The organism is Kitasatospora sp. NPDC048662 (assembly GCF_055587065.1).
The window spans coordinates 262,616-313,015 of sequence record NZ_JBVJHA010000008.1 but is presented as its reverse complement, the minus strand read 5'-3'; the positions used below and the strand labels follow the sequence as shown (position 1 = coordinate 313,015).

Annotated in this window: 47 protein-coding genes; 16 read left to right on the top strand and 31 right to left on the bottom strand. The window is 72.5% G+C overall.

The window, feature by feature from the left end:
* Positions 1-495 precede the first annotated feature (495 nt).
* Positions 496-1,761, bottom strand: coding sequence for a tyrosine--tRNA ligase (gene tyrS, locus ACZ6R9_RS23335; protein ID WP_465540063.1), 1,266 nt, complete (start codon positions 1,759-1,761; stop codon positions 496-498).
* A 220-nt stretch (positions 1,762-1,981) separates the two neighbouring features.
* Here tyrS and ACZ6R9_RS23330 point away from each other — a divergent pair, with 220 nt between their 5' ends.
* On the top strand, positions 1,982-2,491 hold the full coding sequence (locus ACZ6R9_RS23330) for an HNH endonuclease (RefSeq protein ID WP_465540062.1): 510 nt from the start codon (positions 1,982-1,984) through the stop codon (positions 2,489-2,491).
* A gap of 72 nt (positions 2,492-2,563) precedes the next feature.
* On the opposite strand, the gene ACZ6R9_RS23325 is transcribed toward ACZ6R9_RS23330, so the two are convergent.
* The 6 genes from ACZ6R9_RS23325 to ACZ6R9_RS23300 all read right to left on the bottom strand — a co-directional run bounded on the left by ACZ6R9_RS23325 (position 2,564) and on the right by ACZ6R9_RS23300 (position 8,284).
* Positions 2,564-4,528, bottom strand: coding sequence for an outer membrane protein assembly factor BamB family protein (locus ACZ6R9_RS23325; RefSeq protein WP_465540060.1), 1,965 nt, complete (start codon positions 4,526-4,528; stop codon positions 2,564-2,566).
* A gap of 123 nt (positions 4,529-4,651) precedes the next feature.
* Positions 4,652-4,948: a 4a-hydroxytetrahydrobiopterin dehydratase gene (locus ACZ6R9_RS23320; protein WP_380486166.1), complete on the bottom strand. Its 297-nt coding sequence runs from the start codon at positions 4,946-4,948 to the stop codon at positions 4,652-4,654.
* A gap of 55 nt (positions 4,949-5,003) precedes the next feature.
* Complete coding sequence (locus tag ACZ6R9_RS23315; RefSeq protein ID WP_380486164.1) at positions 5,004-5,771, bottom strand: sulfite exporter TauE/SafE family protein; 768 nt, start codon at positions 5,769-5,771, stop codon at positions 5,004-5,006.
* Between the two features lie 150 nt (positions 5,772-5,921).
* Positions 5,922-6,947 (bottom strand): SPFH domain-containing protein, encoded by a 1,026-nt coding sequence (locus ACZ6R9_RS23310; protein WP_380486162.1) that lies wholly within the window; start codon positions 6,945-6,947, stop codon positions 5,922-5,924.
* Between the two features lie 10 nt (positions 6,948-6,957).
* Positions 6,958-7,371: an NfeD family protein gene (locus ACZ6R9_RS23305; RefSeq protein WP_380486176.1), complete on the bottom strand. Its 414-nt coding sequence runs from the start codon at positions 7,369-7,371 to the stop codon at positions 6,958-6,960.
* A 121-nt stretch (positions 7,372-7,492) separates the two neighbouring features.
* Positions 7,493-8,284 carry an ABC transporter ATP-binding protein gene (locus ACZ6R9_RS23300; protein ID WP_380486160.1) on the bottom strand — a complete coding sequence of 264 codons (792 nt, stop codon included), beginning with the start codon at positions 8,282-8,284 and terminating at the stop codon, positions 7,493-7,495.
* A gap of 132 nt (positions 8,285-8,416) precedes the next feature.
* Here ACZ6R9_RS23300 and ACZ6R9_RS23295 point away from each other — a divergent pair, with 132 nt between their 5' ends.
* Positions 8,417-9,220 (top strand): hypothetical protein, encoded by an 804-nt coding sequence (locus ACZ6R9_RS23295; protein WP_380486158.1) that lies wholly within the window; start codon positions 8,417-8,419, stop codon positions 9,218-9,220.
* A gap of 51 nt (positions 9,221-9,271) precedes the next feature.
* Here ACZ6R9_RS23295 and ACZ6R9_RS23290 read toward each other — a convergent pair whose 3' ends face one another.
* From ACZ6R9_RS23290 to ACZ6R9_RS23280, 3 genes are all read right to left on the bottom strand, one after another.
* Positions 9,272-9,916, bottom strand: coding sequence for a response regulator (locus tag ACZ6R9_RS23290; RefSeq protein ID WP_465540057.1), 645 nt, complete (start codon positions 9,914-9,916; stop codon positions 9,272-9,274).
* Positions 9,909-11,048 (bottom strand): GAF domain-containing sensor histidine kinase, encoded by a 1,140-nt coding sequence (locus tag ACZ6R9_RS23285; RefSeq protein WP_380486155.1) that lies wholly within the window; start codon positions 11,046-11,048, stop codon positions 9,909-9,911. Before ACZ6R9_RS23285 ends, ACZ6R9_RS23290 begins: the two co-directional genes overlap by 8 nt.
* 106 nt (positions 11,049-11,154) lie before the next feature.
* Entirely contained in the window at positions 11,155-14,016 is a 2,862-nt protein-coding gene (locus ACZ6R9_RS23280) for an FHA domain-containing protein (protein WP_465540054.1), read from the bottom strand.
* 167 nt (positions 14,017-14,183) lie between these two features.
* Here ACZ6R9_RS23280 and serB point away from each other — a divergent pair, with 167 nt between their 5' ends.
* Positions 14,184-15,446: a phosphoserine phosphatase SerB gene (gene serB / locus ACZ6R9_RS23275; RefSeq protein ID WP_380486151.1), complete on the top strand. Its 1,263-nt coding sequence runs from the start codon at positions 14,184-14,186 to the stop codon at positions 15,444-15,446.
* 59 nt (positions 15,447-15,505) lie between these two features.
* Here serB and ACZ6R9_RS23270 read toward each other — a convergent pair whose 3' ends face one another.
* From ACZ6R9_RS23270 to ACZ6R9_RS23260, 3 genes are all read right to left on the bottom strand, one after another.
* Positions 15,506-16,033 carry a SixA phosphatase family protein gene (locus ACZ6R9_RS23270; RefSeq protein ID WP_380486149.1) on the bottom strand — a complete coding sequence of 176 codons (528 nt, stop codon included), beginning with the start codon at positions 16,031-16,033 and terminating at the stop codon, positions 15,506-15,508.
* 111 nt (positions 16,034-16,144) lie between these two features.
* Entirely contained in the window at positions 16,145-16,267 is a 123-nt protein-coding gene (locus ACZ6R9_RS23265; protein WP_380486147.1) for an SGM_5486 family transporter-associated protein, read from the bottom strand.
* A 10-nt stretch (positions 16,268-16,277) separates the two neighbouring features.
* Positions 16,278-17,564: a CynX/NimT family MFS transporter gene (locus tag ACZ6R9_RS23260; protein ID WP_380486145.1), complete on the bottom strand. Its 1,287-nt coding sequence runs from the start codon at positions 17,562-17,564 to the stop codon at positions 16,278-16,280.
* Between the two features lie 77 nt (positions 17,565-17,641).
* Between ACZ6R9_RS23260 and ACZ6R9_RS23255 the strand changes: the two genes are divergently transcribed.
* Positions 17,642-18,307 carry a FadR/GntR family transcriptional regulator gene (locus ACZ6R9_RS23255; protein ID WP_380486143.1) on the top strand — a complete coding sequence of 222 codons (666 nt, stop codon included), beginning with the start codon at positions 17,642-17,644 and terminating at the stop codon, positions 18,305-18,307.
* A 244-nt stretch (positions 18,308-18,551) separates the two neighbouring features.
* On the opposite strand, the gene fabI is transcribed toward ACZ6R9_RS23255, so the two are convergent.
* Both fabI and fabG read right to left on the bottom strand, forming a co-directional pair.
* Positions 18,552-19,319: an enoyl-ACP reductase FabI gene (fabI, locus tag ACZ6R9_RS23250; RefSeq protein ID WP_465540051.1), complete on the bottom strand. Its 768-nt coding sequence runs from the start codon at positions 19,317-19,319 to the stop codon at positions 18,552-18,554.
* A 2-nt stretch (positions 19,320-19,321) separates the two neighbouring features.
* Positions 19,322-20,041, bottom strand: coding sequence for a 3-oxoacyl-[acyl-carrier-protein] reductase (gene fabG / locus ACZ6R9_RS23245; protein WP_380486138.1), 720 nt, complete (start codon positions 20,039-20,041; stop codon positions 19,322-19,324).
* Between the two features lie 248 nt (positions 20,042-20,289).
* Between fabG and ACZ6R9_RS23240 the strand changes: the two genes are divergently transcribed.
* The 7 genes from ACZ6R9_RS23240 to ACZ6R9_RS23210 all read left to right on the top strand — a co-directional run bounded on the left by ACZ6R9_RS23240 (position 20,290) and on the right by ACZ6R9_RS23210 (position 29,468).
* Positions 20,290-21,420: an MBL fold metallo-hydrolase gene (locus ACZ6R9_RS23240; protein ID WP_465540049.1), complete on the top strand. Its 1,131-nt coding sequence runs from the start codon at positions 20,290-20,292 to the stop codon at positions 21,418-21,420.
* Positions 21,421-21,557: 137 nt separating this feature from the next.
* Positions 21,558-23,084: a TldD/PmbA family protein gene (locus tag ACZ6R9_RS23235; RefSeq protein ID WP_465540048.1), complete on the top strand. Its 1,527-nt coding sequence runs from the start codon at positions 21,558-21,560 to the stop codon at positions 23,082-23,084.
* Positions 23,084-24,478, top strand: coding sequence for a metallopeptidase TldD-related protein (locus tag ACZ6R9_RS23230; protein WP_465540046.1), 1,395 nt, complete (start codon positions 23,084-23,086; stop codon positions 24,476-24,478). Before ACZ6R9_RS23235 ends, ACZ6R9_RS23230 begins: the two co-directional genes overlap by 1 nt.
* 29 nt (positions 24,479-24,507) lie before the next feature.
* Positions 24,508-25,056, top strand: coding sequence for an RNA 2'-phosphotransferase (locus tag ACZ6R9_RS23225; RefSeq protein ID WP_465540044.1), 549 nt, complete (start codon positions 24,508-24,510; stop codon positions 25,054-25,056).
* 90 nt (positions 25,057-25,146) lie between these two features.
* A complete protein-coding gene (locus ACZ6R9_RS23220; RefSeq protein ID WP_465540042.1) occupies positions 25,147-25,518 on the top strand; it encodes a DUF3099 domain-containing protein in 372 nt (123 codons plus the stop codon).
* Between the two features lie 225 nt (positions 25,519-25,743).
* Complete coding sequence (locus ACZ6R9_RS23215; protein WP_380486126.1) at positions 25,744-25,986, top strand: hypothetical protein; 243 nt, start codon at positions 25,744-25,746, stop codon at positions 25,984-25,986.
* Between the two features lie 83 nt (positions 25,987-26,069).
* Positions 26,070-29,468, top strand: a complete 3,399-nt coding sequence (locus ACZ6R9_RS23210) for a tetratricopeptide repeat protein (RefSeq protein ID WP_465540040.1) — start codon at positions 26,070-26,072, stop codon at positions 29,466-29,468.
* Between the two features lie 146 nt (positions 29,469-29,614).
* On the opposite strand, the gene moaA is transcribed toward ACZ6R9_RS23210, so the two are convergent.
* The 4 genes from moaA to ACZ6R9_RS23190 form a co-directional block, all read right to left on the bottom strand.
* Positions 29,615-30,604: a GTP 3',8-cyclase MoaA gene (gene moaA, locus ACZ6R9_RS23205; protein ID WP_380486121.1), complete on the bottom strand. Its 990-nt coding sequence runs from the start codon at positions 30,602-30,604 to the stop codon at positions 29,615-29,617.
* Positions 30,605-30,687: 83 nt separating this feature from the next.
* Entirely contained in the window at positions 30,688-32,301 is a 1,614-nt protein-coding gene (locus tag ACZ6R9_RS23200) for a solute symporter family protein (RefSeq protein ID WP_465540038.1), read from the bottom strand.
* Positions 32,298-32,657, bottom strand: coding sequence for a DUF485 domain-containing protein (locus ACZ6R9_RS23195; RefSeq protein WP_465540036.1), 360 nt, complete (start codon positions 32,655-32,657; stop codon positions 32,298-32,300). The genes ACZ6R9_RS23200 and ACZ6R9_RS23195 overlap by 4 nt, the downstream gene beginning before the upstream one ends.
* Before the next feature lie 200 nt (positions 32,658-32,857).
* Positions 32,858-33,901: a zinc-dependent alcohol dehydrogenase family protein gene (locus ACZ6R9_RS23190; protein ID WP_380486115.1), complete on the bottom strand. Its 1,044-nt coding sequence runs from the start codon at positions 33,899-33,901 to the stop codon at positions 32,858-32,860.
* A 122-nt stretch (positions 33,902-34,023) separates the two neighbouring features.
* Between ACZ6R9_RS23190 and ACZ6R9_RS23185 the strand changes: the two genes are divergently transcribed.
* Positions 34,024-35,004, top strand: a complete 981-nt coding sequence (locus ACZ6R9_RS23185) for a DEDDh family exonuclease (protein WP_380486112.1) — start codon at positions 34,024-34,026, stop codon at positions 35,002-35,004.
* A 22-nt stretch (positions 35,005-35,026) separates the two neighbouring features.
* Positions 35,027-35,833, top strand: coding sequence for an SURF1 family cytochrome oxidase biogenesis protein (locus ACZ6R9_RS23180; RefSeq protein WP_465540034.1), 807 nt, complete (start codon positions 35,027-35,029; stop codon positions 35,831-35,833).
* 69 nt (positions 35,834-35,902) lie between these two features.
* Here the strand turns inward: ACZ6R9_RS23180 and ACZ6R9_RS23175 are convergent, their stop codons facing one another.
* Entirely contained in the window at positions 35,903-38,179 is a 2,277-nt protein-coding gene (locus ACZ6R9_RS23175; protein ID WP_380486108.1) for a SpoIIE family protein phosphatase, read from the bottom strand.
* Positions 38,180-38,361: 182 nt separating this feature from the next.
* On the opposite strand from ACZ6R9_RS23175, the gene ACZ6R9_RS23170 reads away from it, so the two are divergent.
* The gene (locus ACZ6R9_RS23170) at positions 38,362-39,117 is read left to right on the top strand and encodes an SDR family oxidoreductase (protein WP_465540032.1); all 756 of its coding nucleotides are present in this window, start codon (positions 38,362-38,364) and stop codon (positions 39,115-39,117) included.
* A gap of 182 nt (positions 39,118-39,299) precedes the next feature.
* Here the strand turns inward: ACZ6R9_RS23170 and ACZ6R9_RS23165 are convergent, their stop codons facing one another.
* From ACZ6R9_RS23165 to ACZ6R9_RS23125, 9 genes are all read right to left on the bottom strand, one after another.
* Positions 39,300-39,932: an Asp23/Gls24 family envelope stress response protein gene (locus tag ACZ6R9_RS23165; protein WP_465540030.1), complete on the bottom strand. Its 633-nt coding sequence runs from the start codon at positions 39,930-39,932 to the stop codon at positions 39,300-39,302.
* Positions 39,929-40,516, bottom strand: coding sequence for a DUF6286 domain-containing protein (locus tag ACZ6R9_RS23160; RefSeq protein ID WP_465540029.1), 588 nt, complete (start codon positions 40,514-40,516; stop codon positions 39,929-39,931). Before ACZ6R9_RS23160 ends, ACZ6R9_RS23165 begins: the two co-directional genes overlap by 4 nt.
* Positions 40,513-40,857, bottom strand: coding sequence for a hypothetical protein (locus ACZ6R9_RS23155; RefSeq protein ID WP_380486100.1), 345 nt, complete (start codon positions 40,855-40,857; stop codon positions 40,513-40,515). The genes ACZ6R9_RS23160 and ACZ6R9_RS23155 overlap by 4 nt, the downstream gene beginning before the upstream one ends.
* Positions 40,857-41,048 carry a hypothetical protein gene (locus ACZ6R9_RS23150; protein WP_380486098.1) on the bottom strand — a complete coding sequence of 64 codons (192 nt, stop codon included), beginning with the start codon at positions 41,046-41,048 and terminating at the stop codon, positions 40,857-40,859. Before ACZ6R9_RS23150 ends, ACZ6R9_RS23155 begins: the two co-directional genes overlap by 1 nt.
* A gap of 46 nt (positions 41,049-41,094) precedes the next feature.
* Positions 41,095-41,577, bottom strand: coding sequence for an Asp23/Gls24 family envelope stress response protein (locus tag ACZ6R9_RS23145; protein WP_380486096.1), 483 nt, complete (start codon positions 41,575-41,577; stop codon positions 41,095-41,097).
* Between the two features lie 261 nt (positions 41,578-41,838).
* Positions 41,839-42,639, bottom strand: a complete 801-nt coding sequence (locus ACZ6R9_RS23140; RefSeq protein WP_465540026.1) for an enoyl-CoA hydratase/isomerase family protein — start codon at positions 42,637-42,639, stop codon at positions 41,839-41,841.
* Between the two features lie 300 nt (positions 42,640-42,939).
* Entirely contained in the window at positions 42,940-43,173 is a 234-nt protein-coding gene (locus ACZ6R9_RS23135; protein ID WP_014138756.1) for a helix-turn-helix domain-containing protein, read from the bottom strand.
* A 340-nt stretch (positions 43,174-43,513) separates the two neighbouring features.
* Positions 43,514-45,112 carry a ribosomal protection-like ABC-F family protein gene (gene abc-f, locus ACZ6R9_RS23130; RefSeq protein WP_380486092.1) on the bottom strand — a complete coding sequence of 533 codons (1,599 nt, stop codon included), beginning with the start codon at positions 45,110-45,112 and terminating at the stop codon, positions 43,514-43,516.
* Positions 45,113-45,265: 153 nt separating this feature from the next.
* A complete protein-coding gene (locus tag ACZ6R9_RS23125; RefSeq protein ID WP_380486090.1) occupies positions 45,266-46,177 on the bottom strand; it encodes a PQQ-binding-like beta-propeller repeat protein in 912 nt (303 codons plus the stop codon).
* Positions 46,178-46,366: 189 nt separating this feature from the next.
* Here ACZ6R9_RS23125 and ypfJ point away from each other — a divergent pair, with 189 nt between their 5' ends.
* The gene (ypfJ, locus tag ACZ6R9_RS23120; protein ID WP_465540023.1) at positions 46,367-47,248 is read left to right on the top strand and encodes a KPN_02809 family neutral zinc metallopeptidase; all 882 of its coding nucleotides are present in this window, start codon (positions 46,367-46,369) and stop codon (positions 47,246-47,248) included.
* Between the two features lie 104 nt (positions 47,249-47,352).
* A complete protein-coding gene (locus tag ACZ6R9_RS23115) occupies positions 47,353-48,438 on the top strand; it encodes a glycoside hydrolase family 26 protein (protein WP_465540021.1) in 1,086 nt (361 codons plus the stop codon).
* On the opposite strand, the gene ACZ6R9_RS23110 is transcribed toward ACZ6R9_RS23115, so the two are convergent.
* Positions 48,415-49,593, bottom strand: coding sequence for a GNAT family N-acetyltransferase (locus ACZ6R9_RS23110; RefSeq protein WP_465540019.1), 1,179 nt, complete (start codon positions 49,591-49,593; stop codon positions 48,415-48,417). The two genes, ACZ6R9_RS23115 and ACZ6R9_RS23110, sit on opposite strands and share 24 nt — an antisense overlap.
* Positions 49,590-50,234 (bottom strand): Wzz/FepE/Etk N-terminal domain-containing protein, encoded by a 645-nt coding sequence (locus ACZ6R9_RS23105; protein ID WP_465540017.1) that lies wholly within the window; start codon positions 50,232-50,234, stop codon positions 49,590-49,592. The genes ACZ6R9_RS23110 and ACZ6R9_RS23105 overlap by 4 nt, the downstream gene beginning before the upstream one ends.
* Positions 50,235-50,400 lie beyond the last annotated feature (166 nt).

Sequence of the window (50,400 nt, the reverse complement as noted above, 5' to 3'; positions counted from 1 at the left end):
CGGCTGGCCGGGGATGTCAACATATCTGGCGTTGACTTTTGGCACGCTGTTGAGTTCTCAAGGAACGGACACTTCCTTCGAGCCGCATTCCTGCGGGCTCTCCGGGCGCTTCGTTCTTTCGTGTTTCCAGCTTATCAGATGTTTTCCGCTCCGTTTTCCGGAGTTTCATTCGATCCGATTCGCTTTTGCCTTTCGGCGCTCCCGAACTCTAGCAGAGTTATTCGGTCCGCATTTCCACCCGAAGTTTCGAATGGACGCGCGACGAGTCGCTCAGCGAGGGTTTGGGGGCCGCCTCCCGGTCACGTCCGGTTCAGGCGACTCGGACTACGTTAGGTCACTAGGACGGCCGAGTCAAACATCGAGGGGCCGGATCTGGCTGGATCCGGCCCCTCGATCTCTGTGTCACAGGTCAACTGCGCTCTGTTTCAAGCCACTCGGCAGCCGACAAGAGCCGTCGAAAGCCGCCGGAGCCCGTCAGCACCCGCCGCGGAGCGGTCAGGTGCCGGCCAGTTCGACCGCGGCCAGGTTGCGCTTTCCGCGGCGGAGGACCAGCCAGCGGCCGTGCAGCAGGTCGTCGGTGGTGGCGACGGCCTCCTCGTCGGTGACCTTGGCGTTGTTGAGGTAGGCGCCGCCTTCCTTGATGGTGCGGCGGGCGCCGGAGCGGCTGGGGGCCAGGCCGGATTCGACCAGGAGGTCGACGAGCTGGCCGAGTTCGGTGACGGTGGCCTTGGGGACCTCGGCGAGGGCGGCGGCCAGCGTGGCGGGTTCGAGGTCGGCGAGGTCGCCCTGGCCGAACAGGGCCTTGGAGGCGGCGACGGCGCGCTCGTACTGCTCGGCGCCGTGGACGAGGGTGGTGAGTTCCTCGGCGAGGGCGCGCTGGGCGAGGCGGGCGGCGGGGCGCTCGGTGGTGTCGCGTTCCAGCTGCTCGATCTCCTCGCGGGAGCGGAAGGAGAAGATGCGCAGGAACTTGGCGATGTCCCGGTCGTCCGCGTTCAGCCAGAACTGGTAGAAGGCGTAGGGGGTGGTGAGTTCGGGGTCGAGCCAGACGGTGCCGGACTCGGTCTTGCCGAACTTGGTGCCGTCGGCCTTGGTGATCAGCGGGGTGGCGAGGGCGTGCACGGAGCGGCTCTCGGCCTTGCGGATCAGGTCGGTGCCGGCGGTGAGGTTGCCCCACTGGTCGCTGCCGCCGGTCTGCAGGGTGCAGCCGTAGCGGCGGTTGAGCTCCAGGTAGTCCATGCCCTGCAGGATCTGGTAGCTGAACTCGGTGTAGCTGATGCCCGCGTCGGAGTTGAGGCGGCGGGCCACCGCCTCCTTGGCGATCATGTTGTTGACCCGGAAGTACTTGCCGACGTCGCGCAGCAGGCTGATCGCCGACATGCCGGACGTCCAGTCCAGGTTGTTGACCATGCGCGCGGCGTACTCGCCCTCGAAGTCGAGGAAGCGGGAGATCTGGCCGCGCAGGCGCTCGACCCAGCCGGCCACCGTCTCGGGGTCGTTGAGGACGCGCTCGGCGGTGGGCTTGGGGTCGCCGATCAGGCCGGTGGCTCCGCCGACCAGGCCGAGCGGGAGGTTTCCGGCCTGCTGGATGCGGCGCATGGTCAGGATCTGGACCAGGTTGCCGAGGTGCAGGCTGGGCGCGGTCGGGTCGAAGCCGCAATAGAACGTGACCGGGCCGTCCGCGAACGCCTTGCGCAGTGCGTCCTCGTCAGTGGACAGGGCGATCAGCCCGCGCCACTGGAGCTCGTCGACGATGTCGGTCACGGTCCCGCGTCTCCTTCGGTCGTGGGTCCGGCGCGGTCATGCGGCCCGGTGGGCTGCGCGCCTGGACAGTTCCAGCGGGGTAGAGCCTACGCGGTCGTGACACGGGGGTTCGGGGACAGGTCGGTGGGCGGGACGGAAATTCCGTTGTTCGAGACGGGGCGGGCCTTCACAGTGGTGCCACCGCCGACCCGGCGGCCGCGAGCACCGGAGGTGGCCCGTCATGCGCAACACCCTTGTCCTGAACGCGAGCTACGAACCGCTGAGCACGGTGCCGCTGCGCCGTGCGGTGGTGCTGGTCCTGCAGGACAAGGCGGTGGTCGAGCAGGCACATCCGCTGCGGGTGGTGCGCGGATCGGGGGTTCAGGTGCCGGTGCCGCGGGTGATCAGACTGACCAGATACGTGCGGGTGCCGTTCCGACAACAGGCTCCGTGGTCGCGGCGGGGTGTGCTGGCACGGGACCAGCACCGGTGCGCGTACTGCGGGCGGCGGGCCACCACGGTGGACCACCTGGTGCCCCGGTCGCGCGGCGGTGCGGACAGCTGGCTGAACACCGTGGCGGCCTGCGCGGAGGACAACCAGCTCAAGGCGGACCGGACGCCGGAGCAGGCCGGGATGCGGCTGCTGCGGCGGCCGTTCGAACCGACGCCGGAGGCGACGTTGATGCTCGCGCTCGGGCTGCGGGCGGGTGAGCTCGGAGAGCTGGCCGCCTGGCTGCCTGCGGGCGCGTGAAAGGCCGACGGGCCCGACCTGATCAGGGGACAGGTCGGGCCCGTCGTCGTACGGGCGAAAGCCGGCAGCGGGTCAGCCCTTGCTGGTGAAGCCGGTGGCGATGCCGAAGTTGGCGGCGTGCTCGGGGACGGCGACCACGTGCCCGGTGGTGGTGAACACCCGGCCGGCGGAGAGCAGCGAGCCGGTGCCCTGCGGGAAGGCGCCGCCCTGGGTCTCCTGGCCGCCGGCCACCGCGAAGCGGCTGAGGTGCGCGGGCTGGTCGGCGCGTTCGTCCACGGCGACCAGTAGGCCGCTGTTGTCGACGCCGGCGGGGTGCGCCTTGCCCTTCTCGGCGATGGGGGTACGCCACTGCGGCTTGCCGGTGCCCAGGTCGTAGGCGGTGATCGCGGTGGGGTTGCCGCCGCCGTCGGGGACGACCGCGGCGAACATGGTGCTGCCCTGGAAGTGGACGCCGGGGACGGCGGCGAAGCTGCCACGGGCGACGTCCAGGCGGCCGCCGCCCTCGACGGCGAGCGGGATCTCGACGCCGGGGTCGCCGTTGGCGCCCCAGGCGAAGACCCGGTCGTCGGCGGGCTGGTTGCCGGTGGTGAGGACGACGGCGGGCTCGGCGGAGAGCACCGTGACGGTCGTGGGCTGGTTGTTGATGCCGCGCCAGTACTTGACCTTGCCGTCGGAGACGTTCAGCGCGACGGCCTGGTCGCCGGGGGTGGAGTCGGCGCAGCGGCTGTGCAGCAGGACGGTGGTGGGGCCGGAGCTGCCGGAGAGGGTGCAGAACTTGCCCTGGCCGGTGTACTGCCAGGCTTCGGCGCCGTCGTTGGCGGCCCAGGCGGCGGCCTTGTCGTAGCCGACCGCGATCACCTTGTCGTCGGTGACGGCGACGTGGGCGGCGTACTTCTCCTTTGCGTCGGACAGGGTCTTGGACCAGGTGATCTTTCCGGTCTTGGTGTCCACGGCGGCAGCGGTGCTGCACGGGCTCTTCGGGTCGGCGGCGGGTCGGTAGACCACGGCGCCGATGCCGCCGGAGTTGACGCTCGGGGACAGTCCGCAGGGGACGGCGCCGTCGGCGGGCGGGGCGACCGTCCAGCCGGGCTTGCCGTCGGCGAGGTTGTAGGCGTGCACGCCGGTGGCGTCGGCGCGGACCACGGTGTCGGCGAGCAGCCAGCTGCCGACCAGGGTGTCGTCGGCGCCCTGGCCCCCGGCGGCGGCCGGGTCGGCGGTCCAGGCCTTGGTGTGGGCGACCGCGATGTTCTGGGTGGTGCCCTGCTTGCCCTTGTCGGCGGTGGAGTCGCCGCTGTCGCTGTCGGAGGTGGCCAGCACGGCCGCGGTGGCCAGTACGGCGAGCGCGGCGACACCGGCGCCTATCCGGATGGCGAGGCCGCGCTTGCTGGGCGCACCGGGGCCGGAGGTGACGGCGGCGCGGGCCCGGGAGACCAGTCCGCCGGCCGGCTGCTCGGTGTCCGGGTCGGCGTCATCGGCGGTACGGGCGACGGGAGTTGACCTGCCGTCGGCGCCGGGCGCGAACGGGTCGGCGGCGCTGGTCTGCGGGTAGTCGCTGCTGGTGACCGGGCTGGACTCGGCCGCGGGCTGCTCGAACGCGTTCGGCGTCGCCGTCTCCGGCTGCGCGAACGGGTCGGCCTGGGCGTAGAGCTGCTGGGCGGCCTGGTCGGCGTACGGGTCGGTCTGCTGGTAGCCGCCGAAGTCCTGCTGCTGGCCGGTGTAGAGCTGCTGCTGACCGTAGGTCTGCTGGTCGACCCAGCCCTCCGGGTAGCCCGGCTGCTGGCCGTAGGCCTGGGCGTAGTCCTGCGGCTGGTGGCCCTGGTCGGGCCGGCCGTAGAGCTGCTGCTGGGCAGCCGGGTCCAGGTGTCCCCCGGGCTGCGGGTAGCCGCCGTAGGCCTGCGGCTGCTCGGTGTAGGCCGGCTGCTCGCCGTGGACGGGCTGCTGTCCGTACTCCTGCTGCTCGCCGTAGGACGGCTGAGGCTGGGGGTACCAGGGCTGCTGCTGGTCGTACCCGGGGGTCGTGGAGGGTTCCTGAGCCATGCGTTCCGTCCGTCCCGACTGCGGTCTGGCAAGCAGACAGCATCTCACGCCCGGCAGGCGGGTTTTGGCCAGGGCTTTGCCCGGGGCCGGGAGGACGGAATGGACGGCGGGGTGGACGGTGGGTCAGGAGGTGGTGTCGAGGGCCTGGTCGATCAGGTGGGCGAGGGTGAAGTCGAGGCCGGTCAGGCCGCCGGCGCTGTGGGTGCTGAGGACGAAGGTGAGGGTGCGCCAGCGGATGTCGATGTCGGGGTGGTGGTCGAGGGCTTCGGCCTGTTCGGCGACGGCGTCCACGACCTTGATCGCGGTGGGGAAGCTCGCGGTCTCGGCGGTGCGGGTGAGGGCCTCGCCGGTGCGGGTCCAGTGCGGAAGGTCGGCGAGGGCGGCGGTGATCTGGTCCTCGCTGAGGCGGGTGCGGCTCATGGGCGAATCTCCGTCCGGGTGGTGCGGCGGCTGTCGGGCCGAGCCTAGGGGGCGGTCAGAGGAACAGCAGCTTGGTGACGGCCGCGAGTCCGACCAGGACGATCAGGGTGCGCAGCGCGATCGGCGGGAGGCGGCGGCCGAGCTTGGCGCCGAGCAGGCCGCCGAGGGTGGAGCCGACGGCGATCAGGGCGGCGGCGGTCCAGTCGACGGTGGAGGTGAGGACGAAGAAGATCGCGGCGACGCCGTTGACGATCAGCGCGAGGACGTTCTTGATGCCGTTGATGGTCTGCAGGGTGTCGGGGAGCAGCATGCCCATCAGGGCGAGCAGCAGGACGCCCTGGGCGGCGCCGAAGTAGCCGCCGTAGACGCCGGTGAGGGCGATCAGCAGGAGCAGCAGCGGTCCGCCGTCGGTGGCGGGTGGCAGGGTGCCGGCGGCGCGGCGGGCGGCCATCGCGCGGGCGACCCGGGGTTGCAGGACGACCAGGACCAGGGCGGTGAGGATGAGGGCCGGGACGATGGCGTCGAAGGCCTTGCCGGGGAGCACGATCAGCAGGGCTGCGCCGATGAGTCCGCCGGTCAGCGAGGCGGTGCCGTAGCGGAGCAGGCGGCGGCCCTGGCCGGCGAGTTCGGCGCGGTAGCCGATGGCGCCGGCCAGCGAGCCGGGGGCCAGGCCGAGGGTGTTGGTGACGTTGGCGGTGACGGGGGGCAGGCCGAGGGCGAGCAGGACGGGGAAGGTGATCAGGGTGCCGGAGCCGACGATGGCGTTGATGGTGCCGGCGGCGGTTCCGGCGAGCAGGACGGCGAGCGCCTCCCACAGTGTCATCTGCTTTCCCCTCGTTGGCTGCTGTCGGGCCGGTTGATCATGCCGGAGGGGCGGGGCCCGGGGCCAGGGGGCGTCCGGAATTCGAAACGGCCCCAACATGCGTGCAGGCCCCGCCCGTTGATTCGGGCGGGGCCTGCGGAACGCGGGTGACTACTCGTCGAACTTCGGGTACTCGCGGGTGGGCTCGACCCGCGGGCGAAGGGTCTTGTCGGTGTCCACCGGGCGCGGGGCGTTGGCGGGGTCGACCGGGACGCGGGCGGCGGGCGGGGTGACGGCGGTGGCCTCGGGGGCCCCCTTGCCGCCGCCGGTCGCGCCCTGGAAGGCGCCGCCGAGGCCCTTGAGCGCGTCGCCGACCTCGCTGGGGATGATCCACAGCTTGTTGGCGTCGCCCTTGGCGAGCTCCGGCAGGGTCTGCAGGTACTGGTAGGCGAGCAGCTTCTGGTCGGCGTCGCCCTCGTGGATGGCCTCGAAGACCGTCCGGATCGCGGCGGCCTCACCGTCGGCCTTCAGCACCGCGGCCTGGGCCTCGCCTTCGGCCTGCAGGACGGCGGCCTGCTTCTCACCCTCGGCGCGCAGGATCTGGGCCTGCCGGGCGCCTTCGGCGGTGAGGATGGCGGCGCGCTTGTCGCGGTCGGCGCGCATCTGCTTCTCCATCGAGTCCTGGATGGAGGTCGGCGGCTCGATCGCCTTGAGCTCGACCCGGTTGACCCGGATGCCCCAGCGGCCGGTGGCCTCGTCGAGGACGCCGCGCAGACCGGCGTTGATGACCTCGCGGGAGGTCAGCGTGGACTCCAGGTCCATGGAGCCGATGATGTTGCGCAGCGTGGTGACGGTGAGCTGCTCGATGGCCTGGATGTAGCTGGCCACCTCGTAGGTCGCGGCCCGCGGGTCGGTCACCTGGTAGTAGATGACGGTGTCGATGTTGACGACCAGGTTGTCCGAGGTGATGACCGGCTGCGGCGGGAACGGAACGACCTGTTCACGCAGGTCGATCCGGTTGCGGATGGTGTCGATGAACGGCACCACGATGTTCAGGCCGGCGCTGAGGGTGCGGGTGTAACGGCCGAAGCGCTCCACGATCGCGGCGCTGGCCTGCGGAATCACCTGGATCGTCTTGATCAGGGCGATGAAGGCCACCACGACCAGGACGATCAGCACGATGAGGACGGGTTCCAACGCTTCTCCCCTAGACGACCAGGGCGGTCGCGCCCTGGATTTCGACGACGTCGACCTGCTGGCCGGGCTCGAACACCGAGCCCGGGTGGAGCGCCCGGGCGGACCAGATCTCGCCGTTGAGCTTGATCCGGCCGCCCTCCCCTCCATCGACGGTTTCCTGTACCACTGCGGTGGCGCCGGTCAGCGCCTCCACGCCCGTGCGGTAGCCCGGGCTCTGCTTCAGCTGGCGGTAGGCGATCGGGCGTACGAACACCAGGAGCGCCGCCGACACTCCGACGAACACCAGGAACTGCGGGACCACGCCGCCGCCCAGGCCGGCCGTCAGGGCGGCCGCGCCGGCGCCGACCGCGAACATGGCGAATTCGGGCATCGCGGTCACCACCAGCGGAATGCCCAGGCCCACTGCGAGCAGTAGCCACCAGATCCAGCCGTCCACGCGTCCATCCTAGGGAAGTTCGAGCTCTTCAGGCGTAGCTTCCCGCAGCTGGAGGTGCGGAAACCGGCCAGGTGTGCGACCGGTTCCCGGCAGGTACCGGATCCGGCCGTCAGCCGAGCGGCAGGCCCTGCGCGGTCCAGCGGTCGCCGCGCTGCTCCAGGGTCAGCGGCAGGCCGAAGCAGTGCGAGAGGTTGCGGGCATTGAGGGTGGTCCCGATCGGGCCGGCCGTCATGATCTTGCCTTGACGGATCATCAGCACGTGGGTCATGCCGGGGACGATCTCCTCCACGTGGTGGGTGACCATCACCATGGACGGCGCGAACTCGTCCTGGGCGAGCGCGGCAAGACGGCGCACCAGGTCCTCGCGGCCGCCGAGGTCGAGGCCGGCGGCGGGCTCGTCCAGCAGCAGCAGTTCGGGGTCGGTCATCAGGGCGCGGGCGATCAGGGTGCGCTTGCGCTCGCCCTCGGAGAGGGTGCCGAACTTGCGGTCGGTGAAGCCGGCCATGCCGAGCCGGTCGAGCAGCGCCAGGGCGCGGGCCTCGTCGGGCTGTTCGTAGGTCTCCTTGCCGTGCACGGTCAGACCCCAGGCGGCGGTCAGCACCGTCTCCAGCACGGTCTGGTTGCCCGGCAGCTTGTCGAACATGGCGGCGCTGGCCAGGCCGATCCGGGCACGCTGCTCGAACACGTCGATCTGGTCGAGCTTCTCGCCGAGCACGACGGCCTGGCCCGAGCTCGGGAACAGGTAGGCACCGGCGATCTGGAGCAGCGTCGTCTTGCCCGCGCCGTTCGGACCGAGCACCACCCAGCGCTCGCCCTCCCTGACCGTCCAGGACACGTGATCGACGAGCGCGCGCCCCTCCCGGACCACGGAAACGTCCACCAGCTCCAGCACGTCGCTCATGCCTACGCCTTCCCCAAATGCAAGAATCCGGCCGTCCGTGGAACCTGCGCGAAGGTCCTCGGGGTGCGGTCCAACCTGTGTCAGGCCAAACCTACGCCACCCGCCCCGCCCGGTTGTCCGTAGGCTGGTCCGATGCTCGCGACTCCAGCCGACAATCCGTACCAAGAGCCTCGTTCGGGGCGACTCACCGCGTGGGGCAACGCGCTGCTGGCCGGCGCCTGCTCCCCCGACGACGCCGCCACCGCCGTCCAGGGCGAGGACGACGCCCACCGGGTGACCGGCCTGCCCGGCGAGCAGCCGGACTCGCTGCACGGCCTCACCTGGGCGCTGGGGAAACTGCGTGTGCTCGGCGCGAAGGGTCTGCGGCTGGCGCTCCCGGCGGCCGGGCACCCGCTGGGGCTGACCGGGCCGCCGGCCTTCAACGCGCTGGCGATGGGCGCCGGCGAGGCCGTCCTCGCGGTGGGCGTCCCGTACGGGTTGGTGCCGGAGGTCGAGGTGTACGGCCCCGAGGGCGACCAGGGCGTGCGGGTGCTGTGGCAGTGCCTGCCGGTCAACGACGCGCTGCCCGCCGACGTGCCTTCGCTGGACGAGGCGGAACGGGAGCTCGCGGACGGCCTGCGGCAGGCCACCGCCATGCTGACCCGGCTGGACGTCGCCGGGGCCGGCCCGCAGACGCTGCGCGCCCTGGAGGGCTTCCGCCGCCGCGGCCACCGCGAGCTGCTCGCCCCCGGCTACCCGCAGCGCGCGGTGCGGGTACTGGAGTCGGCCCGGCAGGTGTCGGCGCTGCTGGGGATCGCCGCGGGCGGCCACGGCGCGGCGGTCTCCGCCTCGGAGATGACGGCCCGCCGGGAGATCCTCGCCCCGCTGGACCGCACCGCCCGGCGGGCCCAGGTCGCCGCGTACAACGCGATCGTGGACGAGCAGCAGCGCGGCTGAGCAGCGGCCTCGCGGCCCGGGCTCCGTGGGCGGTCGGCGGCGCCCGGGCCGTCAGGCCTGGTTGCGGACCGCCCACAGCGCGGCCTGGGTGCGGTCCGCGACGTCGAGTTTCATCAGGATGTTGCTCACGTGCGTCTTCACCGTCTTCTCCGACAGGTGCAGTGCGCGCGCGATCTCCCGGTTGGAGCGGCCGTCGGCAAGGTGCGAGAGCACCTCGCGCTCGCGGTCGGTGAGGCTGCCGCCGCGGCCCTGCGGGGGCGCGGGGACGTCCTCGGCGAGCAGGGCGGCGGCGAGTTCGGGCTGGAGCAGGACGTGGCCGGCGTGCACCGAGCGGATCGCCCCGGCCAGTGCCTCCGGGTCGACGTCCTTGTACACGTAGCCGGCCGCGCCGGCCCGCAGGGCGGGGACCATGGTGCGGTGCTCGGTGAAGCTGGTGACGATCAGCACCTTGGCGGGGTCGTCCTGTTCGCGCAGCAGCCGAAGTGCCTCGATGCCGTCCACCCGGGGCATCTTGAGGTCCATCAGCACCACGTCGGGGGCGAGCGCGCGGGCCTGCTCGACGGCTTCCGCGCCGTCGGCGGCCTCGCCGACCACCTCGATGTCGTCCTGCACCTCCAGGAAGGTGCGCAGGCCGCGCCGGACCACCTGGTGGTCGTCCACCAGCAGCACGCGGATCGGTGACGCGGTGTCAGGCACCGGGGACCTCCAGTTCGACCAGGGTGCCCCGGCCCGGGGCGGAATCCAGGGACAGTCGGCCGCCGACCGCGGCGGCCCGGTCGCGCATCGACACCAGGCCCAGGTGGCGGCCGGCCCGGCGGACCGATTCGGGGTCGAAGCCCCGGCCGTCGTCGGCGACGGTCAGCCGGACGCCGCGACCGGGGGTGCCGGTGAGGGTGACGGTGACGGTCTTCGCCTGGGCGTGCCGCAGCGCGTTGTGCAGCGCCTCCTGGGCGACCCGGAGCACCGCCGCCTCTTGGCCGGCGGGCAGGGCGCGCACGCCGGTCGCGGTGAACTGCACGGTGGCGCTGTGCGCCCGGTCGAGCACCTGGGTCTGCGAGGCGAGGGTGGCGACCAGGCCGTCCTCCTCCAGTGCGGCGGGGCGCAGTTCGACCACCACGGCGCGCAGTTCGTCGGCGGCCTCGGCGGCCAGCCGGGCGACCTCGGCGAGGTTGTCGCGGGCCCGGGCGGGGTCGCGGTCGACGAGTTTGGCGGCGGCCCGGGCGGTGAGGCGCAGCGAGAAGAGTTTCTGCGAGACGGCGTCGTGCAGGTCGTGGGCGATCCTGGCGCGTTCGCCGGACAGCGTGAGTTCGCGGCTGCGTTCGTAGAGCCGGGCGTTGCCGAGGGCGAGCGCGGCGTGGGCGACCAGGATCCGCAGCAGGGCCTCGTCGTGCTCGGTGAAGCCGCCGGGCTTGTTGGCCAGGAACAGGGCGCCGGCGATCTCGTCCTCGTCCATGATCGGCATGCCGAGGAAGTCCGTCATGTCGGGGTGGACGTCCGGCCAGCCGCCGAACGCGGGCGCGGTGCGGACGTCCTTCAGCCGGGTGGGTTCGCGGTCGTGCAGCATCGAGGCGAGCACGCCGTGCTGGCGGGGCAGCGGGCCGATCGCCCGCCACTGCTCGTCGCTGACGCCGTCGACCACGAACTGTGCGAACCCGCCGTGGTCGTCGGGCAGGCCGAGGGCGGCGTACTCGGCGCCCAGCAGGGTGCGCGCGGAGGCGGTGATCCGGCGCAGCACCTCACGCACTTCGAGCGGTCGGCTCATCGCCAGTACGGCCGCACTGACCGCCTCGATCCCCTTCAGCGAGGGGTCGCACCCGGGACTGTCCATGCCGCCACGCTACCGCCGCGATCATGGCCTTCGCCTCGGGCGGCGGACCTACGTCGAAGGGCCGGGGAAGCGTGCTTCCCCGGCCCTGTGCGAGTCGTCCGAGCGATCAGCCCTTCTGCATGACCTCGGGCTCGTGGCGCTTCTGGAAGCGCTGGATGGCGAAGGCCAGGCCGACCGAGATGAGGATCATGACGGTCCAGTTGAGGAACATGATCCCGGCGGAGTGGTCCCAGAGCTTGTCGATCGGGGCGGTCTCCGGGGGCTTGGCCACGACCACGGGTGAGATGTGGGCGAGGTCGAGGGTGTTGCCGCTGGCGGCGACGCCCCAGCGGGCGGGCATCAGCCAGCCGAGCTGCTCCAGGCCGGGCTTGTCGAACAGCTGGAAGATCGCGCCGGTGAAGACCATCTGGACGATGGCGAACATGACCAGCAGCGGCATGGTCTTCTCGGCGGTCTTGACCAGGGAGGAGATCGCCAGGCCGACCATCATCGAGGTGAAGCTGAGCAGGATCACGCCGATGGACATCTCGACCGCGGGCAGGTGCTTGAAGATCAGGCCCTCGGCGGGGAGCTTGCGGACCTTGAAGGCGATCGCGGAGATGATGCCGCCCTGCAGGAAGCTGATCGCGCCGAGCACGATGAACTTCGAGGCCAGGTACGCGGACCGGGACAGGCCGGTGGCGCGTTCCCGTTCGTAGATCGCGCGCTCCTTGATGAGTTCGCGGACCGAGTTCGCCGAGCCGGACAGGCAGGCGGAGAACGCGACGACCATCAGGATCAGCCGGGCGACGTCGTTGCGGCCGGCCGCGTTGTTGCAGGGTGCCAGGCCGCACTTGTCGGGGATCACCGCGGACACCGCGCCGAGTACCAGCGGCAGGATCAGCGACAGCGCGATGAAGCCCTTGTCGGAGGCGATCACCGCCAGGTAGCGGCGGATCAGCGTCCACAGCTGGGAGCCCCAGCTCTGTGCCTTGGGCGGGCGCAGCTGGGTGAGCGCGTTGGGCTGGGCCTGGGTGACGGCGGCGTCCACGTTGGCCGAGTACTTCTGGTGGTGCACCGAGTTGCGGTAGCGGCCGGCCCAGTCGTGGTCGGGGTAGTTCTCGAAGGCCTGGAAGACGTCGGCCCAGGTCTCGTAGCCGAAGAAGTGCAGGGCCTCCGCGGGCGGGCCGAAGTAGGCCACCGAGCCGCCGGGCGCCATCACCAACAGGCGGTCGCAGAGCGCGAGTTCGGCCACCGAGTGGGTGACCACCAGGACGGTGCGGCCGTCGTCGGCGAGGCCGCGCAGGGTCTGCATGACCTCGCGGTCCATGCCCGGGTCGAGGCCGGAGGTGGGCTCGTCCAGGAAGATCAGCGAGGGCTTGGTGAGCAGTTCCAGCGCCACCGAGACGCGCTTCTGCTGGCCACCGGAGAGTGCGGTGATCCGGTTGTCGGCGCGCTTGTCGAGGCGCAGCTCGTACAGCACCTCGTCGATCCGGCGGTCGCGCTCGGCGGCCTCGGTGTCGCCGGGGAAGCGCAGCCGGGCCGCGTACTTGAGGGCGGTGCGGACGGTGAGTTCCTTGTGCAGGATCTCGGACTGCGGCACCAGGCCGATCCGGGAGCGCAGTTCGGCGAACTGCCGGTACAGGTTGCGGCCGTCGTACAGCACGTCGCCGCGGTCGGCGGGCCGGTAGCCGGTGAGGGCGCGCAGCAGGGTGGACTTGCCGGAGCCGGACGGGCCGATCACCGCGACCAGGGACTTCTCCGGGACGGAGAACGACACGTCGCCGAGCAGGGTCTTCTTGCCGCCCTTGAAGTCGACCTCGACGGTCAGATGGTGGGCGGAGAAGGTGACGGCGCCGTTGTCGACGAACTCCTGGAGCTGGTCGCCGACCAGTACGAAGGAGGAGTGGCCGACGGTCAGCCGGTCCTGCGGGCCCATCAGCTGGCGGCGGGTCGGCTGGCCGTTCAGGAAGATCCCGTTGTGGCTGCCGAGGTCGACGATCTCCCAGCGGCCGTCCGGCAGTTGGCGCAGTTCGGCGTGGTGCCGGGAGACCTGGAGGTCGGAGACCACGATGTCGTTGTCCAGGGCGCGGCCGATCCGGATGGTCCGCCCGCCGCTCAGGCTGCGGACCATGGTCGGGCTGCCGAGCCCGCCGGCGGGCCCGGGCTGCTGCGGGGCCACCGGGTGCTGCGGCACGGGCGGCTGCGGCTGCGGCTGCTGGAACTGCTGCTGTGCGGGCTGCTGTTGGTGCGGGAACGGCGGCTGCGGGACGGGCGCGGCGGCGCCGCCCTGCTGCTGCGGGAAGCCCTGCTGGGGGAAGCCCTGCTGGTGGGGGGCCTGCGGCGGCGGGAAGCCCTGTTGCTGGTGAGGGGCCTGCTGCTGGGGGAAGCCCTGCTGCGGCGGCGGGAAGCTCTGCTGCTGCGGGAAGCCGGGCCGCGGCGTGGGGGCGTCCCAGCCCTGCGGGATCGGCTGCTCGACCGACGGCGGCCAGTGGCCGGGCCGGGCGGCCGGGCCGGGGCCCACCGGCGGCTGGCCCACCGGCGGCTGCTGGTACGGCTGCTGCTGGTAGGACGGCTGCGGGCCGGGGGCCCGGCTGGTGACGGCCTCGTGCAGCGGCCCGCCCTGCGCGGGTGCGGCCGGCGCGGGTGCGGCGGCGGGCGCGGTGAAGGCCAGCCGGGGGCCGTTCTGCCCGTTGCCGAGGTGCACCACGGTGCCGGGGTGGACGCCGGTCTGCTGGACCCGGGCGCCGGCCACGAAGGTGCCGTTGGTGGAGCCGTGGTCGGTGAACTGCCAGGCCGTACCGTCGAAGCTGATGGTGGCGTGCCGCCAGGAGACCCTGGCGTCGTCGAACGGGAAGTCCGACGCCGGGTCACGGCCGATGGTGTAGGCGCGGCCGGGTTCGAGTACCCGCTGCCGGCCGTCGATTTCAAGTACGAGTTGCGGCAACTCTCCGCCCGCCCCGCTCTCCGGTCCCCCAGGATGTTGCATCTGACGGGGGGAATCATTCCAGCCGGGTCCGTCTGTCCGAAACCCGGTACACGGTTCTGTGACCGCCCGGCTACCGCTCGCGGACCTGGTGGAGTGTCCGCCGGGCGTCCCACGACCCGGACGCGGGCGGCTCGCGCGGGGACGCTCCGGGTAGCGTGGGGGGCACCATGAACGCAACAGATCCGGCCGCTCAGGCCCTTTCCGCCGCGCCGCCCGTGCACACCGACAACGAGCGAACGCTGCTGGTCAAGGTGTTCGGCAAGGACCGCCCCGGCATCACCGCGGGCCTGTTCACCCAGCTCGCCGGATTCGGGGTCGAGGTGATCGACATCGAGCAGGTGGTCACCCGTGGCCGGATAACGCTGTGCGCGCTGGTCACTCCCCCGCCCGCGCCGGGCGCCGAGGGTGCCCTGCGGGTGACGGTGCACCGCTGGGCGGAGGAGCACCGGCTGCAGGCCGAGATCATCTCCGGCACCGGCGACAACCGTCCGCGCCGGGAGGGCCGTTCGCACGTCACGGTGCTCGGCCACCCGCTGACCGCGGCCGCGGTGGCGGCGCTGTCGGCCCGGGTCTCGGAGGCCGGCGGCAACATCGACCGGGTGTTCCGCCTGGCCAAGTACCCGGTGACGGCGGTGGAGCTGACCATCTCCGGCGTCCCCACCGAGGAGCTGCGGGCGGTGCTGGCGGCGGAGGCCGCCGTGCAGCGGGTGGACATCGCGGTGGTCCGCTCGGGCCTGCACCGGCGGGCCAAGCGCCTGGTGGTGATGGACGTCGACTCCACGCTGATCCAGGACGAGGTGATCGAGCTGTTCGCCGCCCACGCGGGCTGCGAGGCGCAGGTCGCCGAGGTGACGGCGCAGGCGATGCGCGGCGAGCTGGACTTCGCCGAGTCGCTGCGCGCCCGGGTGGCGCTGCTGGCCGGCCTGGACGCGGCGGTCACCGAGAAGGTCCGCTCGGAGGTCCGGCTCACCCCGGGCGCCCGGACCCTGATCCGCACCCTGAAGCGGCTCGGCTACCAGGTGGCGATCGTCTCCGGCGGCTTCACCCAGGTCACCGAGCACCTGGTGGAGCGCCTGGGCCTGGACTTCGCGGCCGCCAACACCCTGGAGGTGGTGGACGGCAAGTTCACCGGCAGGGTGACCGGCGAGATCGTCGACCGGGCCGGCAAGGCCCGCTGGCTGGCCCGGTTCGCCGAGCAGGCCGGGGTGCCACTGGAGCAGACGGTGGCGATCGGCGACGGCGCCAACGACCTGGACATGCTGAACGCGGCGGGCCTGGGGGTGGCGTTCAACGCCAAGCCGGTGGTCCGCGAGCAGGCCGACACCGCCGTGAACGTGCCGTTCCTGGACACCGTGCTGTACCTGCTGGGCGTCACCCGCGAGGAGGTCGAGGCGGCCGACGAGCTGGACGGCACGCCCACCGGGGACTGACCGCGACGCGAAGAAGGGGCGGGATCCGACACCCGGATCCCGCCCCTTCTTCGCTGCCGTCAGTCCTGCGGCATGAAGTAGGACTCCAGCCGGGCCACGCCGGGCTCGACCAGCTTCCACGGGCCGCCGAAGCTGAGCACCGCCACCGCGGCGGGCGGGAAACCGTTCAGCCGCATCCGGTTGAGCGCCTCGGTGTCGCCCTCGTCGCCGGCCAGCACCTGGGTCAGGCCCAGCACGCCGGGGTTGTGGCCGACCAGCAGCAGGTCGCTGTGCTCGTCGGGGGTCTCCTGGATGACCTCGATCAGCTTGCCCGGCTGGGCCTCGTACACCCGGTCCTCGTAGACCGTCTTCCGGGGCCGCTTGGGCAGCTCGTGGGCGACCAGTTTCCAGGTCTCCCGGGTGCGCAGCGCGGTGGAGCACAGGACGTGGTCGGGGTTGACGCCGGAGTCGGCGAGCCAGCGGCCGGCCTCGGTGGCCTGGCCGCGCCCGCGGTCGGCCAGCGGGCGGTCGTGGTCGTCGACCTGGTTGGGCCAGTCGGCCCGGGCATGACGAAGAACGATGATCCTACGAGGAGTGTCGGCGCTCATACCCCTAGAGCTTCGCAGAAAACCGCCGCCCGGGCGCGGGGTCGGGGAAGCTGCCACCCCTGCGGGTGGCGGCTCCACCGGCCTGTCGCGGGACGGCGGCCGCAGCCCGGGTCAGCCCATGTTCTGCGCGACCGTCGCGATGATCGAGATCACCACCACGATCGCGGCGATCAGGCCGAGCATCTGCAGCAGCTTCTTCTGGCCGCCCTGGGGATTCGGTTCGAGAACTGGCATGTCGCCGAGCCTAACCGACCACCTCGTCCTCGATGTGACGGGCCCTGGCGGCGCGCAGACCGACCAGGATCTGCGGCACCAGCAGCAGCGCCAGCAGGCCCAGCGGCAGGTACCAGTCACCGGTGTGCTCGTAGAGCGCGCCCATCAGGATCGGGCCGGGGATGCAGATCAGGTAGCCCAGGCTCTGCGCGAACGCCGACAGCTGGGCCACCCCGCCCGGGGTGCGGGCGCGCAGGCCGAGCATGGTCAGCGCCAGCGGGAACGCGCACATCGACAGGCCGACCAGGATCGCCCACAGCCACGGCACCGTCCCGGCGGCCAGCATCAGCCCGAGATAGCCCGCGATGCCGCACAGGCCCAGCAGCAGCACGTACAGCCGCTGGTCACCGCCCCGGGCGGCCAGGTTCGGCAGCACGAACGAGACCGGCACGCTGACCGCCATCACCACCGCCAGCAGCACCCCCGCCGCGGACTCCGAGACGCCGGCGTCGTGGTAGATCTTCGGCAGGAAGCCCATCGCGCTGTACGCGCTGGTGGACTGCAGGCCGAAGAACGCGCCCAGCGCCCAGGCGGTGCGGCTGCGCAGGATCGGCAGCCGGACGGGGGCCGAGGCGGCCGGAGCAGCGGCCGCATTCCTGTCCCGGCGCAGGAACAGCACCGTCAGCCACAGCACCAGGGCCACCACGGCGGGCAGCGCCCAGAGGCCGAGACCCAGCCGCCAGGAGCCGCCGAGCGCGTCGGCCAGCGGGACGGTGGTGGCGGCGGCCAGCGAGGTGCCGACCGACAGGGCCATCGAGTACAGGCCGATCATCGGACCGACCCGGTCCGGGAAGTACCGCTTGATCACCACCGGCAGCAGCACGTTGGCCAGCGCCACTCCGGCCAGCGCCAGCGCGGTGAGCAGCAGGAACACCGCGGCGGAGCCGGTGAAGGAACGGGCCAGCACACCCGCCGCGATGGCGCCCATCGAGGCCGTCACCACGGTGATCGGGCCCAGCCGGCGGGACAGGCCGGGGGCGGCGAAGCCCAGCAGCGCGAAACACAGCGGCGGCACCGCGGCGAGCAGGCCGGCCAGCGTGGCACTCATCCCGAGGTCCTCACGGACCGGGTCGAGCAGTGCGCCGAGGCTGGTCACCACCGGACGCAGGTTGACCGCGGCGGCGGCCACACCGACGGCGAGCAGGACGGCGCCGGCATGACGGACCGCCGGGGACGGGCCGAGGGTGGCGGTGCTGGACGAAGGGGCTGGTCGGGGGCTCTCGGTCTCGGTCGCTGAGGGGTCTGCTGCGGTAGACATGGCGCAATCATAGAATCATGGGATGACTTAAGTCGCCCCGGTATCCTGATGACGTAAACCACAGAAGGAGCCCGACCTTGGCGCTGTCGACCACTCGCCGCACCCCACTCTCCGACCAGGTGATCGCCCAGCTCAGGGCCCAGATCACCTCCGGCGAATGGCCGGTGGGATCACGCATCCCCACCGAGGCGGAACTCGTCGACCAGCTCGGCGTCGCCCGCAACACCATCCGCGAAGCCGTCCGCGCCCTCGCCCACAACGGGCTGGTCGACATCCGGCAGGGCTCCGGCACCTACGTCCTCGCCACCAGCGAACTCGCCGGCGTGATGCACCGGCGCTTCGCCGACGCCGACCAGAACCAGGTCGCCGAACTGCGCGCCACCCTGGAAACCTCCGCCGCCGGCTTCGCCGCGACCCGGCGCACCGCGCGCGACCTCGAACTCCTCGACGCCGCCCTGGCCCGCCGCGACGCGGCCTGGCACGCCGGCGTCCCCGAGGACTTCATCCAGGCCGACGCCGCCTTCCACCATGCGGTGGTGGCCGCCGCCCACAACGACGTCCTCGCCGCGATCTACGCCGATCTCGGCGAGGTCCTGCTCGCCCACCTCCGCCACGATGTCGGCCCCGACCTGCTCCCCCACCGCTGGGTGCCGCACTCGGACATCATCGACGCGATCAGGTCCGGCGACGCCGAAAAGGCCGCCGAAGCGGCAGGCCGGGCGATTGGCCGATGCAAGACCTGAGGAAAGAACGGCGAGAGCCACAACAGGGGCCCGGGGGACGGCGAGAGCCACAACAGGGGCCCGGGGGGCACCTCCCAGCCCGCAAAGGCTGGGGGAGAACGGCGGGGCCGAGACTGCTGGTGATCAACGGGGCGCTGAAAGGTCCCGTCGTTTCGGGTCCCCTTCTTTGACCGGTAGCAGTCACGACCTACCGCTCTCCCCGACCACCAGCAGCTCGGCCTCGCAGTTCCCCGAGCCCCTGAAATCACGCGCCGATCGCGTGCAGCCCGCCGTCCACGTGGACAATCTCGCCGGTGGTCTTCGGGAACCAGTCGCTGAGCAGCGCGACCACGCCGCGGCCGGCCGGCTCCGGGTCGGTGAGGTCCCACTTGAGCGGGGAGCGGGAGTCCCAGGTGGCGGCGAGGTCCGGGAAGCCGGGGATCGACTTCGCGGCCATCGAGCCGATCGGGCCCGCCGAGATCAGGTTGCAGCGGATGTTGCGCTCGCCGAGGTAGCGGGCGAGGTAGCGGTTGGTGGACTCCAGGGCGGCCTTCGCCGGGCCCATCCAGTCGTACTGCGGCCAGGCGAACTGCGCGTCGAAGGTCAGGCCGACCACCGAGCCGCCGTCCTGCATGAGCGGGAGCAGCGCGGTGGTGAGGGACTTCAGCGAGTACGCGGAGACCTGCATGGCGGTGGCGACGGACTCCCAGGGGGTGTCCAGGAAGTTGCCGCCGAGCGCGTCCTGCGGGGCGAAGCCGATGGAGTGGACGATGCCGTCCAGGGTGGGCAGGTGCTCGCGGACCTGGTCGGCGATGCCGGCCAGCTGCTCGGTGCTGGAGACGTCGAGTTCCAGGACCTTGACCGGCTTGGGCAGCTTCTTGGCGATGCGCTCGGTGAGGCTGGGCCGGGGGAAGGCGGTGAGGATGATCTCGGCGCCCTGTTCCTGGGCGAGCTTCGCGGTGTGGAAGGCGATGGAGGACTCCATCAGCACGCCGGTGATCAGGATGCGCTTGCCTTCGAGAATTCCAGTCATGGTCAGTGACCCATGCCCAATCCGCCGTCGACGGGAATGACGGCTCCGGTGATGTACGCGGCCTCGTCCGAGGCCAGGAACCGCGCGGCCGAGGCGATCTCGGCGGGGGCGGCGTAGCGGCCCAGGGGGACGCCGGAGACGATCTCCTTGCGGCGCTCCTCGCTGAGCACGGCGGTCATGTCGGTGTCGACGAAGCCGGGCGCGATCACGTTGACGGTGATGTTGCGGGAGCCCAGTTCGCGGGCCAGCGAGCGGGCGAAGCCGACCAGGCCGGCCTTGGAGGCGGCGTAGTTGGCCTGGCCGGCGGAGCCGCTGAGGCCCACCACGGAGGAGATCAGCACCACGCGCCCCTTGCGGGCGCGCAGCATCTTGGCGGCGGCGCGCTTCACGACCCGGAAGGTGCCGGTGAGGTTGGTGTCCAGGACGGAGGTGAATTCGTCCTCGGACATGCGCAGCAGCAGGGTGTCCTTGGTGATGCCGGCGTTGGCGACCAGGACCTCGACCGGGCCGTGGGCGGCCTCGATCTCCTTGAAGGCGGCGTCGACCTGCTCGGTGTCGGTGATGTCGGCGCGCACCGCGAGGACGTCGTACTTGGCGAGTTCCGCCGGGACCTCGCCGTTGCGGCTGGTGATGGCGACCTTGTCGCCCGCCTCGGCGAAGCTCTGGGCGATGGCGAGGCCGATGCCCCGGTTACCTCCGGTGACCAGTACCGAGCGGCTCAACGGTCCACCTCTTCCCTACTCGATGTGCGCGTGCCGATCGCACGCGTAGCCATCTGTGACGCTATCGGTAGGGTGCGAGCTCGGGCGAAGCGGCCTTCGACAGGCCTTGCCGGGTGAGTTCTGTCGCATCCCGACAATTCGGGTGCGGGTCGGGCGCGGGGAACGCCAGGCCGTTGGCGGCCGTTGCCCCCGGAGGTGCTCCGGAGATTCCGGGCACCGGTTCGAGCGAGCCGATCGGAGCGGACGCGATGAGTGGTGCACTCCCTGGCCGGACGGGCCGCCGGGCGCTGGCGGCGGTGGCGGCACTGACGGTGGCGGGTGCGGCGGCGTGGGCGCTGCGGGAGCTGCCGGCCCAGTTCGGGCGCCGTCCCGATCCGCTGGACCCGCGGGTGCGGGTGTCCCCGCAGTACCAAAACGGGGTGTTCCACAACGCGCCCTCGCAGGTGTCGCCGGGTGCGCCCGGGCGTCCCGACGGGGCGACGCTGCGCCGGATGCTGTTCGAGAAGGACGGGCGGGTGCCGACCGGTCCGGTGCCGCTGGCGGTGCCGGAGCAGCCTGCCGCGGCGTCCCAGGAGGTGGCGGTGACGTGGTACGGCCACGCCTCGGCGCTGCTGGAGCTGGACGGCTGCCGGGTGCTGGTGGATCCGATGTGGTCGGACCGCTGTTCGCCGTCCGCGCGGGTGGGCCCGAAGCGGCTGCACCCGGTGCCGGTGGAGCTGGCGTCGCTGCCGCAGGTGGACGCGGTGCTGATCTCGCACGACCACTACGACCACCTGGACATGGCGACGGTGCGCCGCCTGGTGGAGCTCCAGTCGGCGCCGTTCGCGGTGCCGCTGGGTATCGGCGGGCACCTGCGCCGTTGGGGTGTGCCGGAGCACCGGATCATCGAGCTGGACTGGGACGAGACGTGCACGCTCGGCGAGTTGACGCTGACGCTGACCGCCGCGCACCACTTCTCCGGCCGGGGTTTCACCCGCAACCCCACGCTGTGGGGTTCGTGGGTGGTGGCCGGGCCGCGGCGGCGGGTGTTCTTCACCGGTGACTCCGGCTACTTCGAGGGTTTCGCCCGAATCGGCGAGCAGCACGGACCGTTCGATGCCGCGCTGATGGCGATCGGCGCGTACGACGACGCCTGGGCGGACATCCACCTGAGCCCGGAGGACGCGGTCCGGGCGCATCTGGAATTGCGCGGCGGCCTGCTGCTGCCGGTGCACTGGTGCACGTTCAACCTGGCGCCGCACCGCTGGGCGGAGCCGGTGGAGCGGCTGTTGGCGGAGGCGAAGGCGCAGGGGGTGCCGCTGGCGGTGCCGCGTCCGGGGCAGCGGGTGGAGGTGGCCGATCCGCCGGAGCTGGACGGCTGGTGGGAGGCGCTGTGCTGACCGGAAACTGACTGGGCGTCAGGACGGTTCGGCGAATATTTGCTGGCAGAACGCCCTGCGGCCGAGGATGATGCGAGCGGGTGCGCCCTCGACCCGGGGGCGGCCCGCCGCACCCGACCCTCGACCCAGGGAGCCCGATGCCCCCCTCCGCGATGGACCCTCAGTTCCTCTCGTACCCGTTGCGCCCACTGGCGGACGCGGCCCTGTCCCGGGCCCGGCAGCTGGGCGTCTCGCACGCCGATTTCCGGCTGGAGCGGGTCCGTTCGGCGTCCTGGCGGCTGCGTGACGCCCGGCCGTCCGGATCGTCGGACACCGTGCAACTGGGCTTCGCCGTCCGGGTCCTGCTGGACGGCGCCTGGGGCTTCGCCGCGGGCGTGGATCTGACGCCCGCCTCGGCGGCGACGGTTGCCGAGCAGGCGGTGGCGGTGGCCCGGCTGGCGGGCGGGATCAGCCGCGCGGCGGGCTCGGGCGAGCGGGTGGAGCTGGCCCCGGAGCCGGTGTACCCGGACGCGGCGTGGGTCTCCGCCTACGAGGTGAACCCGTTCGACGTGCCGGACGCGGAGAAGACCGGCCTGCTGGCCGAGTGGTCCTCCCGGCTGCTGGCGGCCGACGGTGTCTCGCACGTGTCGGCGACGGTGCTGACGGTGCAGGAGAACAAGTTCTACGCGGACACCGCGGGCACCGTGACGACCCAGCAGCGGGTGCGCCTGCACCCGTGGCTGGAGGCCACCAGCGTGGACGAGCGGACGGGCGCGTTCGACTCGATGCGCACCATCGCCCCGCCGGCCGGGCGCGGGTGGGAGTACCTGCGCGGCACGGGCTGGGACTGGGACGCCGAACTGGCCGAGCTGCCCGAGCTGTTGGCGCAGAAGATGGCCGCGCCGAGCGTCACCGCGGGCCGCTACGACCTGGTGATCGACCCGTCCAACCTGTGGCTGACCATCCACGAGTCGGTCGGCCACGCCACCGAGCTGGACCGCGCGCTGGGTTACGAGGCCGCCTACGCGGGCACCTCGTTCGCCACCTTCGACCGGCTCGGCAGTCTGAAGTACGGCTCCGAGCTGATGCACGTCACGGGCGACCGGACGGCCGAACACGGCCTGGCCAGCATCGGGTACGACGACGAGGGCGTGGCCACCCAGTCCTGGGACCTGATCCGCGACGGCGTCCTGGTCGGGTACCAACTCGACCGTCCGATGGCCAAGTTGAAGGGTTTCGAGCGTTCCAACGGCTGCGCCTTCGCGGACTCCCCGGCGCACGTGCCGGTGCAGCGGATGGCCAACGTCTCGCTCCAGCCCGCGGCCGACGGCCCGGACACCGCAGGCCTGATCTCCCAGGTGGAGAACGGCCTGTTCATCGTCGGCGACCGTTCGTGGTCGATCGACATGCAGCGCTACAACTTCCAGTTCACCGGGCAGCGCGCCTACGCCATCCGTAACGGCGAACTCGCCGGGCAGGTCAAGGACTTCGCCTACCAGGCCACCACCACCGACTTCTGGGGCTCGATGAGCGCCGTCGGCGGCCCGCAGACGTACGTGCTCGGCGGGGCCTTCAACTGCGGCAAGGCCCAGCCGGGCCAGGTCGCCGCGGTCAGCCACGGCTGCCCGTCCGCGCTGTTCCGTCAGGTCAACGTGCTCAACACCCAGCAGGAGGCGGGTCACTGATGTCCCTCACGCACCCCCACGAGCTGGTGGAACGCGCCCTCGAACTGTCCCGCGCCGACGGCTGCGTGGTGATCGCCGACGAGGAGTCCACCGCCAACCTGCGCTGGGCCGGCAACGCGCTGACCACCAACGGCGTCACCCGCGGCCGCCGGCTCACCGTGATCTCCACCGTGAACGGCGCGCAGGGCACCGCCGCCGGGGTGGTCGCCCAGGAGGCCGTCACGCTCGACGAGGTCGAGCAGCTGGTGCGCGCCTCCGAGGCCGCCGCCCGGGCCGCCGAACCCGCCGAGGACGCCCAGCCGCTGATCACCGCCCGGCCCGCCGACCCGCGCTTCACCGAGGCCCCGCAGGTCACCGACATCGGCGTGTTCGACGCGTTCGCGCCCGCCCTCGGCGAGGCCTTCGGCCGCGCCCGCGCCAATGGCGAGCTGCTGTACGGCTTCGCCCGGCACGAGATGGTCACCTCCTACCTGGGCAGCTCCACCGGCCTGCGGCTGCGCCACGACCAGCCCACCGGCACCGTCGAGCTGAACGCCAAGACCGCCGACCTGTCCGGCTCCGCCTGGGTGGGCGCCGCCACCCAGGACTTCACGGACGTCGACGTCACCACCCTGCACACCGACCTGACCCGCCGCCTCGGCTGGGGCCGCAAGCGGATCGACCTGCCGGCCGGCCGCTACGAGACCTTGCTGTCGCCGTCCGCCGTCGCCGACCTGCTGGTCTACCTGTCCTGGTCGTCCGGCGCACGGGACGCCGTCGAGGGCCGCTCCGTGTTCGCGAAGACCGGCGGAGGGACGCGAATCGGCGAGCAGCTCAGCCCGCTGCCGCTGACCCTGCGCTCCGACCCGGCCGAGCCCGGCATCCAGGCCGCCCCGTTCGTACTCACCCGGTCCTCCGGCGAGAACGACTCGGTGTTCGACAACGGCGCACCGCTGACCGCCACCGACTGGCTGCGCGACGGCAAGCTCGCCCACCTGCTGACCACCCGCCACTCCGCGGGCCTGGCCGGCCTGCCGCTCACCCCGCCGGTCGACAACCTGGTGCTGGAGACCTCCGCGCCCGACGCGCCGACGCTGGAAGAGATGGTCGCCCGCACCGAGCGCGGCCTGCTGCTCACCTGCCTCTGGTACATCCGCGAGGTCGACCCGGCCACCCTGCTGCTCACCGGCCTCACCCGGGACGGCGTCTACCTGATCGAGAACGGCGAAGTGGTCGGCGCGGTCAACAACTTCCGCTTCAACGAGTCCCCGGTCGACCTGCTCGGCCGGATCACCGAGGCGGGCCGCACCGAGCGCTGCCTGCCCCGGGAGTGGGGCGACTGGTTCACCCGGGCCGCGATGCCGCCGGTGCGCGTGCCCGACTTCAACATGAGCTCGGTCAGTCAGGCCTCCTGACCGGCCGACCGAACCCCTGGGGGATCCCGATGGACGAAAAGCACACCGTCAAAGCGTCGAAGATGCTCAGCCGCATCCTGCGACACGACCCGGGCGCCATCGGGGTCACCCTGGACGCGGCGGGCTGGGTGGAGATCGACACCCTGCTCGCCGCGCTCGCCCGGCACGGCCGACGGCTCAGCCGCGCCCAGCTGGACCACGTGGTCGCCACCAACAACAAACGCCGCTTCGCCTACTCCGAGGACGGCCGCTCCATCCGGGCCAGCCAGGGCCACACCGTCGAGATCGACCTCGGCCTGCCCGCCACCACGCCGCCCGAGGTGCTGTTCCACGGCACCGCCGAGCGCACCCTCCCGTACATCCTGGCCGAGGGCCTGCGTCCGATGGCCCGGCAGGACGTCCATCTCTCCGCCGACACCGAGACGGCCGTCAAGGTCGGCTCCCGGCACGGCCGCCCGGTGGTGCTGGAGGTGGACGCGGCGGCGATGGCCGCCGACGGCCACGAATTCCGGGTGTCTGCGAACGGTGTCTGGCTCACCGACGCCGTACCCGTCCAGTACCTGCGCCGCACCGGCTGACGCCGTACGGACCCCACGTGGGTCCGCCCGGCGTCAGCGGGGTTACCGTGGACGACCGTAGGGAGCCGGAACCGCGAGGATGGATGGACAATGCGCAAGAGCGCGGACGACGACCAGGTCTTCCGGATCACCGGTGCCCGCAGCAGCCTCACCGAGGACGTCCGGGGCCGACAGCGCCGGTACGTGATCTCCATGCTGATCCGCACCGTGTGCGTCCTGCTCGCCGTCATCCTGTGGGACGTGCAGCGCTGGCTCGCCTTCGCCGCACTGGCCGGCGGCGCGCTGCTGCCGTACTTCGCGGTGCTGATCGCCAACGCCGGCCGCGAGCGGGCACCCGGCCTTCCCTCGACCTTCGACTTCTCCCCGGACACCCCGCTGATGCTCGGCCCCGGCGGGACGGGCGGCGGCGGGGCGGCGGCGGCTGCCACCGCCAACGCCACCGAGAACCGGCCACAGGATTGAGAATCCCTCAATTCCGGTGTCCGATATGACCGTTCATGGGCCAGTATGACCGCCTGAAAGCTCAGACGATCCTCAAATTAATCACCGGACGGACGAGCTTCCGGGCCCATTGCCGTGCCATACTTCCTAAGCGCTCCGCATCCCCCGTCGGAGCGACAGACCGACGCCGGGCAGCTCCCCCCGTGGCTGCCCGGCGTCGTCATGCCCGGGCATAGGATCGGATCCATGGACACCGCGCACCCCCTCTTCGGCACCCCCACCGGCCCCGACGGCCCGGCCGGTCCCCCGAAGTGCTCCGCGAAGGGCTGCCGCGAGCACGCCACCTGGACCCTGCTGTGGAACAACCCCAAGCTCCACACCCCCGACCGCCGCAAGACCTGGCTCGCCTGCGACGAACACCGCGACTCCCTCAGCCAGTTCCTCGCCGTCCGGGGCTTCCTCAAGGACACCGAGCCCTTCTCCGCGTAACGGGGTGTCGACCTCCCCGCACCCAGTAGCGTGGTCTGCGTTTCGATGCTTGGGGGGATGCGGTGTCTCGTGGTGCAAGGCGAATGTCCCGGGCGGAGGCGCTGCGCCGCCGCGTCGACTCCCAGTTCGTCGGACGCCGGGCCCAACTCGCCCTGTTCGCCGACAACCTCCGCAAGAATCCCGACCCGGAGGCCGGGCCCGACCCCGCCGACTTCCTGTTCCACGTCCGGGGCGTCGGCGGCATCGGCAAGTCCACCCTGATCGCCCAGTGGCGGGAGACGGCCCGCCGGACGGGCGGGCGCACCGCGCTCATCGACGACACCGACGTGCAGGGCATCGACACCGCACTGGCCGCACTCGCCGCCCAACTCGCCTCGCCCGAGGCCCCGTTCAAGGACTTCGACCGGGCCCTGGAACAGCACCGGCGGGCCCAGGCCACCCCCACCGACCTGCCGTCGCTGCCCGCCCGGGTGGTCGCCCACGCCGCCCTCGGCGCGGCCAACACCCTCGCTCCCGGCTCCGCCGCCTTCACCACCCCCGAGACCGTCGCCGAGAGCACCGACCGGCTGATCGCCGCCGTCCGCCGCCGCCGGCCCACCGGCGACTCCGAACTCGCCGCCCTCAGCCGGGCGTTCGTCACCGAACTGGCCCGCCTCTGCGAACGTGAGTCCTCCCCCTGGGTGGTGCTCTTCCTCGACACCTGGGAGATCACCGGCCGCCACCTCGACGGCTGGCTCCGCGAGTTGATCGACGGCGCGTACGGTGATCTCCCGCTCGAAGTGATCATCGTGCTGGCCGGCCGCGACGAACTCGCCGAACGCGACTGGGCCCGCCTGCGCCCCGCCGTGGTGGACGTCAGCCTTGACGCCTTCACCGAGCAGGAGGCCCGCGACCTCCTCGCCAGCCGCGGCGTGCGCTCCCCCGACGCGATCGACGCCATCGTCCGGATGTCCCTCGGCCTGCCCCTGCTGCTGGCCCTGCTCGCGGGCACCGACCCGCACTCCGCCGAGGAGGTCGCCGACGCCGGAACGGACGCCGTGGACAAGGCAGTTCAGCGCTTCCTGCAGTGGATCCCCGAACCTGCCCTCCGCGAGACCGTCCTCGCCGCCGCCCTCCCGCCCCGCCTCGACCGCGACCTCTTCTGCCTCGCCGTGGACGACCCGACCGCCCCCGGCTGGGACTGGCTCCTCGACCAGCCCTTCGTCACCGGCCACGGCGACGCCCACCAGTACCACGCCGTCGTCCGCGCCAGCTTCCTCCGGCGCCACCGCATCCGCGACCCGCACGCCTGGCACGACGGCCACACCCGCCTCGCCCGGCACCACACGGCCGCCCGCGAAGCCCTCCAGGCCGAGCTCCCGCCGTCCCGGCTCCGCAGCAACGCCCGCTGGCTCCGCCACCTCCTCGACGAGACCTACCACCTGCTCTGCACCGCCCCGACCACCCAGCTGCCGCCGGCGCTCCACCGCCTCGCGGAGGCCGCCGACCACTCCCCCGACTCCCTCACCGCCTGGGCCGAACTCCTCACCCTGGCCGCCCGCGACACCGCCGACGCCGACCTCACCCGCTGGTCCGAGCAGCTGCACGCCGCCCTCACCACCCCCGACCCGGCCGAGACCGTGCTCACCGCCCTGGCCGCCCCCGGCCTGCCCGCCCGCCTCCGGGCCCGGGCGCTGACCGGGCAGGGCCACCGGTCGAGCCAGCGGGGCGAGGACCCCGAGGCCCTCGTCCTGCTGGACCAGGCCCTGCTGCTCGCCCCCGACCTGCTGCCCGCACTGATCCAGCGCGGCCGGGTGCACTGCTACCTCGGCCACCACGACCTGGCACTGGCCGACCTGGACGCGGCGCTCGCCCGCACCCCGTTCGCCGCCGAGGTGCTCGCGGCCCGCGAGCACCCGGACCGTCTGGCGGCCGCCGTCTCCGACCGCGCGGCGACCGTGGCCGCCAGGCTGGAACCCGCCGACGCCTTCTACTTCCGGGGCTGGGTCCTGCGCCTGGTCGGCCGACTGGACGAGGCGCTGGCCGACCTCGACGCCGCCCTGGTCCTCGACCCGGAGGACAGTTGGACACTGTCCGAACGCGGCCAGGTGCACCACACGGCAGGCCGGTTCGACCATGCGATCGCCGACTTCACCGCCGCCCTCGCCCTCGAACCCGAGCACAGCTCGGCCCTGATCCACCGCGGCCAGGCCCAGCGCGCGGCGCACCGGATCGACCTCGCCATCGGCGACTTCGACGCCGCCCTCGCCCTCGACCCCTCCAACGCCTGGGCCCTGTGCGAACGCGGCATCACCCACCGACTCGCCGACCGCCCGGAACAGGCGATCAGCGACTTCACCGCCGCGCTCTCCGCCAACCCCGGCTACGTCTGGGCCCTGAGCGAACGCGGCAAGACGCACTACCAATCAGGCCGGCTCTCCCACGCGGTCGCCGACCTGGACGCCGCCCTCGCGCTCGACCCCGGCAACCCCATCGTTCTGCGCGACCGCGGCGAGGCGCACAGCCGGGCGGGACGGTACGGCCAGGCCGTCGCCGATTTCACCGCCGCCATCGCCCTCAACCCCAACGACTTCATCACCCTGGTCTGGCGAGGCCGCACCCACTGCCGGCAGGGCCATCTCGACCTGGCCCTCCTCGACCTCGACGCGGCGCTCGCCATCAACCCCGCCGATCCCTGGGCCTACTTCTACCGCGGCGAGATCCATCAGGACGCGACCCGCCACCCGGAGGCGATCGCCGACTTCACCGCCGCCGTCGCCATCGACCCACAGCACATCTGGGCGCTGCTGCACCGCGCGAAGTCGCACCGGCAAACCGGCAGCCTCGACCAGGCGTCCGCCGACCTCGACACCGCCCTCACCATCGACCCCCGCTTCCACTGGGCCCTCCTCGAACGCGCCCACCTGCACCGACAGACCGGCCGCCACGACCTGGCCCTCACCGACTTCGACGCCGCCCTCACCATCGAGCCCGACTCCCCCTGGGTGCTGCGCGACCGCGCCGAACTCCACCGCCGCGCGGGCCGCCTCGACGCAGCCGTCACCGATCTCAGGGCGTCCCTCGCACTCGCGCCCTACGAGATCGGCACCCACTGCGCCCTCGTCGCGGTGCTCCGCCGACAGGGCGAGTGGCAATCCGCCCGGGAAGCCCTGGACCAGGCCGCCCGCCTGGAACCGACCGCCCCCGGCGTACTCCGCGAAGAGGCCATCACACAGCTGTACGAGCACGGCCGCGAGGCCGCCACCCCGGCCTGGGACGCGCTGCTGGCCGCAGTCCCACCCACCCTCGCGGCCTCCCGGGCGGCCCTGGCGGTGCTGCACGCGGTGGCCGTCCAGGACGGCGAACTCGGCCCCCCAACAGCCGAGTTCCTCGCCGTCCCGAACGCCCCCGACACCCACGACACCCTCCGCGAATACCTCCACGAACTGACCACCTCCCCAGCCGCCACCCGCGCCGCCACCGCACTCGACCTGCTCGGATAGCCGCAGCCGCGCAGATTCCGCGGCTTCGTCGTGGTCCGCGAAAACGGCGAGCACGCACCGCGCAGCGACGTTGGAGCTGCTGCGTCAGGCGGGCGGGCTGGAACCCGGCGCTTCCGCGCAACGCTGATCAGCCGCCACCTGCGGGGCTAGCCGCCGATCGCCGACATCGGCCGGTCGGGCTGGAGGAACTCCGGGGCGTCGATGCCCGCGCCGGCCTTCTTGCCCCACATCGCGGCGCGCCACAGCTCGGCCAGCTCCGCGTCGCTCGCGCCGGAGCGCAGCGCGCCGCGCAGGTCGGTCTCGCCGGTCGCGAACAGGCAGTTGCGGATCTGGCCGTCGGCGGTGAGGCGGGTGCGGTCGCAGGCGCGGCAGAACGGGCGGGTGACGGAGGCGATGACACCGACCGTCGCGGGGCCGCCGTCCACCAGCCAGCGTTCGGCGGGGGCGGCGCCGCGCACCGAGGACGGTTCGGGGGTGAGGATGAAGCGTGTACGCAGCAGCGCGAGGATCTCCTCGGCGGTGACCATCTGCGAACGGTCCCAGCCGTGTTGGGCGTCCAGCGGCATCTGTTCGATGAACCGCAGCTGGTAGCGGTGCTCGATCGCCCAGGCCAGCAGGTCGGCCGCCTCGTGGTCGTTGACGCCGCGCATCAGCACGGCGTTGAGCTTGACCGGCCGCAGCCCGGCTGCCTCGGCCGCCATCAGCCCGTCCAGGACGTCCTGGTGGCGGCGGCGGCGGGTCAGCCGGACGAAGGTCTCGGGGTTCAGGGTGTCGATCGAGACGTTGACCCGGTCGACTCCGGCGTCCCGCAGGGAAGCAGCCACCCGGGCGAGGCCTATGCCGTTGGTGGTGAGGGAGATCTCGGGGCGCGGGTCGAGCGCCGCGCACGCCGTGATGACGGAGACCAGCCCGGGCCGCAGCAGCGGTTCGCCGCCGGTGAACCGGACCTCCCGCACGCCGAGCGAACCGACCGCCAGGCCGACCAGCCGGACGATCTCCTCGTCCGTGAGCAGTTCGGGCTTGCCGAGCCAGTTCAGGCCCTCTTCGGGCATGCAGTAGGTGCAGCGCAGGTTGCACCGGTCGGTGAGGGAGACCCGCAGGTCGACGGCCTGTCGTCCGTAGGTGTCGAGGAGCATCCCGGTCCCGCCCTTCCTCGGAGGCCGTACCGGCCCGGCCGCCGGTCGGCAGCCGGGCCAGCTTAACCGGGCCGCGATCGGGGTCAGTCGGCGCCGAGCCCGGTGAGCGAACGGACCTCCAGTTCGGCGTACTTCGCGGGGTCGGCCTTCTCGCGGGCCAGCCAGGTGCCGATCGCGCCGGCCAGGAAGCCGACCGGGATGGAGACCAGGCCGGGGTTCTCCAGCGGGAACCAGTGGAAGTCGCTGTGCGGGAAGAGCGAGGTCTTGGCGTTGCCGGAGACCACCGGGGAGAAGATCACCAGGGTGACGGAGGTGATCAGGCCCGCGTAGGTGGCCCAGACCGCGCCGACGGTGGTGAACCGCTTCCAGAACAGCGAGTACAGCAGGGTGGGCAGGTTGGCGGAGGCGGCGACCGCGAAGGCCAGCGCGACCAGGGCGGCGGCGTTCAGCTTGTCGGCGAAGATCGCCAGCACGATGGCGATGGCACCGATCGCGACGGCGGCGAGTTTGGCGCTGGCGACCTCCTCCTTCTCGCTCGCCTTCCCGCGCCGGATCACGTTGGCCCAGAGGTCGTGGGCGAAGGACGAGGAAGAGGCCAGGGTGAGTCCGGCGACCACGGCCAGGATGGTGGCGAACGCGACGGCGGAGATCACCGCGAGCAGCACCGCGCCGCCGGTGGAGCCCGCCCCGCCGCCGAGTTGTTCGGCGAGCAGCGGGGCGGCGGTGTTGCCGGCCGCGTTGGAGGCCTTGATGGTCTTCGGGCCGACCAGCGCGGCGGCGCCGAAGCCGAGGGCGAGCGTCATCAGGTAGAAGACGCCGATGATGCCGATCGCCCAGAGCACGGACTTCCGGGCGGCCTTGGCGGTGGGGACGGTGTAGAAGCGGACCAGGATGTGCGGCAGCCCGGCGGTGCCGAGGACGAGGGCGATGCCGAGGCTGAGGAAGTCGAGTTTGGTGGTGCCGGTGACGCCGTATTTGAGCCCCGGTTCGAGGAAGGCGTGGCCCTTGCCGCTGGCGTCGGCGGCGGCGCCGAGCAGGCTGGACAGGTTGAAGTGGTACTTGGCCAGCACCATGACGGTCATCGTCGCGGCGCCGGCGATCAGCAGCACTGCCTTGACGATCTGCACCCAGGTGGTGCCCTTCATGCCGCCGACGGTCACGTAGATCACCATCAGCGCGCCGACCGCCACGACCGTCCAGCGCTTGGCGCCGTCGCCGCTGACGCCGAGCAGCAGGGCGACCAGCGAGCCGGCGCCGACCATCTGGGCGAGCAGGTAGAAGATCGACACCACGATGGTGGAAATGCCGGCGGCGGTGCGCACGGGGCGCTGGCGCATCCGGAAGGCGAGCGCGTCGGCCATGGTGTAGCGGCCGGAGTTGCGCAGCGGTTCGGCGACCAGGAGCAGCGCGACCAGCCAGGCGACCAGGAAGCCTATGGAGTAGAGGAAGCCGTCGTAGCCGAACAGGGCGATGAGTCCGGCGATGCCGAGGAAGGACGCGGCGGACATGTAGTCGCCGGAGATCGCCAGGCCGTTCTGGAAGCCGGTGAAGGCGCGCCCGCCGGCGTAGAAGTCGGCGGCGTCCTTGGTCTGCCGTCCGGCCCACAGGGTGATGCCGAGGGTGGCGATCACGAAGACCCCGAACAGCGACATGATCAGGGTGCGGTGCTCGCTCGCGGTGCCGGCCAGCTGGATCATTCGGCACTCTCCTCGACAGCGGCGGCAGCGGCAGCAGCAGTGGCGCGCCCCCGGATGGCGGCAGCGGCCGGGTCGAGCCGCCGGCCGGCGTGGCGGGCGTACCGGGCGGCGATGGCGAAGGTGCTGGCGAACTGGAGCAGGCCGAGCACCAGGGCCAGGTTGATGTTGCCTGCCACCTTGGTGCCCATCAGCCCGGGCGCGTAGCAGGAGAGCAGTACGTACAGCAGGTACCAGAGGACGAATCCGGCCGTGACGGGGAAGGCGAAGTTCCGGAAGGAGCTGCGCAGTTGACGGAATTCCGGTGATTCCTCGATGCCGGTGAACGGTTCCGGGGCGGTCTCGGGCGGGGGTGTCACGCAGTGCCTCCTGACGTCTTCGGTGCGACGGACGATCGGATGGGCGTGGGTGCTGTCGTGTGGAGTGCGGAGCATGGTAGATCCGGGGCGGGGCCGCGAGAAGATCCCGTGCACGACCCGGTCGAAAACTGACCGGAAACGCAGGACCGGGGCGGCCCGTCTCGGCCGCCCCGGTCTGACAATCAGTCGATCGAAGGTTCTCAGAAGGCGATGCGCACCTTCAGCGCCGTCCGCTCGTCCATCGCCCGGTAGCCCTCGGGCACGCCGTCCAGGTCCACCGTCCGGTCGAACACCGCGCCCGGGTCGATCGCCCCGGACAGCACGTCGGGCAGCAGCTCGGGGATGTACGCCCGGGCCGGGGCGACGCCGCCGCGCACCGAGACGTTCCGGTCGAACATCTGGCGGATGTCCACGCCCGCGCTGCCGCCGTGCGGCACGCCGACGTAGCCGACCGCGCCGCCGTCGCGGGCGACGGAGATCGCGGTGCGCATCGACTCCTCGGTGCCGACCGCCTCCAGCACGGCGTGCGCGCCCCGGCCGCCGGTCAGTTCGCGCACCGCCTCGATCGCCGCCTCGCCGCGCTCGGGCACCACGTCGGTGGCGCCGAAGCTGCGGGCGATCGCGGTGCGGCCCGCGTGCCGGCCGAGCGCGATGATCCGGCCGGCGCCGAGCCGGTGCGCGGCCAGCACACCGCACAGGCCGACCGCGCCGTCACCAACCACCGCGACGGTCGCGCCGGGCCGCACGCCCGCCGACACCGCCGCGTGGTGCCCGGTCGCCATCACGTCGGACAGTGCCAGCAGGGCCGGCAGCAGCTTCGCGTCACCGGCGGCCTCCTTGGGCAGCTTCACCAGCGTGCCGTCCGCGAACGGCACCCGGACCGCCTCGCCCTGCCCGCCGTCCGAGCCGGGCGCGCCCCAGAACCCGCCGTGCGGGCAGGAGGTCTGCAGGCCCTCGCGGCAGAACTCGCACACGCCGTCCGACCAGACGAACGGGGCCACCACCAGGTCGCCGACTGTGAGATCACGCACCTCGGGACCGACCTCCTCGACGAACCCGAGGAACTCGTGCCCGATCCGCTGCCCGGCCTGCCGCTTGGCCACGCCCCGGTACGCCCACAGGTCGCTTCCGCAGATGCAGGCGTTCAGCACCCGCACCACGGCGTCGGTGGGCCGCTGGATCCGCGGGTCGGGCACCTCCTCGATCCGGATGTCCTGGGGGCCGTGGATCACGGTGGCGCGCATGAGGGTTGTCCTTCGTTGCAGAGGTCGGATGCCGGGTTCGCACCCACTTGCCACTCTAGAACGGCCGTCCGGGTGACCGATCCGGGCGGAGCCGTCCCCCGTTCCCCGTAAAGTGGTGCGCTATGTACGCGCCATTCCCCACCTCGCCGCTCCCGGCACAGCGCACCGGCCCCGGCGGGGGCGCCGGGCGCGGCTTCGCGGTGGTCGACGTGGAGACCACCGGACTCGGGCGCTCGGACCGGGTGATCTCGGCGGGCGTCTACCAGCTCGACCCGGACGGTGAGGTCACCGACCACTGGTACACCCTGGTCAACCCGGAGCGGGATCCCGGCCCGGTGTGGATCCACGGCCTGACCAGCGAGGTCCTGGTGGGCGCGCCGACCTTCCCGGAGGTCGCCGCCGAGTTCGCCGAGCGGCTGCGCGACCGGGTGATGGTCGCGCACAACGCCCTGTTCGACTGGAACATGATCTCCCGCGAGTTCTCCCGGGCCGGTCTGCGCGCCCCCGTCGAGCAGCGGCTGTGCACCATGGTGCTGGCCCGCGACCTGCGGCTGCCCCTGCCGAACGGCAAACTCTCCTCGCTGGCCGCCCACTTCGGGGTCAGCCAGCGCCAGGCCCACCACGCGCTGGACGACGCCCGGGTGCTCGCCGAGGTGTTCCGCCCCTCGCTGGCGCTGGCCCGCAGCGGCGGGGTGCCGCTGCCGCTGACCACCTGCGTGGCCGTCACCGACCTCGGCGAGAGCGCCCCGGCCGGTCCGTCCCGCGGTTCCTGGAGCAGCTCGTACCGGCCCTCCCGCAAGCGCCCCGCCTGCCCGTACCCGAACCCGGGGCGCTGGGCGGACGGCTCGCCGCTGATGCAGGGCATGCGGGTGGCGATCACCGGCGACACCGCCACCGACCGCGAACTGCTGGAGGACCGGATGATCGAGGCGGGCCTGCACATCGCCTCCTCGGTGAGCCGGCTCACCAGCCTGCTGGTCACCAACGAGCCCACCTCGTGGAGCGGCAAGGCCCGCAAGGCCCGCGAATACGGCACCCCGGTGGTCGGCGAGGACGCGTTCCTGCAGCTGCTGCGGGAGGTCGCGCCGCACCCCGGTGCGTGACGCGACGGTAAGGAGGATTAGCGTGCCCGGTGTGTACCGATTCCTGCTGTCCGCGCGCTGGGCGGTCATCGTCCTGCTGGCGCTGGTGCTGATCCCGACCATGATCCGGTTGGGTTTCTGGCAGTACCACCGCCACGAGGCACGGGTGGCCCGCAACGACCTGGTGGCCCGGAACCTGGGCAGCCCGCCGGTCCCCTTCGACTCGCTGTCCTCGCCGGGCTGGGCGGTCCCCGGCGGCGAGGTGTGGCGCACCGTCACCGCACAGGGTCACTACGACACCGCGCACGAGGTGGTCATCCGCGGCCGCACCGAGCCGGGCGGCAGCTCCATCGGCTACTTCGTGATCACCCCGCTGGTGCTGGCCGACGGCAAGGGCTCGGTGCTGGTCAACCGCGGCTGGGTGGAGTCCGGCGAGGGCGCCGCCGACTTCCCCGCCGTCCCCGCCCCGCCGGACGGCGAGGTGACGGTGACCGGGCGGCTGCGCGCCGACGAGACGTACGCCGCGCTGGGCGCGAAGAACCGCGGCGGCCTGCCGGACCGGATGTACAAGGTGATCAACAGCACGGAGCAGGCCAAGTACTCCGGCGCCACCGTGCTCGGCGGCTACCTGGAACTGGCCTCCTCCCAGCCCGCCGCCGGCACCTCCCCGGTGCCGCTCGCCGAGCCCGGCCACACCGACATCGGCCCGCACATGGCGTACGCCATCCAATGGTGGCTGTTCACCACGCTGATCCCGGCCGGCCTGGTGGTGCTGGCCCGCCGCGAGGCCAAGCAGCACGCGGCGCAGCCGGCGACGGCGCAGGACGAACTGGTCGGCGCCACCGGCTGAGCGGTGGCAGGTCGAGGCGCTGCCTCGGCGCCACCGGCTGAGCGGCAGCGCCGGACGGACCGGTCGGCGCTACCAGGTGAGCGGTGGCGGGTCGAGGCGCTGCTCGGCCCAGATGGTCTTGCCGCTGCGGGTGTAGCGGCTGCCCCAGCGTTCGGTGAGCTGGGCGACCAGGTACAGGCCGCGTCCGCCCTCGTCGGTGAGCCGGGCCCGGCGCATCCGCGGCTGGGTGGCGCTCGGGTCGGACACCTCGCAGGTCAGTACCGAGGAGCGGATCAGGCGCACCATCACCGGCCCGCCCGCGTACCGGATCGCGTTGGTGACCAGCTCGCTGAGCACCAGTTCGGTGGTGAACACCAGCTCGCCCAGCCCCCACTGTTCCAGGGTCCGGCTGGCCGCCTCGCGCACCCCGGCGACCGCCGCCGGGTCGGCCTCGATGGTCCAGGCGGCGGTGTCCTCGGCCGGCACCGGGTGCAGCCGGGCCAGCAGCAGCGTGACGTCGTCGCTCTGCCCGGCGGTGGCCATCTCCGCGACGATCGCCCGCCCGGCGGCGGCCAGGTCTCCGCGCAGGTCGGCCTCGCCGAGCAGTGCGGCGAGCTGCGCCATGCCCTCGTCCACGTCGCCGCCGTTGCCGCCCTCGATCAGCCCGTCGGTGTACAGCGCCAGCACGCTGCCGGCCCGCGGCGCGCACTCGGCGGCCTCGAACGGCAGCCCGCCGACGCCCAGCGGCGGCCCGGGGCTGACCGGCAGGTACTCGACCTGCCCGTCGGGGTGGACCAGCGCGGGCGGCGGGTGCCCGGCGCTGGCGGCCTGGCAGATCCCGGCCACCGAGTCGTAGACGGCGTACACGCAGGTCGCCCCGGACGGGTCGGCGACGCCGCGTTCGCGTTCCTCCTCGCTGCCCTCGACCACCAGCTGGGAGACCAGGTCGTCCAGGTGCACCAGCAGTTCGTCGGGTTCCAGGTCCAAGTCGGCGAGGGTGCGCACGGCGGTGCGCAGCCGGCCCATGGTGGCGCTGGCCTGGAGTCCGTGGCCGACCACGTCGCCGGCCACCAGGGCGACCCGGGCGGAGGAGAGCGGGATGACGTCGAACCAGTCGCCGCCGACGCCGGTCGCGGTGTCGGTGGGCCGGTAGACGCTGGCGGTGGTGGCGGCGGGCACGGCGGTCTCGGCGGGCGGCAGCAGGCTGCGCTGGAGTCCGACGGCGGCCCGGTGCTCGCGGGTGTAGCGGCGGGCGTTGTCCAGGGCGAGCGAGGCCCGGGCGGCGATCTCCCGGAGCAGCACCAGGTCCTCGTTCTGGTAGGGGCCGTCGGCGGCGGCGCGGTGGACGGTGACCCGGCCGAGCGGGCCGCTGCGGGCCTGCAGCGGGGCGCTCATCGACGGCGGGTCCTCGACCAGCCCGGCGGGTGTGCCGAGCACCTCCCGGCCGAGTGGGCCGAGCGGGCGGCCGTCGGCGTGCGGGGGCCCGGCCGTGGCGGTGCGGCGGACGGCGAGCCGGCCGTCGGCGTCGGGCTGCGGCTCGTCGCCGGTGAACACGGCCTCGGCGACGTCCACCTCGACCCGGTCGCCGAGCCCGGGAACCAGCACCCCGGCCAGGTCCTCGGCGTTGCCGGCCACCGACAGCGAGCCGCCGACGGCGGCGGTGGCCCGGTGCAGCACGTCGGCCCGCCGCCGGTACCGGTGCAGTTCGGTGACGTCGCCGAACAGCGCGGTCACGCCGATCACGGCGCCGTCCAGGGCCTGCAGGCGGAACGCCTGGATCTCCATCACCGCCCCGGCGCGCGGGTCGTTCAGCGGGCGGATCCGCAGCGCGGTGCGCACCACCGGCTCCCCGGTGGTGACCACGTGCCGCAGGATCGCCTCGGCGGCGTCGGCGTCCTCCGGTTGCAGGTAGTCGTGCAGCTTGGACCCGGCCAGGCCGTCGGGCAGGCCGGTGTACGGCAGCAGGTGGGTGTTGGTGCGCAGCAGCCGCAGGTCGGCGTCGAACACGGCGAGGCCGAGCTGGTCCTGCAGGAACAGCTCCCGGGTGAACGCCTCGTCCTGCCGCCGCCGGGCGACCATGTCGGCGGGGGTGGCCAGCACCAGGGCCCGCACCCCGCCGCCCTCGCCGGCCAGCGGCAGCACCTGGTACGCGACCTCCAGCGGCACCCCGGAGCCGGTGCGCAGCCGGACCTCCCCGGCCCCGCGGCCGAGCACGTACTCCTCCCCTTCGGCGAGCAGTTCGCGGGCGGGCCGGCCGGTGACCTGGGCGGCGTCCAGTGCGAGCAGTTGCTCGGCGGCGGCGGTCCACCCGACGACGCGACCGTCGCCGTCGACCAGGGCGGCCGCGATGCCGTCGATGTTGGGCAACCGCCGACTTTCCATGCGCTGCACCTCGGGTGGGTGGTCCGGTCCCCCCATCTTCGAACGGTTCCCGGCCACGCGCCATCGACACCCGGCCTGCCGCTCACCGTCGGTGACGAACCCGGCGTCCCCGGCCTGCCGGTGGGCCTGCCGTCACCCGTCCGTGCCGACCGGCGAGAATGATCGGCATGGATCTCGGACTCAAGGACAAGGTGTACGTGGTCACCGGCTCGACCCGGGGACTCGGCCACGCCACCGCCGAACAACTGATCGCCGAGGGCGCCCGCGTCGTCGTCACCGGCCGCACCGAAAACTCGGTCGCCACCGCGGCCCGCGCCCTCGGCGACAACGCGTACGGCGTGGTCGCCGACAACGCCGACCCGGCCACCCCGCAACGCCTGATCGACGCCGCGACCAGCCGCTTCGGCGGCTTCGACGGCATGCTGATCAGCGTCGGCGGCCCCGCCGCCGGGCCGGTCGCCACGGCCAGCGACGAGGCCTGGGGCGCGGCGTTCGACTCCGTCTTCCTCGGCGCCCTCCGGCTGGCCCGCGCCGCCGCCGAACGCCTCCCCTCCGGGGGCGTCATCGCCTTCGTCCTCTCCACCTCGGTCCGCCAGCCGATCCCCGGCCTCGGCATCTCCAACGGCCTGCGGCCCGGCCTCGCCATGGCCGCGAAGACCCTCGCCGACGAGCTCGGCCCCCGCGGCATCCGCGTCCTCGGCCTGCTCCCCGGCCGCATCGACACCGACCGCGTCCGCGAACTCGACTCCCTCGCCCCCGACCCCGCAGCCGCACGGGAAGCCGCAACGGCAGGCATCCCCCTCCGCCGCTACGGCACCCCAGCAGAATTCGGCCGCACCGCGGCATTCCTGCTCTCCCCCGCCGCCTCGTACCTCACCGGAGTGATGGTCCCGATCGACGGCGGAGCCACCCGCGGTCTGTAAGCGGGCGAGACCAGGCAGAGCACAACAGGGGCACGCGGAACCGCGCGGGTGCGAACCCAGGGGCGCGGGGAACTGCGCGCAGCGGAAGGCACCCGCCGCAAGATCGCGACACATGGCAATGACCTGCACGTGATCGCGACCTTGCGGACGGGCCTGGCGCTTGTCGCGCAGTTCTCCCGCGATCACCGCACGCGAGGGGTCTTCTTCGTGCGCTCCTTGCGGGGCCGGGCCGCTCGGAGGCGGAGTTCGGCGGGGAGGGCGGCCAGGCCGAGGGAGTGGCGGGCGCGGTCCACCGGGCCGGCGTGATACGCGTGGACCAGGGCGGCGGTGTCGGCGCCGGGGGTGAGCCGCAGGGCGGTGTGCACCGAGGGGCGGCGGGCGGCGCCGGTGACCCGGACGGTGACCCGGTCGACCTCGGGGAGGGCGATGAGCTCCGTCTCGATCGCGTCCTCGACGGCCCGGCTGCGCACGTGCAGCGCGAAGTGCGACTGCCCGGGCGCGGCGGGGGACGGCAGATCGACGCCGGCCGGGCCGCTGCGGCGCAGCTGCGAGAACAGCCACCACAGCCCGCCGATCACGACCAGCGCGGGCACCGCGATCGCCACCGGCCACCACCAGTCGCGGTCGGTCCAGCGGGTGCGGCTTGCGGTACTGAGCACCGGCTGGTCAGGCGAGGTGAGCGGCCACCAGTGCGGAGGGGTGATCCCCAGGTGCCCGTAGACGTCCAGCCCTCCCAGCAGTACCAGTGCTCCGCCGACCAGCAGCAGGGTTCCGACCACGGTCAGGATGGTGCGGTTGACGGTGCGTCGGCTCATCGGGGCGGCTCCAGCTCGGCGAGTTCGCGGCGGTGGTGACGTTCCCGCACCGGTCGGGTACGGACGTCCAGCCGGTGCGGGCCGGCCAGCGGAATCCGGCCCAGCTCGGCCCGCAGGTGACGCTCCACCTCGGCCGGGTCGGTGGCGCCGGTGACTGTCACCCGGGTGCGCCACCGCCCCACCTTCACCTGCCAGGAGTGCAGGTCCGCGTGGTGCTGGGCCTGGAACGAGAGCAGCGCGGCGACGGCGCTGCGGTGGATCGCCGTCCCGCGCGGCTCCAGTGCCAGCCAGCCGCGCAGCCCACGCCGGAACGCCAACCACAGCAGCACCAGCCCGAGCAGCACCGCCCCGGCGGCGAAGCCCAGCACCCACGGGTCGTCGAGGTGCCGGGTCGCCAACTGGTGCGCCAACTCCCGCCGCCACGGCCGGGCCTGGCCACCGGAGCGGACCGCGATCACGTCGTACAGCAGCATCCCGGCGGCCACCACCACGACCGCCACCACCAGCGCCGTCACCACCCCGCGCTCGGACCGCAGCCAACGGACCGCGCTGCGTTTGCGCAGCTCCTTCGCCGTCGCGCTCACCGCAGGCCCGCCGGGTGCAGGCGGTCCACGATCACCTCGGCCGAGGTGACAGTGGTGCCGGTCAGCTCGGCGACCCGCTCGCACGCCGCGTCCCGCGCCGTCCGGGCCAGCGCCGCGACGTCGCACGGGAACGGCAGCTCCACATGCAGCGTGAGCCGGACCCGGCCGTGCACGTACAGCGCCGACGCCTTCGGCTGCGGCCCGGGCTCCGGGCGGCCCCGCCAGGCCGGGGCGAGCGCGTCGGCGGCGGCGCGGGCCGCGATCCGGCGGTACACCCGGTCGGCGATCTGCTCACCACCGCGCTGCGCGGGCGGGCCCGCGACCGCCCCCGAGTACGCCATCAGCGCCGCCGGTCCCGGCCGCGCAGCAACTCACCCAGCTCACCGAGCTCCAGATCCCCCTCGACCACCCGCCCCACCACGAACCCCACCGCCCCGAGCGCCGCGACCAGCAGGAACGCGGCGAATCCGCCGAAGTAGCCCGCGAAGCCGAGGGCCATGCCGGCGAGCATGCCCACCAACGCCAGGTTCATCCGCCACTCCTTCGCAGTCCGTCTCGAAAGGGTCCGTCCCGACAACTCACTGCACCCGCGGGCGCCGCCCGGAGGACGGCTCCTCTTCCTCGACCTCTTCCGGCTCGTCCGGCAGGTGGACGTCGTTCACGGCGATGTTCACCTCGACCACCTCCAGGCCGGTCATCCGCTCGACCGCCTCGATGATGTTCGCCCGCACCTCCGAGGCCAGCCGGGGAATCACCACCCCGTACTCGACCACCAGCGCGATGTCGATGGCGGTCTGCTTCTCGCCGACCTCCGCCTTGATCCCCCGCGCGACACTCGACTTCGACCCCGGCACCCGGTCCCGCATCGCCCCGAACGTCCGCGAGAACCCCGACCCCAACGCATGGATCCCGGCCACCTCACGGGCCGCCATCCCCGCGATCTTCTCCACCACCCCGACCGCGAGCGCCGTCCGCCCACGTTCACCACTCGCCGACACCGGCTGCGCCTCCGACAGGCCCTTCTGCAGATCCGCGGGCGTGGGGGTGTAGGGCTGCGCCATGTCGGGCCTCCTGGGTTCGGATCCAGCTATATCGCAAATCACCCACAACCCTGACATTCCGCCACGCAACACGCGAGCGGGTGCGAACGCAGGTGGGTGCGAACGCAGGTGGGTGCGAAAACAGGGGCGCGGGGAACTGCGCGAGCAAGGAGCGCACGTCTGCAAGGTCGCGATCAGGTGCAAGTCATTGCCCTGCATCGCGATCTTGCCGGTGAGTGCCTTCCGCTGCGCGCAGTTCCCCGCGCCCCTGTCTTCGCGCCCTTACATGCCCGCGAGGTCCCGGAGCCGGCGCGCCTGCGCCTCTCGCTCGGCCGCCCGCTGCTGCTCGTACGTCCGGTCGCCCGCCCCCTGAAGGAGTGCCTTGGTCTCGATGACGGCGTTCCGCGGCGCGGCCAGCAGCGCGGCCGCCAGGTCCTTCGCCGTGGCGCTCAGCTCCGCCGCCGGCACGGCGACGTTCGCGAGGCCGGTGGCGACGGCCTCGTCCGCGCCGACGCGGCGGCCGGTGGCGCAGATTTCCAGGGCGCGGGCGTAGCCGACCAGGTCGGTGAGGGGCTTGGTGCCGGTGAGGTCGGGGACCAGGCCGAGGGAGGTTTCCTTCATGGCGAACTGGACGTCCTCGGCGACGACGCGCAGGTCGCAGGCGAGGGCGAGCTGGAAGCCGGCGCCGACGGCGTGGCCCTGGACGGCGGCGATGGAGATCAGGTCGGTGCGGCGCCACCAGGTGAAGGCTTCCTGGTAGAAGGCGATGGTGGCGTCGAGTTCGGCGTCGGTGGAGGCGGCGAGCTGGAGGAAGCCGGTCTCGCCGGGGATGCCCTCGGGGGTGAACATGGCGCGGTCGAGGCCGGCCGAGAAGGAGGTGCCCTCGGCCTGGAGGAGGGCGACCCGGACGGTGCCGGGCAGGGCGCGGCCGATCGCGGCGAGGGCGCGCCACATGGCGGGGGTCTGGGCGTTGCGGCGCTTGGGGTCGCAGAGCGTGACGGTGGCGAGTTCGCCGTCCAGGTCGAGGCGGACGCCGGCCTGTTCCCACGCGGTGCGGTCGGCGTCGGGGATGTGGGTGGTCATGGCGGTGCTACCTCCAGCGACAGGGCGGGGACGCCCGCCGACCCCGACGGGCTACTGGAGAGTAACAAAGCGCCGGATCCGCGTACAGGAATACCGGTGGAATGCTCAAGAAATGCCCGCGCAAGGAGTGGCGCAAGGGCCCACCCAAGGGCCGCGCAAGGGCCCGGAAACGACGGTCGGCGGCTCGGGAGAACCCGGCCGCCGATCCGTGTGGAACGTCGTGCAGTGACGAGCAGCGTGCTGGTGCAGCATGGGCGGCCGGAGCTGCTCGGAGCGCCGCCCGCCGGAGGTGATGGACCGTCAGGAACCGGCGGCCGCAGCGGCTTTGCCCTTGCCGCGCGTGGCGCCACCGCGACCTCGGAGGTTGACCCCGGACTCGCTGAGCATCCGGTGGACGAAGCCGTAGGAACGGCCCGTCTCCTCCGCGAGGGCGCGAATGCTCGCGCCGGAGTCGTACTTCTTCTTGAGATCGGCCGCGAGCTTCTCACGCGCGGCACCTGTCACCCGGCTGCCCTTTTTCAGAGTCTCGGCCACCCGTGCCTCCTCGTAGAGGTGATCAGTCAGATTCCCATGATCACCCATTGCCAGGCTCCTGGCCACCCATTCGACAAGGTCCGTCACCGGAAAGCGGGCTCGTCCGGTGGTGTTCGCTGCGCACCAGGGCGCTCACGGAGGGTGTGCGCGCCCCTCCGCGATCCGTTCCGGTGAGCGAATCCGCTGCTCAGCCCGCCCGGGCGAGGGGGAAACGGAGCGGGCCCGCAGAGCCAACGGCTGTGCGGGCCCGGGTGTTCCCGGAATGGACGGACGACCAGTTCCCCTCGTACCGACGGCCGACCCGGTGTCTACTCGCCGGTTGCCTCCGGACCGTCGGGGTTCAGGCGAGCGACACCAGGTCGTGGTACGCGGGGCTCCACAGGTCCTCGACGCCGTCGGGGAGCAGGATGATCCGCTCGGGCTGGAGCGCGTCCACCGCGCCCTCGTCGTGGGTGACCAGGACGACCGCGCCGGTGAAGGTGCGCAGCGCGCCGAGGATCTCCTCGCGGCTGGCCGGGTCGAGGTTGTTGGTGGGCTCGTCGAGCAGCAGCACGTTGGCGCTGGAGACCACCAGCGACGCCAGCGCGAGCCGGGTCTTCTCACCGCCGGAGAGCACCCCGGCCGGCTTGTCGACGTCGTCGCCGGAGAACAGGAAGGAACCGAGGATCTTCCGGATCTGCACCAGGTCGGTGTCGGGCGCGGCGGAGCGCATGTTCTCCAGCACGGTGCGCTCGGGGTCGAGCGTCTCGTGCTCCTGGGCGTAGTAGCCGATCTTCAGGCCGTGGCCCGGGATCACCTCACCGGTGTCCGGCTGCTCCACCCCGGCCAGCATCCGCAGCAGGGTGGTCTTGCCGGCGCCGTTGAGGCCGAGGATGACGACCCGGGAGCCGCGGTCGATCGCCAGGCCCACGTCGGTGAAGATCTCCAGCGAGCCGTACGACTTCGACAGGCCCTCGGCCGTCAGCGGGGTCTTGCCGCACGGGGCCGGGTCCGGGAAGCGCAGCTTGGCGACCTTGTCGGACTGGCGGACCTGCTCCAGACCGGAGAGCAGCTTCTCGGCGCGGCGGGCCATGTTCTGCGCGGCAACGGTCTTGGTGGCCTTGGCACGCATCTTGTCGGCCTGCGAATTGAGGGTCGCGGCCTTCTTCTCGGCGTTGGCGCGCTCGCGCTTGCGGCGCTTCTCGTCGTCCTCGCGCTGCTGCTGGTACTGCTTCCAGCCCATGTTGTAGATGTCGATGGCGGAGCGGTTGGCGTCCAGGTAGAAGACCTTGTTGACGACCGTCTCGACCAGGTCGACGTCGTGCGAGATGACGATGAAGCCGCCCTTGTAGGTCTTCAGGAAGTCCCGCAGCCAGGCGATCGAGTCCGCGTCGAGGTGGTTGGTGGGCTCGTCGAGCAGCAGGATGTCGGCGTCCGAGAACAGGATCCGGGCCAGCTCGACGCGGCGGCGCTGACCACCGGACAGGGTGTGCAGCGGCTGGCCGAGGATCCGGTCGGGCAGGCCCAGCGCGGCGGCGATCGTGGCGGCCTCGGCCTCGGCGGCGTAGCCGCCCTTGGTGAGGAACTCGGTCTCCAGCCGGGCGTACTTCTTCATCGCGTTGTCGCGGGTGGCGCCCTTGCCGTTGGCCATCCGCTCCTCGTTCTCGCGCATCTTCTTGAGCACGGTGTCGAGGCCGCGGGCGGACAGGATGCGGTCCCGGGCGAGCACGTCGAGGTCACCGGTACGCGGGTCCTGCGGGAGGTAGCCGACCTCGCCGGAGCTGGTGACGGTGCCACCGGCCGGCAGGCCCTCACCGGCGAGCACCTTGGTGAGCGTGGTCTTGCCCGCGCCGTTGCGGCCGACCAGACCGATACGGTCGCCCGGGGCGATCCGGAAGCTGGCGGACTCGATCAGGATGCGGGCGCCGGCACGGAGCTCCAGGGCGTTCGCGGTAATCATGGCTGGGGTCACTCCTAGACGTGGGTATGGCACTCAGCCATTCGCCTCAGTCTACGGGAGTGCGCGAAACGATTTCCTGGGGCACGGGCGGGAACACCACCAGGGGCGCGTGGGGGTACCTCCCCCGGCGCCCCTGCGTTCGCGCTCCCGGTCTCACTTCTCGCAGGTCGGCGTGGTGGCCGCGAACGGCATCGAGGCGCCGCAGTTGACCTCCCGGGCGCCCCGGGTGGTGTCGTAGACCCAGGTGCCGATCACGGGGCCGTCGTCGATCGCGATCCGGTGGCTGTCCAGCGGGCGCATCTTCACGTCGGGGCCGGTGTTGAGGAAGTTGCCGGGGGCGTTGAGGGCGAACACCATGACGCCGCCGGGCAGTTGTCGGGGGGCGGAGCCGTTGGTGGGCAGGCAGACCCGGGGGACCAGCGCCGCGTCCTCGCTCTGTGCGGTGCGGGCGGGGTCGAAGGTGCAGCCCGCCGGGGGGCGGGAGTTGAAGCGCAGGTCGCCGTCGCGTTCGCGGAAGCCCATCAGCAGGCCGGGGGTGACCACGGTGACGAACGGGTCGGCCTTGGAGTCGGCGGACGGGTGCAGGGCGGCGGCGGCCCGTTCCACCGCGAGCGCCTGGCGCTGCTCCTCGGTGCGGTCGGCCGCGCCGGGCTCGCCGTCGGCGCGCAGCCAGTCGGCCAGGCCGGGGACGCTGCGGTGCCAGCGCACCGAGTGGTCGGCCGGGTTGACCGAGGTGACCATGCCGTCGTCCCAGACCACCGCCGCGTCCTCGCCGACCATGGTCAGGTAGAGCGCGGTGCCGCCGTCGCGGCGGTAGGACCACAGGTGTTCGCCGGTGCTTCTGGAGTAGACCTCCATGCCGGGGCCGACCTTGAGGTTCAGGTCTCCGGTGCTGGCCGACTGGGCGCCAACCGGGGTGGCGTCCGCAGCGCCGGGCACGACTTTGTCCCCGAACGGCTGCGGGCGGTTGGCGTGCGCCGCTGCGCCGGCCGCGAGGACCAGCAGCGCGGCGGCGGCGGGCAGAACCGATCGGGGCGACAGACTGCGCAGCGGATTGAAGGACACGGCCGGAGCGTACCGTCCGACCCCGACGGAATTCAGCTGGATTCGAACGCGCCACGCCGTTGCCGCACCCCTTATACGGTTCCGACACAACCGGTTCCGACCTGCGTCGGCGGGCCGCCTCGCGGCCCGAAGGGGCCGCTAGGGTGCGACTTCGACCGGCCGACGGACTGTTACAGAGGTGAGACAGGGATGGAATTCGACGACGACGCCCAGTTGGACGGCTCGCAGGTGGAGGACCGCCGCGGTATCCCCGGCGGCGCGGTGGCGATCGGCGGCGGCGCGGTCGGCATCGTCGGCCTGATAGTGGCCCTGGTGCTCGGGCTGGACCCGTCCATGTTCAGCAGCTCGCACGGCAGTGGTGGCGCGCCCGCGGCGGGGAAGGCCACCGGCACGCCGCAGACCTCGACGTGCAAGACCGGCGCGGACGCCAACCAGCGGCAGGACTGCCGGATCCTGGCGGTGGTGAACAGCGTGCAGAACTACTGGCAGGGCGAGTTCGCGAACCGCGGCAAGAAGTACTCGCAGGCGGACAGCGTGCTGTTCACCGACCGGGTCCAGACCGCGTGCGGCTCGGCGACCTCGGCGGTCGGGCCGTTCTACTGCCCGGGCGACCACAAGGCCTACTTCGACCTCGGCTTCTTCAACGACATGGGCCGCCAACTGGGCGCCCAGGGCGGCCCGTTCGCCGAGGCGTACGTGGTGGCCCACGAGTACGGGCACCACGTGCAGACCCTGCTCGGCGTCAAGGTCGGCAACGACCGGCAGGGCGCGGACAGCGCCTCGGTGAAGCTCGAACTCCAGGCGGACTGTTACGCGGGCGTGTGGACGCACCACGCCACCACCACCCCGCAGGCGTCCACCGGCCGTCCGCTGATCACCAAGCTGACGGACGACGACATCGCCCGGGCGCTGGATGCCGCCGAGTCGGTCGGCGACGACCGGATCCAGCAGCGCGCCACCGGGAGGACCAACCCGGAGACCTGGACGCACGGTTCCTCGGAGCAGCGAAAGCAGTGGTTCACCACCGGTTACCGGACCGGCGACATGGCCAAGTGCAACACCTTCGGATGACCGTCCGGCCATGACCCGATGGGGTGACATGCGCAATTTCTGATGGTCTGTCAGGTTACGCTCCAGGCGCCGACGTTGTCCCCGAGTCCGTTCGGAGTGAGCCCATGCGCCTCGGCCGTATCACCCTGGCTGCCGCCGCTCTGCTGCTGATGACGACCGCGAGCGTGCCCTCGGGCACGCCGCTCAGCCAGACCGAGCGGCACGCGGTGCTCTCCTCGGACGCCATCCAGCCACGCGGCGCGGCGCCCCGCCCGGTGGTGCAACGGGCCCTGCACGAGGTGCCGTTCGGCGCGTTCGTCGGTTCCTGGAACGAGTACATCCCGAACATCGCGCGGATGGCGTCCTGGCTGAACAACGCCAACATGCAGGTCGGCCACACCTACTTGGCCGGCAACGGCTGGCAGGACATCGAGGGCGAGCCGGTGGTGCTCGGCCTGTGGTCGCAGTGGCGGCAGGCCGACCCGGCCCGGCAACTGGTGCTGGGCGTGCCGATGCTCGTCCCCAACGAGGGGGACGTGCCGGACGCCGAGGTGGCCGCGCTGCTGGCGCGCGGCAACAAGGGCGAGTTCGACCAGCACTTCCTGCGCCTGGCCCGCAAGTTGGTGACGCTGGGCGGGGCCGACACCGTCATCACCCTGGGCTGGGAGATGAACGGCATCACCTACACCTCGCGCTGCCGGCCCGACCCGGGCGCGTGGAAGGCGTACTGGCGGCGAATCGTCGGCGTGATGCGCTCGGTGCCCGGGCAGCACTTCAGCTTCGACTTCACCCCCACCCGCGGGCTGGACGCGATCCCCTGGACGCGCTGCTACCCCGGCGACGACGTGGTCGACATCCTCGGGATGGACAGTTACGACATGCCCGCGGGCGGCACCTTCGACCAGTACGTCAACGAGCCGTACGGGCTGCAGGACCAGGTGGAGTTCGCGGCCAAGCGCGGCAAGCCGGTCTCCTACCCCGAGTGGGGGCTGTTCCGCAACGGCGACAACCCGGAGTACGTGCGCCGGATGGTGGAGTGGATGCGCACCCACAACACCGCTTACCAGACCCTCACCGACTACTGCCCGCACGGCTTCTGGCAGTGCAAGGACAACCCGAAGTCGGCGGAGGTCTACCGGCAGTTGATGTCCGGCTCGTCCGGGGCGGCCGGCCCGGCCCTCGATCCGTCACCGAAGCCTGGCCCGCACTAGCGCCTCCTTCAGCTTCGGCAGCCTGGTCCGCAGCAGCCGGACGGCGGCGGTCCGGGCCCGCACCCGCAGGGCCCGGGCGGCGGCGAACGGGGCGAGCCGGCCGGGGCCGAACACCAGCCGCTGGTTGGGCAGTCGGTCGGGGCGCCAGCGCTGCTTGTACGGCTCCTGACCGCGCAGCAGGCTCAGTTGCGGGATCCCGGCGGCGCGCACCTCGTCCAGGGCGGCGCCGAACAGCAGGCCCGCGATGTCCAGGCGCTCGCGCAGGGCGGGGTGGGCGCCGTACATGTACAGGCCGCCGAACGGGTTGCACAGCAGGATCAGGTCGACCGCGACCAGCTGCCCGTCGAGCTCGAAACGCTGTATGGCCGCCCGGCGGGTGGCCACCAGGGCGGCGGTGGACTCGGTGAGGTGGTGCGCGAAGCGCTCGGTGCGGTGCTCGGGGGTGACCCCGCGGTGCTGCCACTGGAGGCGGTGCAGGCGCAGCAACTCGCGTACGGTGTCCGGGACTTCGTCGGCGGTGGCGGTGTGCACCCGGACCCCGGCCTCGGCGATCCTGCGGAGCTTGCCCCGGCTGCGCTGCGCGCTCTTGCCGGGCAGCCGCTTGAGCAGCTGGTCCATCGGGACGGCGGGCAGGTACTGGCACATCGAGTCGGCGAACCGGTGCCGGCGGCCCGGCCAGTGCGCGAACACCCGTTGCACGGCGGCCTCGGGGTGCACCTCGCGCAGCTCCAGGCTGTGCCAGGGGCGGCGCAGTGGCAGCGCGGCGGCGAGTTCGGCGGCGGCGCGGTCGGCGCAGTCGTCGTCCAGCAGGACGTCGGTGAAGTCGACCAGGCCGCCGCCGAGGTTGGTCAGGCCGCCGAACGGGCCGCAGCGGCGCAGTGCGGCGGCGGCGACCAGCCGGCCGTCGCGGCGAACCAGCACCACGACCAGGGCGCCGGGGCGGCCGTAGCCCTGCCACCAGGAGCGCAGCCAGGGTGCGGCCTGGAAGGAGGTGGCGGTGGAGCAGCGCCGGTACAGGTCGTCCCAGTCGTCGGCGACCTGGTCCAACGCGTCGTCGGCGCGCAGGACTTCGGAGCTCCAGCGGTGGCGGTCGGCGACGGCGTGGTCGGCCTGGGCGGGGACCCGGGCGGTGGCGGGCCGCTGGCGGAGCTTCATCGGTACACCCCTTCGGTCCGCGAGGTCTCGGCCTGAATGGGGAACACGGCGCCGGCGGTGTCGGTGGCGGACGCGGGAGCCCCCTCGGCCTTGCGGCGGGTGAGCATCACCAAGGTGCCGAGCAGCACGCCGGCGGCACCGCCGACCGCGGTGTCCAGCGTGGCGGACGGCGAGGTGGGGGCGTCGGGTGCGGCGGCGGCGGCGAGTTGGACCAGTTTGACGCCGGTCTCCCTGCTGCCCGCGTTGCCGAACGCGATCAGCGAGCGGGCGACCGCGCCGGCGTTCTGCACGGCGTCCTCGGGGCGGGGGCCGGTGCCGGTGATCTCGATCACCGGGGCGTCGGGGGAGGTGGTGCCGCGCACCAGGGCGGCCAGCGTGGCCACCGAGTGGTGGGTCTCGGCGGCGGCGCCGATCAGCACCTGCGGCTGGCCGGTGAGCCGGCCGTACGCCTGGGCGAAGTTGACGGCGTTGGCGTTCTCGCCGGCGCTCTGCGGAACCACCACCACGTAGGCGGAGGAGGCGTAGGAGGGCGGCGAGACGACGGCATAGCCGGCCCCGGCCGCCGCACCGAGCGGGACGGCGAGGGCCATCGGCCACCAGCGGCGGGCCGGCGCGCGGAGGCGGCGGCGCAGTACGGGCATCGGGGGGCTCCAGAGAACGAGGGGAACGGGGTCAGTGGGGACGGGCCGCCACGCCTGGCGGGACGGCGAGGGCCATCGGCCACCAGCGGCGGAACAGCGCACGGGAGCAGCGGCAGAGTGCGGGCATCGGGGAACTCCAGAAAACGAGGTCAGCGGGGACGGGCCG

Excerpts from the sequence above, each read along its gene's own strand:
- ACZ6R9_RS23330 (WP_465540062.1), top strand. The coding sequence starts at position 1,982 with ATGCGCAACACCCTTGTCCTGAACGCGAGCTACGAACCGCTGAGCACG.
- ACZ6R9_RS23325 (WP_465540060.1), bottom strand. The coding sequence starts at position 4,528 with ATGGCTCAGGAACCCTCCACGACCCCCGGGTACGACCAGCAGCAGCCC.
- ACZ6R9_RS23320 (WP_380486166.1), bottom strand. The coding sequence starts at position 4,948 with ATGAGCCGCACCCGCCTCAGCGAGGACCAGATCACCGCCGCCCTCGCC.
- ACZ6R9_RS23315 (WP_380486164.1), bottom strand. The coding sequence starts at position 5,771 with ATGACACTGTGGGAGGCGCTCGCCGTCCTGCTCGCCGGAACCGCCGCC.
- ACZ6R9_RS23300 (WP_380486160.1), bottom strand. The coding sequence starts at position 8,284 with ATGAGCGACGTGCTGGAGCTGGTGGACGTTTCCGTGGTCCGGGAGGGG.
- ACZ6R9_RS23295 (WP_380486158.1), top strand. The coding sequence starts at position 8,417 with ATGCTCGCGACTCCAGCCGACAATCCGTACCAAGAGCCTCGTTCGGGG.
- ACZ6R9_RS23285 (WP_380486155.1), bottom strand. The coding sequence starts at position 11,048 with ATGGACAGTCCCGGGTGCGACCCCTCGCTGAAGGGGATCGAGGCGGTC.
- ACZ6R9_RS23280 (WP_465540054.1), bottom strand. The coding sequence starts at position 14,016 with ATGCAACATCCTGGGGGACCGGAGAGCGGGGCGGGCGGAGAGTTGCCG.
- serB (WP_380486151.1), top strand. The coding sequence starts at position 14,184 with ATGAACGCAACAGATCCGGCCGCTCAGGCCCTTTCCGCCGCGCCGCCC.
- ACZ6R9_RS23270 (WP_380486149.1), bottom strand. The coding sequence starts at position 16,033 with ATGAGCGCCGACACTCCTCGTAGGATCATCGTTCTTCGTCATGCCCGG.
- ACZ6R9_RS23265 (WP_380486147.1), bottom strand. The coding sequence starts at position 16,267 with ATGCCAGTTCTCGAACCGAATCCCCAGGGCGGCCAGAAGAAGCTGCTG.
- ACZ6R9_RS23260 (WP_380486145.1), bottom strand. The coding sequence starts at position 17,564 with ATGTCTACCGCAGCAGACCCCTCAGCGACCGAGACCGAGAGCCCCCGA.
- fabI (WP_465540051.1), bottom strand. The coding sequence starts at position 19,319 with ATGACTGGAATTCTCGAAGGCAAGCGCATCCTGATCACCGGCGTGCTG.
- ACZ6R9_RS23240 (WP_465540049.1), top strand. The coding sequence starts at position 20,290 with ATGAGTGGTGCACTCCCTGGCCGGACGGGCCGCCGGGCGCTGGCGGCG.
- ACZ6R9_RS23235 (WP_465540048.1), top strand. The coding sequence starts at position 21,558 with ATGCCCCCCTCCGCGATGGACCCTCAGTTCCTCTCGTACCCGTTGCGC.
- ACZ6R9_RS23230 (WP_465540046.1), top strand. The coding sequence starts at position 23,084 with ATGTCCCTCACGCACCCCCACGAGCTGGTGGAACGCGCCCTCGAACTG.
- ACZ6R9_RS23225 (WP_465540044.1), top strand. The coding sequence starts at position 24,508 with ATGGACGAAAAGCACACCGTCAAAGCGTCGAAGATGCTCAGCCGCATC.
- ACZ6R9_RS23220 (WP_465540042.1), top strand. The coding sequence starts at position 25,147 with ATGCGCAAGAGCGCGGACGACGACCAGGTCTTCCGGATCACCGGTGCC.
- ACZ6R9_RS23215 (WP_380486126.1), top strand. The coding sequence starts at position 25,744 with ATGGACACCGCGCACCCCCTCTTCGGCACCCCCACCGGCCCCGACGGC.
- ACZ6R9_RS23210 (WP_465540040.1), top strand. The coding sequence starts at position 26,070 with ATGTCCCGGGCGGAGGCGCTGCGCCGCCGCGTCGACTCCCAGTTCGTC.
- moaA (WP_380486121.1), bottom strand. The coding sequence starts at position 30,604 with ATGCTCCTCGACACCTACGGACGACAGGCCGTCGACCTGCGGGTCTCC.
- ACZ6R9_RS23200 (WP_465540038.1), bottom strand. The coding sequence starts at position 32,301 with ATGATCCAGCTGGCCGGCACCGCGAGCGAGCACCGCACCCTGATCATG.
- ACZ6R9_RS23190 (WP_380486115.1), bottom strand. The coding sequence starts at position 33,901 with ATGCGCGCCACCGTGATCCACGGCCCCCAGGACATCCGGATCGAGGAG.
- ACZ6R9_RS23185 (WP_380486112.1), top strand. The coding sequence starts at position 34,024 with ATGTACGCGCCATTCCCCACCTCGCCGCTCCCGGCACAGCGCACCGGC.
- ACZ6R9_RS23170 (WP_465540032.1), top strand. The coding sequence starts at position 38,362 with ATGGATCTCGGACTCAAGGACAAGGTGTACGTGGTCACCGGCTCGACC.
- ACZ6R9_RS23165 (WP_465540030.1), bottom strand. The coding sequence starts at position 39,932 with ATGAGCCGACGCACCGTCAACCGCACCATCCTGACCGTGGTCGGAACC.
- ACZ6R9_RS23155 (WP_380486100.1), bottom strand. The coding sequence starts at position 40,857 with ATGGCGTACTCGGGGGCGGTCGCGGGCCCGCCCGCGCAGCGCGGTGGT.
- ACZ6R9_RS23150 (WP_380486098.1), bottom strand. The coding sequence starts at position 41,048 with ATGAACCTGGCGTTGGTGGGCATGCTCGCCGGCATGGCCCTCGGCTTC.
- ACZ6R9_RS23145 (WP_380486096.1), bottom strand. The coding sequence starts at position 41,577 with ATGGCGCAGCCCTACACCCCCACGCCCGCGGATCTGCAGAAGGGCCTG.
- ACZ6R9_RS23140 (WP_465540026.1), bottom strand. The coding sequence starts at position 42,639 with ATGACCACCCACATCCCCGACGCCGACCGCACCGCGTGGGAACAGGCC.
- abc-f (WP_380486092.1), bottom strand. The coding sequence starts at position 45,112 with ATGATTACCGCGAACGCCCTGGAGCTCCGTGCCGGCGCCCGCATCCTG.
- ypfJ (WP_465540023.1), top strand. The coding sequence starts at position 46,367 with ATGGAATTCGACGACGACGCCCAGTTGGACGGCTCGCAGGTGGAGGAC.
- ACZ6R9_RS23115 (WP_465540021.1), top strand. The coding sequence starts at position 47,353 with ATGCGCCTCGGCCGTATCACCCTGGCTGCCGCCGCTCTGCTGCTGATG.
- ACZ6R9_RS23110 (WP_465540019.1), bottom strand. The coding sequence starts at position 49,593 with ATGAAGCTCCGCCAGCGGCCCGCCACCGCCCGGGTCCCCGCCCAGGCC.
- ACZ6R9_RS23105 (WP_465540017.1), bottom strand. The coding sequence starts at position 50,234 with ATGCCCGTACTGCGCCGCCGCCTCCGCGCGCCGGCCCGCCGCTGGTGG.